General features: G+C 62.0%; 59 protein-coding genes and 1 tRNA gene (1 of these 60 only partly in view). 45 read left to right on the top strand and 15 right to left on the bottom strand.

All coding sequences use genetic code 11. The features are described from left to right. The 6 genes from NKJ28_RS20185 to NKJ28_RS20160 all read left to right on the top strand — a co-directional run. Positions 1-444, top strand: partial view of a peptidylprolyl isomerase gene (locus tag NKJ28_RS20185; RefSeq protein ID WP_352636771.1) — the 3' portion only. 69 nt of this gene lie to the left of the window's left edge; 444 of the gene's 513 nt are visible here — the last part of the coding sequence; its start codon lies off the left edge, out of view; the stop codon is at positions 442-444. After that, complete coding sequence (locus tag NKJ28_RS20180) at positions 441-839, top strand: hypothetical protein (RefSeq protein WP_352455713.1); 399 nt, start codon at positions 441-443, stop codon at positions 837-839. Before NKJ28_RS20185 ends, NKJ28_RS20180 begins: the two co-directional genes overlap by 4 nt. Positions 840-851: 12 nt before the next feature. After that, positions 852-1,937 (top strand): tRNA preQ1(34) S-adenosylmethionine ribosyltransferase-isomerase QueA, encoded by a 1,086-nt coding sequence (queA, locus tag NKJ28_RS20175; RefSeq protein ID WP_352455714.1) that lies wholly within the window; start codon positions 852-854, stop codon positions 1,935-1,937. Continuing rightward, positions 1,927-2,196: a hypothetical protein gene (locus NKJ28_RS20170; RefSeq protein WP_023674879.1), complete on the top strand. Its 270-nt coding sequence runs from the start codon at positions 1,927-1,929 to the stop codon at positions 2,194-2,196. Before queA ends, NKJ28_RS20170 begins: the two co-directional genes overlap by 11 nt. Before the next feature lie 8 nt (positions 2,197-2,204). Continuing rightward, a complete protein-coding gene (gene tgt / locus NKJ28_RS20165) occupies positions 2,205-3,335 on the top strand; it encodes a tRNA guanosine(34) transglycosylase Tgt (protein ID WP_352636770.1) in 1,131 nt (376 codons plus the stop codon). A gap of 221 nt (positions 3,336-3,556) precedes the next feature. Further along, positions 3,557-4,936, top strand: a complete 1,380-nt coding sequence (locus NKJ28_RS20160; RefSeq protein ID WP_352636769.1) for a glycosyltransferase family protein — start codon at positions 3,557-3,559, stop codon at positions 4,934-4,936. Between the two features lie 28 nt (positions 4,937-4,964). On the opposite strand, the gene NKJ28_RS20155 is transcribed toward NKJ28_RS20160, so the two are convergent. Then, the gene (locus tag NKJ28_RS20155) at positions 4,965-5,384 is read right to left on the bottom strand and encodes a DUF4864 domain-containing protein (protein ID WP_352455762.1); all 420 of its coding nucleotides are present in this window, start codon (positions 5,382-5,384) and stop codon (positions 4,965-4,967) included. Between the two features lie 242 nt (positions 5,385-5,626). Here NKJ28_RS20155 and NKJ28_RS20150 point away from each other — a divergent pair, with 242 nt between their 5' ends. From NKJ28_RS20150 to glpK, 15 genes are all read left to right on the top strand, one after another. Continuing rightward, the gene (locus NKJ28_RS20150) at positions 5,627-5,863 is read left to right on the top strand and encodes an Lrp/AsnC ligand binding domain-containing protein (RefSeq protein WP_023674883.1); all 237 of its coding nucleotides are present in this window, start codon (positions 5,627-5,629) and stop codon (positions 5,861-5,863) included. A gap of 172 nt (positions 5,864-6,035) precedes the next feature. Then, complete coding sequence (locus NKJ28_RS20145; protein ID WP_352448777.1) at positions 6,036-7,448, top strand: circularly permuted type 2 ATP-grasp protein; 1,413 nt, start codon at positions 6,036-6,038, stop codon at positions 7,446-7,448. A 200-nt stretch (positions 7,449-7,648) separates the two neighbouring features. Beyond that, positions 7,649-8,590 carry an alpha-E domain-containing protein gene (locus NKJ28_RS20140; RefSeq protein WP_352593481.1) on the top strand — a complete coding sequence of 314 codons (942 nt, stop codon included), beginning with the start codon at positions 7,649-7,651 and terminating at the stop codon, positions 8,588-8,590. Positions 8,591-8,651: 61 nt separating this feature from the next. Beyond that, positions 8,652-9,446 (top strand): transglutaminase family protein, encoded by a 795-nt coding sequence (locus tag NKJ28_RS20135; protein WP_352455718.1) that lies wholly within the window; start codon positions 8,652-8,654, stop codon positions 9,444-9,446. A gap of 31 nt (positions 9,447-9,477) precedes the next feature. Then, positions 9,478-10,209, top strand: coding sequence for a proteasome-type protease (locus tag NKJ28_RS20130; RefSeq protein ID WP_254817354.1), 732 nt, complete (start codon positions 9,478-9,480; stop codon positions 10,207-10,209). Between the two features lie 58 nt (positions 10,210-10,267). Continuing rightward, a complete protein-coding gene (locus tag NKJ28_RS20125; protein ID WP_352636768.1) occupies positions 10,268-11,680 on the top strand; it encodes a pyridoxal phosphate-dependent decarboxylase family protein in 1,413 nt (470 codons plus the stop codon). A gap of 129 nt (positions 11,681-11,809) precedes the next feature. Then, positions 11,810-12,577: a DeoR/GlpR family DNA-binding transcription regulator gene (locus NKJ28_RS20120; protein WP_023674889.1), complete on the top strand. Its 768-nt coding sequence runs from the start codon at positions 11,810-11,812 to the stop codon at positions 12,575-12,577. Positions 12,578-12,702: 125 nt separating this feature from the next. Then, positions 12,703-14,229 carry a glycerol-3-phosphate dehydrogenase gene (glpD, locus tag NKJ28_RS20115; protein WP_352636767.1) on the top strand — a complete coding sequence of 509 codons (1,527 nt, stop codon included), beginning with the start codon at positions 12,703-12,705 and terminating at the stop codon, positions 14,227-14,229. A 39-nt stretch (positions 14,230-14,268) separates the two neighbouring features. Next, positions 14,269-15,348: an ABC transporter ATP-binding protein gene (locus NKJ28_RS20110; RefSeq protein WP_352636766.1), complete on the top strand. Its 1,080-nt coding sequence runs from the start codon at positions 14,269-14,271 to the stop codon at positions 15,346-15,348. Between the two features lie 9 nt (positions 15,349-15,357). After that, positions 15,358-16,425 (top strand): ABC transporter ATP-binding protein, encoded by a 1,068-nt coding sequence (locus NKJ28_RS20105; protein WP_352455722.1) that lies wholly within the window; start codon positions 15,358-15,360, stop codon positions 16,423-16,425. A 1-nt stretch (position 16,426) separates the two neighbouring features. Further along, positions 16,427-17,293 (top strand): carbohydrate ABC transporter permease, encoded by an 867-nt coding sequence (locus NKJ28_RS20100; RefSeq protein ID WP_023674893.1) that lies wholly within the window; start codon positions 16,427-16,429, stop codon positions 17,291-17,293. 1 nt (position 17,294) lies between these two features. Next, complete coding sequence (locus tag NKJ28_RS20095; protein WP_352523506.1) at positions 17,295-18,209, top strand: carbohydrate ABC transporter permease; 915 nt, start codon at positions 17,295-17,297, stop codon at positions 18,207-18,209. Between the two features lie 173 nt (positions 18,210-18,382). Further along, complete coding sequence (locus tag NKJ28_RS20090) at positions 18,383-18,649, top strand: DUF2160 domain-containing protein (protein ID WP_031193610.1); 267 nt, start codon at positions 18,383-18,385, stop codon at positions 18,647-18,649. A 78-nt stretch (positions 18,650-18,727) separates the two neighbouring features. Then, entirely contained in the window at positions 18,728-20,455 is a 1,728-nt protein-coding gene (locus tag NKJ28_RS20085) for an ABC transporter substrate-binding protein (protein ID WP_352540584.1), read from the top strand. A gap of 145 nt (positions 20,456-20,600) precedes the next feature. Then, positions 20,601-22,118: a glycerol kinase GlpK gene (gene glpK, locus NKJ28_RS20080; protein WP_352636765.1), complete on the top strand. Its 1,518-nt coding sequence runs from the start codon at positions 20,601-20,603 to the stop codon at positions 22,116-22,118. Positions 22,119-22,169: 51 nt separating this feature from the next. Here glpK and NKJ28_RS20075 read toward each other — a convergent pair whose 3' ends face one another. After that, on the bottom strand, positions 22,170-22,646 hold the full coding sequence (locus tag NKJ28_RS20075; RefSeq protein ID WP_352568814.1) for a BA14K family protein: 477 nt from the start codon (positions 22,644-22,646) through the stop codon (positions 22,170-22,172). 308 nt (positions 22,647-22,954) lie between these two features. Between NKJ28_RS20075 and NKJ28_RS20070 the strand changes: the two genes are divergently transcribed. Further along, a tRNA-Lys gene (locus tag NKJ28_RS20070) sits at positions 22,955-23,030 on the top strand. A gap of 240 nt (positions 23,031-23,270) precedes the next feature. On the opposite strand, the gene NKJ28_RS20065 is transcribed toward NKJ28_RS20070, so the two are convergent. Genes NKJ28_RS20065 through NKJ28_RS20045 form a run of 5 tightly spaced genes read right to left on the bottom strand, consistent with a single transcriptional unit; the run spans position 23,271 to position 27,575 of the window. Further along, entirely contained in the window at positions 23,271-23,513 is a 243-nt protein-coding gene (locus tag NKJ28_RS20065; RefSeq protein WP_352636764.1) for a hypothetical protein, read from the bottom strand. 46 nt (positions 23,514-23,559) lie between these two features. Beyond that, a complete protein-coding gene (gene dprA / locus NKJ28_RS20060) occupies positions 23,560-24,684 on the bottom strand; it encodes a DNA-processing protein DprA (protein ID WP_352636763.1) in 1,125 nt (374 codons plus the stop codon). Beyond that, the gene (gene plsY, locus NKJ28_RS20055) at positions 24,681-25,268 is read right to left on the bottom strand and encodes a glycerol-3-phosphate 1-O-acyltransferase PlsY (RefSeq protein WP_023674901.1); all 588 of its coding nucleotides are present in this window, start codon (positions 25,266-25,268) and stop codon (positions 24,681-24,683) included. Before plsY ends, dprA begins: the two co-directional genes overlap by 4 nt. Positions 25,269-25,326: 58 nt before the next feature. Beyond that, complete coding sequence (locus NKJ28_RS20050) at positions 25,327-26,613, bottom strand: dihydroorotase (protein WP_023674902.1); 1,287 nt, start codon at positions 26,611-26,613, stop codon at positions 25,327-25,329. After that, entirely contained in the window at positions 26,613-27,575 is a 963-nt protein-coding gene (locus NKJ28_RS20045; RefSeq protein ID WP_023674903.1) for an aspartate carbamoyltransferase catalytic subunit, read from the bottom strand. Before NKJ28_RS20045 ends, NKJ28_RS20050 begins: the two co-directional genes overlap by 1 nt. A gap of 155 nt (positions 27,576-27,730) precedes the next feature. Here NKJ28_RS20045 and NKJ28_RS20040 point away from each other — a divergent pair, with 155 nt between their 5' ends. The 3 genes from NKJ28_RS20040 (at position 27,731) to NKJ28_RS20030 (ending at position 30,384) form a co-directional block, all read left to right on the top strand. Continuing rightward, positions 27,731-29,359 (top strand): DNA alkylation response protein, encoded by a 1,629-nt coding sequence (locus tag NKJ28_RS20040; protein ID WP_023674904.1) that lies wholly within the window; start codon positions 27,731-27,733, stop codon positions 29,357-29,359. Positions 29,360-29,518: 159 nt separating this feature from the next. Further along, positions 29,519-30,073, top strand: coding sequence for a hypothetical protein (locus NKJ28_RS20035; RefSeq protein WP_352636762.1), 555 nt, complete (start codon positions 29,519-29,521; stop codon positions 30,071-30,073). Continuing rightward, positions 30,073-30,384 carry a DUF6105 family protein gene (locus tag NKJ28_RS20030; RefSeq protein ID WP_352448794.1) on the top strand — a complete coding sequence of 104 codons (312 nt, stop codon included), beginning with the start codon at positions 30,073-30,075 and terminating at the stop codon, positions 30,382-30,384. The genes NKJ28_RS20035 and NKJ28_RS20030 overlap by 1 nt, the downstream gene beginning before the upstream one ends. Here the strand turns inward: NKJ28_RS20030 and ruvX are convergent. Next, positions 30,351-30,836, bottom strand: coding sequence for a Holliday junction resolvase RuvX (gene ruvX / locus NKJ28_RS20025; RefSeq protein WP_023674907.1), 486 nt, complete (start codon positions 30,834-30,836; stop codon positions 30,351-30,353). The genes NKJ28_RS20030 and ruvX overlap by 34 nt on opposite strands. A gap of 116 nt (positions 30,837-30,952) precedes the next feature. Between ruvX and NKJ28_RS20020 the strand changes: the two genes are divergently transcribed. The 6 genes from NKJ28_RS20020 to NKJ28_RS19995 all read left to right on the top strand — a co-directional run bounded on the left by NKJ28_RS20020 (position 30,953) and on the right by NKJ28_RS19995 (position 35,321). Continuing rightward, positions 30,953-31,660, top strand: coding sequence for a metal-dependent hydrolase (locus NKJ28_RS20020; RefSeq protein ID WP_352448796.1), 708 nt, complete (start codon positions 30,953-30,955; stop codon positions 31,658-31,660). A gap of 24 nt (positions 31,661-31,684) precedes the next feature. Further along, the gene (locus tag NKJ28_RS20015; RefSeq protein ID WP_352636760.1) at positions 31,685-32,101 is read left to right on the top strand and encodes a hypothetical protein; all 417 of its coding nucleotides are present in this window, start codon (positions 31,685-31,687) and stop codon (positions 32,099-32,101) included. Positions 32,102-32,177: 76 nt separating this feature from the next. Next, a complete protein-coding gene (gene gatC, locus NKJ28_RS20010; protein ID WP_023674910.1) occupies positions 32,178-32,465 on the top strand; it encodes an Asp-tRNA(Asn)/Glu-tRNA(Gln) amidotransferase subunit GatC in 288 nt (95 codons plus the stop codon). Between the two features lie 7 nt (positions 32,466-32,472). Next, positions 32,473-32,931, top strand: a complete 459-nt coding sequence (locus tag NKJ28_RS20005; protein WP_352448798.1) for a GNAT family N-acetyltransferase — start codon at positions 32,473-32,475, stop codon at positions 32,929-32,931. Further along, positions 32,931-34,496, top strand: coding sequence for an amidase (locus NKJ28_RS20000; RefSeq protein ID WP_352636759.1), 1,566 nt, complete (start codon positions 32,931-32,933; stop codon positions 34,494-34,496). Before NKJ28_RS20005 ends, NKJ28_RS20000 begins: the two co-directional genes overlap by 1 nt. 30 nt (positions 34,497-34,526) lie before the next feature. Further along, the gene (locus tag NKJ28_RS19995; protein ID WP_352455738.1) at positions 34,527-35,321 is read left to right on the top strand and encodes a YdcF family protein; all 795 of its coding nucleotides are present in this window, start codon (positions 34,527-34,529) and stop codon (positions 35,319-35,321) included. Here the strand turns inward: NKJ28_RS19995 and NKJ28_RS19990 are convergent. After that, positions 35,270-36,013, bottom strand: a complete 744-nt coding sequence (locus NKJ28_RS19990) for a DUF599 domain-containing protein (protein ID WP_352636758.1) — start codon at positions 36,011-36,013, stop codon at positions 35,270-35,272. The two genes, NKJ28_RS19995 and NKJ28_RS19990, sit on opposite strands and share 52 nt — an antisense overlap. A 170-nt stretch (positions 36,014-36,183) precedes the next feature. On the opposite strand from NKJ28_RS19990, the gene NKJ28_RS19985 reads away from it, so the two are divergent. The 4 genes from NKJ28_RS19985 (at position 36,184) to NKJ28_RS19970 (ending at position 39,664) form a co-directional block, all read left to right on the top strand. After that, positions 36,184-37,587 (top strand): L-serine ammonia-lyase, encoded by a 1,404-nt coding sequence (locus NKJ28_RS19985; RefSeq protein ID WP_352624899.1) that lies wholly within the window; start codon positions 36,184-36,186, stop codon positions 37,585-37,587. A gap of 85 nt (positions 37,588-37,672) precedes the next feature. Continuing rightward, positions 37,673-38,110, top strand: a complete 438-nt coding sequence (locus NKJ28_RS19980) for a DUF1489 family protein (protein WP_023674916.1) — start codon at positions 37,673-37,675, stop codon at positions 38,108-38,110. A 124-nt stretch (positions 38,111-38,234) separates the two neighbouring features. Next, the gene (locus NKJ28_RS19975; RefSeq protein WP_352593453.1) at positions 38,235-38,966 is read left to right on the top strand and encodes a vWA domain-containing protein; all 732 of its coding nucleotides are present in this window, start codon (positions 38,235-38,237) and stop codon (positions 38,964-38,966) included. After that, complete coding sequence (locus NKJ28_RS19970; protein WP_352593451.1) at positions 38,966-39,664, top strand: DnaJ domain-containing protein; 699 nt, start codon at positions 38,966-38,968, stop codon at positions 39,662-39,664. The genes NKJ28_RS19975 and NKJ28_RS19970 overlap by 1 nt, the downstream gene beginning before the upstream one ends. A 47-nt stretch (positions 39,665-39,711) precedes the next feature. Here the strand turns inward: NKJ28_RS19970 and NKJ28_RS19965 are convergent, their stop codons facing one another. After that, complete coding sequence (locus tag NKJ28_RS19965; RefSeq protein ID WP_352593448.1) at positions 39,712-41,097, bottom strand: D-alanyl-D-alanine carboxypeptidase; 1,386 nt, start codon at positions 41,095-41,097, stop codon at positions 39,712-39,714. A gap of 298 nt (positions 41,098-41,395) precedes the next feature. Between NKJ28_RS19965 and NKJ28_RS19960 the strand changes: the two genes are divergently transcribed. From NKJ28_RS19960 to clpA, 3 genes are all read left to right on the top strand, one after another. Further along, the gene (locus tag NKJ28_RS19960) at positions 41,396-41,725 is read left to right on the top strand and encodes a phasin family protein (protein WP_352471661.1); all 330 of its coding nucleotides are present in this window, start codon (positions 41,396-41,398) and stop codon (positions 41,723-41,725) included. A gap of 274 nt (positions 41,726-41,999) precedes the next feature. Then, positions 42,000-42,326, top strand: coding sequence for an ATP-dependent Clp protease adapter ClpS (clpS, locus tag NKJ28_RS19955; RefSeq protein ID WP_023674921.1), 327 nt, complete (start codon positions 42,000-42,002; stop codon positions 42,324-42,326). 6 nt (positions 42,327-42,332) lie between these two features. Further along, positions 42,333-44,801 carry an ATP-dependent Clp protease ATP-binding subunit ClpA gene (gene clpA / locus NKJ28_RS19950; protein WP_352593445.1) on the top strand — a complete coding sequence of 823 codons (2,469 nt, stop codon included), beginning with the start codon at positions 42,333-42,335 and terminating at the stop codon, positions 44,799-44,801. 96 nt (positions 44,802-44,897) lie between these two features. On the opposite strand, the gene NKJ28_RS19945 is transcribed toward clpA, so the two are convergent. From NKJ28_RS19945 to NKJ28_RS19930, 4 genes are all read right to left on the bottom strand, one after another. After that, entirely contained in the window at positions 44,898-45,329 is a 432-nt protein-coding gene (locus NKJ28_RS19945; RefSeq protein WP_352593442.1) for an HIT family protein, read from the bottom strand. A 119-nt stretch (positions 45,330-45,448) separates the two neighbouring features. Continuing rightward, positions 45,449-46,663 carry a GNAT family N-acetyltransferase gene (locus NKJ28_RS19940; protein WP_352636757.1) on the bottom strand — a complete coding sequence of 405 codons (1,215 nt, stop codon included), beginning with the start codon at positions 46,661-46,663 and terminating at the stop codon, positions 45,449-45,451. Positions 46,664-46,703: 40 nt separating this feature from the next. Continuing rightward, entirely contained in the window at positions 46,704-47,432 is a 729-nt protein-coding gene (locus NKJ28_RS19935) for a glycerophosphodiester phosphodiesterase (RefSeq protein WP_023674925.1), read from the bottom strand. A gap of 14 nt (positions 47,433-47,446) precedes the next feature. Beyond that, positions 47,447-47,911, bottom strand: coding sequence for a RidA family protein (locus tag NKJ28_RS19930; RefSeq protein ID WP_352593436.1), 465 nt, complete (start codon positions 47,909-47,911; stop codon positions 47,447-47,449). Between the two features lie 138 nt (positions 47,912-48,049). On the opposite strand from NKJ28_RS19930, the gene NKJ28_RS19925 reads away from it, so the two are divergent. From NKJ28_RS19925 to tsf, 5 genes are all read left to right on the top strand, one after another. Beyond that, positions 48,050-48,877: a cell envelope integrity EipB family protein gene (locus NKJ28_RS19925; protein WP_023674927.1), complete on the top strand. Its 828-nt coding sequence runs from the start codon at positions 48,050-48,052 to the stop codon at positions 48,875-48,877. Between the two features lie 135 nt (positions 48,878-49,012). Further along, a complete protein-coding gene (locus NKJ28_RS19920; protein ID WP_352593433.1) occupies positions 49,013-50,311 on the top strand; it encodes a lysophospholipid acyltransferase family protein in 1,299 nt (432 codons plus the stop codon). 43 nt (positions 50,312-50,354) lie between these two features. Then, the gene (locus NKJ28_RS19915; RefSeq protein ID WP_352455747.1) at positions 50,355-50,633 is read left to right on the top strand and encodes a DUF4031 domain-containing protein; all 279 of its coding nucleotides are present in this window, start codon (positions 50,355-50,357) and stop codon (positions 50,631-50,633) included. A gap of 204 nt (positions 50,634-50,837) precedes the next feature. Then, positions 50,838-51,635: a 30S ribosomal protein S2 gene (gene rpsB, locus NKJ28_RS19910; protein WP_031211288.1), complete on the top strand. Its 798-nt coding sequence runs from the start codon at positions 50,838-50,840 to the stop codon at positions 51,633-51,635. A 119-nt stretch (positions 51,636-51,754) separates the two neighbouring features. Continuing rightward, positions 51,755-52,678 (top strand): translation elongation factor Ts, encoded by a 924-nt coding sequence (gene tsf / locus NKJ28_RS19905; RefSeq protein ID WP_352471655.1) that lies wholly within the window; start codon positions 51,755-51,757, stop codon positions 52,676-52,678. On the opposite strand, the gene NKJ28_RS19900 is transcribed toward tsf, so the two are convergent. Further along, complete coding sequence (locus NKJ28_RS19900; RefSeq protein WP_023674931.1) at positions 52,679-53,617, bottom strand: LysR family transcriptional regulator; 939 nt, start codon at positions 53,615-53,617, stop codon at positions 52,679-52,681. It abuts the gene before it with no gap. A 114-nt stretch (positions 53,618-53,731) separates the two neighbouring features. On the opposite strand from NKJ28_RS19900, the gene NKJ28_RS19895 reads away from it, so the two are divergent. Further along, entirely contained in the window at positions 53,732-54,160 is a 429-nt protein-coding gene (locus NKJ28_RS19895; protein ID WP_023674932.1) for a nuclear transport factor 2 family protein, read from the top strand. A 54-nt stretch (positions 54,161-54,214) separates the two neighbouring features. Next, complete coding sequence (locus NKJ28_RS19890) at positions 54,215-55,321, top strand: aldo/keto reductase (RefSeq protein WP_023674933.1); 1,107 nt, start codon at positions 54,215-54,217, stop codon at positions 55,319-55,321. The last annotated feature ends 155 nt before the right edge of the window (positions 55,322-55,476 follow it).

Raw genomic sequence — 55,476 nt, 5'->3', positions numbered from 1 at the left:
TTGTTTCCAGATCTGGCGCCCGGCCATGTCGGCCGTATCAAGGAACTGGCACGCGAAGGCGCCTATGACGGCGTGGTCTTCCACCGCGTCATCGACGGCTTCATGGCGCAGACCGGCGACGTGAAGTTCGGCAATTCCAACAAGCCGTTTTTCGCGCCATCGCGCGCCGGCACTGGCGGTTCCGACAAACCCGATCTGAAGGCCGAGTTCTCCAACGCCAACCACGGCCGCGGCACCTGCTCGATGGCGCGCTCGCAGAACCCGAATTCGGCCAATTCGCAGTTCTTCATCTGCTTCGACGATGCCGCCTTCCTCAACCGCCAGTACACGGTATGGGGCCAGGTCGTCGAAGGCATGGACAACGTCGACAAGATCAAGCGCGGCGAACCGGTGCAGGATCCTGACAAGATCGTGTCGCTCAAGGTCGCGGCCGACGTGAAATGACCGGCCGGGCTGTCGCGGCCATCGCATTTGTGCTCGTCGCGGCGGCCACTCCGGCGCTGGCAACGGAATCGATCGTCTGCAGCGCCGACGGCGGCGCGGCATCGATTGACGTTTTGATGGGACACACGGCCGTCATTGCGGTCGCGCGTGTGTGGCTGGATGCCGGCGGCAAGACATGGACCACGGACGGACAGCCAGGCTCAACGAAAGTCATCGTTGGACAGGCATTCGAAGACGACGAGCGCATGCTTATCGACCTCACCGACGAAGGCATCAGCTCGATCGTCGCCAGATTGCGACTGGTCAAGGCCAGCGAGCAGTCCAGTTTCGCGATGGGCGGCACATTGAGCATAGACGGTGTTGGCGCCTGGGCGGTGACCTGCCCGGAACCTTGAGGCGGGGATCTCTTGCGCGTCGACCTTTTCGACTTCGATCTGCCGGAGGAGCGCATCGCGCTTCGCCCAGCCGAGCCGCGCGACAGTGCCAGGATGCTGGTGGTCAGGCCGGGTGAGGGGCTCGAGGACCGGACAGTGCGCGACCTGCCGGCCCTGCTCAAGGCCGGTGATCTGCTGGTCTTCAACGACACCAAGGTCATTCCGGCACAATTGAAGGGCATCAGGCGGCGCGGCGAGGCGGCGGCGCAGGTCGAAGCCACGCTGCATATGCGGATGGCGCCCGACCGCTGGCTCGCCTTCATGCGTCCGGGCAAGCGCATCGCCGCCGGCGATCGCATCCATTTCGGTCATGACGCCAATTCCTGCTTTCTCGGCCAACTCGATGCGACCGTGATCGAGAAGGGAGAAGGTGGCGAGGTGCTGCTCGGCTTCGACCTGTCAGGTCCGTTCCTCGACGAGGCGCTGCATGCCGTCGGCCACATCCCGCTGCCGCCCTACATCGCTTCCAAGCGTGACGACGACGAACGCGACCGCAGCGATTACCAGACCATTTATGCCAAGGAGGAGGGCGCCGTGGCCGCGCCGACGGCAGGGCTGCATTTCACGCCGGAGCTGTTTGCGACGCTCGACGCCAAGGGCATAGAGCGCCGTTTCGTCACGCTGCATGTCGGCGCCGGTACGTTCCTGCCGGTGAAGGCGGACGACACCGCCGACCACAAGATGCACGCCGAAACCGGTTCGGTCAGCCCGGAAACCGCCGAAGCGCTGAATGCGGCGAAGGCAAAAGGAGGGCGCATTATCGCCGTCGGCACGACATCGCTGCGCTTGTTGGAGAGCGCGGCCGGCGAGGACGGCAGGCTGGCCGCATGGTCAGGCCCGACAGACATCTTCATCACGCCCGGCTATCGCTTCAAGACCGCAGACATGCTGATGACCAATTTCCATCTGCCGCGTTCGACTCTGTTCATGCTGGTTTCGGCCTTCTGCGGTTTGCAGACGATGCGCGCGGCCTATGCGCATGCGATCGAGAACCGCTACAGGTTTTATTCCTATGGAGACGCAAGTCTTCTGTTCAGGGAGGATACCGATGGACGATGACCTGGAAACCTTCGGCCGCGAAGCCTTGATTGCCGAGGTCAGGAAACTGCGCGCCGGAATCCGCCAACACCGCGACGCCACCGGCCATGATCTGTGCTGGCATCATCCCGACCTCTGGTCACTTTTGCCCGAAAAGACCGAGCCGGCGATTGCCGTGCCGCCGTGGCCGAAATTCATGCGCGGCTGCATCCGCTACCGGCAATCGCTCGACAAGCAGGCCCCGGACGCGCCGGTATTCGACAAGGAGTTCGATGGTTAGGGAATTCAATGACTGACGCATTCACCTTCAAGGTGCTGGCGACCGACGGCAGGGCGCGGCGTGGTGCAATCACCATGCCGCGCGGGGAAATCCGCACGCCTGCCTTCATGCCGGTCGGTACCGGCGGCACGGTGAAGGCCATGTATATGGATCAGGTGCGCGGCGTCGGCTCGGACATTATCCTCGGCAACACCTACCACCTGATGCTAAGACCCGGCGCCGAGCGCGTGGCGCGGCTCGGCGGCCTGCATGAATTCGCCCGCTGGCAGCATCCAATCCTGACCGACAGCGGCGGCTTCCAGGTGATGTCGCTGTCGAAGCTGCGGAAACTGACCGAGAACGGCGTGACCTTCCGTTCGCATATCGACGGCGGCGCCTACGAGATGTCGCCGGAGCGTTCGATAGAGATCCAGGGGCTGCTCGATTCCGACATCCAGATGCAGCTCGACGAATGCACGGCGCTGCCGGCCAAGCAGAACGAGATCGAGCGCGCCACGGAGTTGTCGTTGCGCTGGGCCGAGCGTTGCAAGACGGCATTCGGCGAGCAGCCCGGCAAGGCGATGTTCGGCATTGTGCAAGGCGGCGACGTGCCGGATCTGCGGCTGCGCTCGGCGCAGGCGCTGAAGGCAATGGAGCTGAAGGGCTATGCTATCGGCGGGCTGGCTGTCGGCGAGCCGCAAGCGGTGATGCTGGAGATGCTCGACATCACTTGCCCGGAGCTGCCGGCTGACCGGCCGCGCTACCTGATGGGCGTCGGCACCCCGGACGACATTTTGAAGTCGGTGGCGCGCGGCATCGACATGTTCGACTGCGTGATGCCGACGCGGGCAGGGCGCCACGGCCTTGCATACACACGGCGCGGCAAGGTCAATCTGCGCAACGCCCGCCATGCCGACGATCCGCGTCCGCTCGATGAGGAAAGCGACTGCCCGGCCGCACGCGACTATTCGCGGGCCTATCTGCACCATCTGGTGCGCTCGCAAGAGGCGCTTGGGGCGATGCTCCTGACCTGGAACAATCTGTCCTATTACCAGCAGCTGATGCGCGACATTCGTGAAGCGATCGAGGCTGGCAGGTTCGCCGAACAAGCCGAGATCATCACGCAGCAATGGGCAAACGGTGACCTCGCCGTCCGGTAGGCATGCTCGCCAGGAATCCGGCTCCAGGGAAGAGTTGCCCCTGCCATGAACTGTTTTGAAACGACTGCCTAATAAGCATTGCCGGACGACATCGGGCGAGGATCAAGAACCTGTTCGTTTCGGGGCAAGTTTCAGTTCCTGGCACGACGGTGCGGACGAACGGCATCGCCGAGCTTTCGCCTTCGACCCCCATCGCGGTTCAGCGATGGACGGCTGGGTCGTTGCTTGCGATTCTGGCGATCGCAGTGACCGGCCTGGTCTTGCGCTTGCTTGGCGCGCGCGGCGACCTTTGGCTGGACGAGATCTGGAGCTTTGCGCTGATCGAGCCGCTGACCTCGATCGACCAGATATTCTGGCGCGTCAATCACGACAACAATCATTTCCTCAACTCGGTCTATCTCTATCTCATTGGCCCCGATGCTTCGCCGCTGATCCAGCGAGGTCTGTCGATAGCATTAGGTGTTGCCACGATCGGTGCGGCGGCAGTGAGCGCCGCATCGCGCGGACGACAGGCGATGATTGCCACAAGCCTGTTGTTTGCCGTGAGCTACCCAATGATCCATTACGGCTCGGAGGCGCGCGGCTATGCCGGCCTTGTGCTGTTCACGCTGCTGTCGGTCGTTTTTCTGGAGCGCCGGCTCGACAGTAGACGGTGGTCTGGCGTGGCCTTGGCAGCGGCGATCCTTTTCGGCTTCCTGTGCCACCTCACCATGATCGGAATGGTGGCGGTCCTCGCAATATGGACCGCCTGGCTCGCCTGGCAGCGTACGGCGAAGGTCGGCCGTGTCGTTGCGGACCTGGCGTCGATCTTCCTGCCGGGCTTGCTTGCCGTGCTGCCGCTGGCTGTCGGCGTGTTTGTCGGCGGCAGGCTGTTCGGCTTCAGTGTCGGTGGTGTTTCGCCGTTCTCGATTGCCGCCTTCGCGCAGGGCTATGGCGGGATGATCCGCTCTCTGTTCGGGCTGCCACCCTGGTTCGGCGACGGGCCCTACATCGTTGCCGCCTGCTGTCTTGTCGGCCTCTCCGCCGGTGTCTGGCGCGGTCGTCGAGCCAGCCTTTATGCGATCGGGATTATCGGACTGCCTTTGCTCATGGCGGCGGCGCATCTGCCCAACCTTGAGTTCCCGCGCTATTTCATCATCAGCGGAACATTGCTGCTGCTCTGGGCCGGCGAGATGATTGGCCGCGGCCTGGATGCTCGCGGGACTGCCAGGCTGCTTGCGATGGGAGCGCTGGTGATCGTGGTGAGTGGCAGCATTTCGTCGCTGCTTCAGTTCTATCAATATGGACGCGGCTCCTACGCCGCTATCGTCGATGAAATGACCAGGAACGGCGCAACCACCTATGCCAGCGACGGTAATTTCCGCACCCCCATTGTCGTCAACTATTTTGCGGCGCGAATGGATCGTCGGGCATTGCTGGTTCCAGACGACGGGATGTGCATCGAACGGCCCGCCTGGCTGGTCCTCGAGGGGGACATGGACAAACAAGCCGAACATGTCGAACCGACGGCCGCATGCGCTCTGGCGTATGAACGGGCCGATGCGTCGAGGCATTGGGGGTTTTCAGGCCTGAGCTGGACGCTCTACCGGCGACAGGATTGAAACAGCTCTGCCCCTCCTCAAGCGCCCCTCAGGTGCTGAGCGACGTGGACGCACGCAGGCTGCAGCCGGTGATCCGAAAGCTGCCGTCAGGCTGTAGTTCGAGCGTGTAGACCGCCTCGTAGTCCTTGCCATCCGGGCCGACGATCAGCACTTGCTGGATGATCGACGTCGGGCTCGTCTCGCGAACCTTGCCGAAGGAGTAGGTCTGCGGTTGGCGCACCGGCGGATAGCCTTTTGTCACCATGTTCATGAAGGTATCGACGGTCGGAAAGATGCGTTTCACATTCGGTGCGGCAAAGCTGTAGGCCGTCATTCCGTCATTGGCGATGAAGGCCCTCAACTGCCCATCGATGACCGTCTGCGCCGCTTTGACTTCGGCGTCGCCAGCAAAGGCCTGGGATGCGAAAATGAATGGAACGACTGCGAATGCGAAAAACGCGCGGCGCATGGCCTGTCTCCGTTGTCCCTGAGAAATCGCTGCCTGAAGGTACATGATACCATACGCTTTGCAGTGCTTCAGGGTTTCAGCCGAGCGCAAACATTCGGCGTGGCAGTCCGTGTCCGAGCCGAGAAAGCATTGTCGAGGCGAGAACAGCCTGAGCGATTGCCGATGCTTGAAAGGCGAACGGCAGTCTGCCACAAGGGCCGCTCGATTATACCTAGAGCGTGCGATGTGAGCAGGACCAGGCAATGAAGGCATTTTTCGTGCAGATAAAGTGCGATCTGGGCAAGGCCTACGACGTTGCCAGCGCCCTGGCCGATGCCGAGATTGCTTCGGAAATCTACTCGACAGCCGGAAACTACGACCTGCTCGCCAAATTCTATGTCGACGACGAGGAAGACATCGGCCACTTCGTCAACGAGAAAGTGCAGATTCTCCCGGGCATCAAGGACACGTTCACGGTCGTCACCTTTCGCGCGTTTTGATCCGCATCCGGCATCTGCCCGGACACCAGGCAAAGCCTGATCAAGGCCCTATTGGTGCTGCCTTAATTTTAGGCAAGTGCGATATACTGATCGCCGGCGCCCAACAAATCACCGATTGCGCTTGATTTTCTCCAGCGAGGCCAGTGAAATGGCGCCACAGGGGAGTATGCGATTGGCAGCGTTCGATGAAATGCTTCCGGAAGTTTCCGGGCTGAGAAAACCGTATTCGGCTTACGATCGCTGGCTGAAGGAACAGGACCCGGCCAGACTTACCGAGAAGATGCAGGACGCCGAACGCGTCTTTCGCAAGACAGGCATCACTTTCGCCGTCTACGGCGAGCAGGAAGCATCGGAGCGGCTGATACCCTTCGATATCGTTCCGCGCATCATTTCGGGCAATGAATGGCGACGGCTGACGCAAGGCATCGAGCAGCGCGTCCAGGCGCTGAACGCCTTTCTCGACGACATCTACCACCGCCAGGAGATCTTGCGCGCCGGCCGGGTGCCGAAGGAGTTGATCGCCAAGAACGAGGCGTTCCTGCCCGAGATGATCGGGGTGCGGCCGCCGGCCGGCGTCTATACCCACATCATCGGCGTCGACATCGTACGCATCAGCGAGAACGAGTTCTACGTGCTGGAGGACAACGCGCGCACGCCGTCCGGCGTCTCCTACATGCTGGAGAATCGCGAGACGATGATGCAGCTCTTCCCCGAGCTGTTCCAGCAGATCAAGGTGCGGCCGGTTGAGAATTACCCGCAGCTCTTGCGCCAGTCGCTGGCGGCAGTGCGGCCGCAAAGCACCAAGGGCGCGCCGACCATTGCCGTGCTGACGCCGGGCAGCTTCAACTCAGCCTATTTCGAACATGCTTTCCTTGCCGACCAGATGGGCGTGCAGCTTGTCGAGGGGCAGGATCTGCGCGTCGTCGATGGCCATGTCGCGATGCGCACCACCGAGGGCTACAAGCAGATCGACGTGCTTTACCGTCGTGTCGACGACTCGTTCCTCGATCCGCTGACCTTCCGCCCCGACTCGGCACTTGGCGTACCGGGCATTATGGACGTCTACCGCGCCGGCAACATCACGATCGCCAATGCGCCGGGAACCGGCATCGCCGACGACAAGGCGATCTATTCGTACATGCCCGAGATCGTCGAATTCTACACCGGCCGCAAGGCGATGCTCGGCAACATCCCGACCTGGCGCTGCTCGGAGCCGGACAGCCTGAAATACGTGCTCGAGCACATCGATGAATTGGTTATCAAGGAGGTCCACGGGTCCGGCGGTTACGGCATGCTGGTCGGTCCGGCGGCGACCAAGAAGGAATGCGAGGATTTTTCCAAAAAGCTCGCGGCGAAACCGTCGAACTACATTGCTCAGCCGACGCTGGCGCTGTCGACCTGTCCGATCCTGACGGACAAGGGGCTGGCGCCGCGCCATGTCGATCTGCGCCCCTATGTGCTGGTTTCCGACCGTATCCAGATCGTGCCCGGCGGGCTGACCCGAGTAGCGCTCAAGGAAGGCTCGCTGGTCGTCAATTCCTCGCAAGGCGGGGGCACGAAGGATACGTGGGTGTTGGATGATTAGAGTGGAAGTAGCGAGTAGCGAATAGCGAATAGCGAATAGTGAATAGTGAATAGTGAATAGTGAATAGTGAATAGATAAGGATATGGGGTCGTTGATGTTGGTGAAATGCCCTGAAGTGAAGCGCGCGGAATCGTGCCCTGGAATCTGGATAGTCACCATTCACCATTCACCTTTCACTATTCACCACAGGACCGCCTGACATGCTTCTCGGCCGCACCGCCAACGGGCTCTACTGGATGAACCGCTACATCGAGCGGGCGGAAAACATGGCGCGATTGGTGGATGCCGGCCTGCGCATGGCGCTGACTCGTACCCAGAACGCTTCGGAGGAGTGGAATTCGGTGCTGCTCAGCGCCGGTTCAGACGCCAGCTTCACGCAGAAATATTCCGACTACACCGCCGCCAATGTCGCCGACTATCTGCTGCGCGACACATCGAACCCGTCGAGCACGATGTCGTCTATCGAAACGGCCCGTAACAATGCCCGCATGGTGCGCACGGCACTGACGCGTGAAACCTGGGAAAGCATCAACGAAGCCTGGATGTCGCTGAAGCGGATGCTGGCCAAGCCGATCGACGAGCGCGACCTGCCCAACGCACTCGACGCAATCAAGCGCGAGACGGCGCTGATCCGCGGCTCGTTCTACGGCACGATGCTGCGCAACGAGATTTTCGATTTCTCGCAGCTCGGCACTTATGTCGAACGCGCCGACAACACCGCGCGTATCCTGGATGTGAAATACTACGTGCTGTTGCCGTCGATCTCCTGGGTCGGCTCGACGCTCGACAACTACCAGTGGGAATCGATCCTGCGCTCGGTGTCGGCGCACCGTTCCTATCGCTGGGTCTATGATGCCGACTACAAGCCGAGCAACATCGCCGATTATCTGATCCTCAACGTCCGCATGCCGCGCTCGCTGACCTTTTGCTACCGCTTCCTGACGGAGCATCTCAAATTCCTGGGTGACGACTATGGGGAGCGCCACGCCTGTCATGCAACGGCTTCCAAGACTCAGGCCATGCTGACGGCCGGGTCGATCAAGGATATTTTCGACGCCGGCCTGCACGAATTCCTGGCCAATTTCATCCGCGACAACACCAGGCTCGGCGACGAGATCGCGCAGGATTACAGGTTCTATTGAGCATGATCCAAAAAAGCGGAGATCGGTTTTCGGAAAAGCTCATGCTCCAGGGACGAGAGCGATGCGGCTGAAGATCACCCACCGAACCGAATACCGCTACGATGCGCCGGTGCACTATCTGTTGCAGCGTTTGCGGCTGCTCCCGGTGAACGGGCGCACCCAGACGGTACTGTCCTGGGCGCTGAAGATCGAAGGCGCACGCGAGGAAGTGCGCTTCACCGACCATTTCGGCAATGATACCCGGCTGTTGAGCGTCGAGGGCGAGCGCGACTTCATCACCGTCGAAGCAGCCGGCGAAGTGGTGACGCGCGACACCGCTGGCGTCTGCGGACCGCACCAGGGTTTCGCGCCGCTCTGGCTGTTCGGCCAGGAAACGCCGCTGACGACGATCGGCAGCGGCATTCGCGAGCTTGCTGCCTCCGTCGGCAAGGGTACCGACATCGAAAGGCTGCACCGGTTGATGGCGGTGATCGGCGAGCGCGTCGCTTATACGCCGGACACCACCAACGTGACGACGCCGGCCGAAGAGGCCCTGGCGCTCAAGACCGGCGTTTGCCAGGACCACAGCCACATCTTCGTTGCCGCGGCGCGTGCCATGGATTTTCCGGCCCGCTATATCAGCGGCTACCTGATGATGGATGCGGCCATCGAGCAGGCGGCAAGCCACGCTTGGGCCGAGGCGCATGTCTCGGGCCTCGGCTGGGTCGCCTTCGATGTCGCCAACGGCATTTCTCCGGACGAGCGTTATGTGAAGGTGGCGACCGGCCGCGATTATCGCGACGCCACGCCGGTATCTGGAATTCGGCTGGGACAGGCGGAAGAACAGCTTGCGGTCACCGTCACCGTGGAGCAGTAATCCCCGGCAAGATTGTTGCCAAAGAGATTCGATGACCTATTGCGTCGGCCTGAAGATCGATCGCGGGCTCGTGTTCATGTCGGACACGCGCACCAACGCCGGCATGGATTCGATTTCGACCTTCAGGAAGATGCATGTCTGGGAAGAGCCGGGCGAGCGCGTCATCGTTTTGATGTCGGCCGGCAATCTGGCGACGACGCAGGCCGTGGTCAGCCTGCTCGACGAACGCACCAAGGCAGTGGCGGAGCGCCGTGCCACGCTGCTCGAAACGCCCTCCATGTACCAGACAGTCCGGTTGGTCGGAGACACCGTCAAGGAGGTCATCGCCAGTTCGTCGCCGGCGGGCGAAAAGGCGGATTCCTACTTCAACGCCTCCTTCATCCTCGGCGGTCAGATCAAGGGCAGCGCGCCGCGCCTGTTCATGATCTATCCGGAAGGCAATTTCATCGAATCGACCGACGACACGCCGTTCTTCCAGATCGGTGAGACCAAATACGGCAAGCCGATCATTATCCGCGCTTATGAAAGGACGATGAGTTTCGCCGAGACGGTGAAATTGCTGCTGGTGTCGTTCGACTCGACGCTGAAGTCGAACCTGTCGGTCGGCCTGCCGCTCGACCTGCTGTTCTATGAAAAGGACACTTTCAAGGTCGGCCTCAAAAAGCGAATAACCCAGGACGATCAATATTATCGTACGATCTCGGATAGCTGGTCGAACGCGCTGAAGACCGCCTTTGCCAGTCTGCCTGATTTTCCCGAATGAAAACCTTCGTTTTTCGTGCTCTTTGATCGCGGCTCGATGAGGCGCCACGGAGGCGAAGATGAATAGCAACGAATTCCGCGAGTGGTCGCTGCGAGCGGCTGAATGGGGCGTCGACTACAGAAACAGCCTTCGCGAGAGACCGGTGCGGCCGCTTGTCGAGCCGGGCGAAATCTTCAAAAGCGTCGATGCCGCGCCGCCGGAAGACGGTGAAACGATGCAGGCAATCTTCGCCGATTTCGAACAAAAGATCCTGCCTGGCATGACGCACTGGCAGCATCCGCGTTTCTTCGCCTATTTCCCGGCCAATGCGGCACCGGTCTCCGTCGTGGCCGAGTATCTGGTTTCCGCGATGGCCGCGCAATGCATGCTCTGGCAGACCTCGCCGGCGGCAACCGAGCTCGAGACGCGTGTCGTCGACTGGATGCGGCAGGCGCTTGGTTTGCCGGAGGGATTCTCCGGCGTCATGCAGGATTCGGCTTCGTCGGCGACGCTTGCCGCCGTGCTGACCATGCGCGAGCGCGCGCTCGACTGGCAAGGCAACAAGAACGGCTTGCAAGGGCAGCCGGTCGTGAGGGTCTATTCTTCCGACCAGGTCCATACTTCCATCGACCGGGCGATCTGGGTGTCGGGCATCGGCGAGGCGAACCTCGTGCGCATTCCGGTCGCCGGACCCTTCCGCGCCATGCAGACGGCGGCTCTGGAAGCCGCGATCGTTACCGACCGCGAAAACGGCATGCTGCCGGCGGGCATCATCGCCAGCGTCGGCGGCACAAGTACCGGCGGCACCGACAATGTGGCGGCTGTTGCCGAGGTGGCGAAGCGGCACGGGCTCTACCTGCATGTCGATGCCGCATGGGCCGGCTCCGCCATGATCTGCCCCGAGTTCCGGCATTTCTGGACCGGCGCCGAAAATGCCGATTCCATCGTCTTCAACCCGCATAAATGGTTGGGGGCACAGTTCGATTGCTCGATGCAGTTCATCCGCCAGCCGGAAGACCTGGTCCGCACGCTGGCGATCAAGCCCGAATTCCTCAAGACGCATGGCCGCGACGGGGTCATCAACTACTCCGAATGGTCGGTGCCGCTCGGACGGAGGTTCCGCGCGCTGAAACTTTGGTTCCTGCTGCGTGCGCATGGCTTGGAAAATCTGCGGAACATGATCCGCAACCATGTCGCCTGGAGCGAGAGCCTCGCCGCGCGGCTGGCTCGGGAACCGGATTTCGAGATCGTCACGGAACCGATGCTGTCGCTATTCTCATTCCGCCATCTCGCGGCTGCGGCCATCGACTCTGACGAGCACAATTTGCGGCTGGTCAGCGCGATCAACGATGACGGCCGCATCTACCTGACGCAGACCCGGGTGGACGGGCAGGTGGCGATCCGCTTTCAGGTCGGGCAGTTCGAAACGACTGCGGCGGACGTCGATACTGCTTTCGAGGTCATCACTGAGATCGCGCGGGGGCTGAGTTGATAGCCTCGTCGAGATTGCGCCGGAGCTTTTCTCTCTGCAGTCGCCCGATTTTCATTAGCCGGCCCATACCTGTTCATGGCTTTCGTTTTCAGCTATAGACGAGAAAAACGAAAATGAGAGGTTTGCTAGATGTATCTGTCGCCGCGTCATTCCGAAATCATCCAGATGGCCAAGGACCATGGCCGCGTACTGGTCGAGGAGCTGGCGACGCATTTCAACGTGACGCCGCAGACGATCCGCAAGGATCTCAACGATCTCTGCGACCAGCGGCTTTTGTCCCGCATCCATGGCGGGGCATTGTTCCCCTCCGGCATCGAGAACATGGAATATGAGGCTCGGCGCAAGATCGCCGCCGAGGAGAAGGAGGCGATCGGCCGCGCAGCAGCCCGGCTGATCCCCGACAACGCGTCTCTGTTCATCAATATCGGGACAACGACGGAAGCTGTCAGCAAGTCGCTGCTCGATCACAGCGGCCTGATGGTCATCACCAATAACATCAATGTTGCCAACAGGATGCGCATATATCCTTCGATCGAGGTGGTGATCGCCGGCGGTGTCGTGCGCGGTTCCGACGGTGGTGTGGTCGGCGAGGCCGCGGTCGATTTCATCAGGCAGTTCAAGGTCGATTTTGCGGTGATCGGCGCCTCGGCCATCGACCATGACGGCGCACTGCTCGACTTCGATTTTCGCGAGGTGAAGGTGGCTCAGGCGATCATCGCCAACGCCCGACATGTGATCCTGGTGTCGGACCAGACCAAATTCGAGCGCACCGCGCCCGTCCGCATCGGCCATCTGTCGCAGGTCAACACCTTTATTACCGATCGTTGCGACATCCCGTCGGTGCGTAAGATCTGCCAGGAGGCAGAAGTTCAGCTGATCGAAACGTCGCTCTCCTAGAGATGCCGTAGCGGCATCTTCCGCCTATCATATTTCGTTTGACATTCGTTATCATTTCGAAATAATTCCTCGACGGTTTCGCAAGAACCCAAAAATGCTGCAATGCGAAATCGAGGGAGGATTCTTTGAGCGCATCACCGATTCATGACATTTTCGTCATCGGTGGCGGCATCAATGGCTGCGGCATCGCCCGCGATGCCGTTGGACGTGGCTTTTCGGTTTTTCTTGCCGAGATGAGCGATCTGGCCAGCGGGACCTCTTCCGGCTCGACCAAACTGATCCACGGCGGCTTGCGGTATCTCGAATTCTACGAATTCCGTCTGGTGCGCGAAGCGTTGATGGAACGCGAGGTCCTGTGGAAGAACGCGCCGCATATCATCTGGCCGATGCGCTTCGTGCTGCCATACGCCAAGGGACTGCGTCCGGCCTGGCTCATCCGGCTCGGGCTTTTCCTCTACGACCATATTGGCGGGCGCAAATTGCTGCCGCCGACGAAAACGCTGGACATGGCCAAGGATCCGGCCGGCAAGCCGCTGAAGCCGCTGTTTCGAAAGGCGTTCGAATATTCGGACGGTTGGGTCAACGATGCCCGGCTGGTTGTGTTGAACGCCCGCGACGCTGCCGAGCGCGGCGCAACCATTCGAACCCGAACAAAGGTCGTCAGCGCACGCCGCGAAGGCAATTTCTGGACGGTCAGGCTTGAAAATGTGCGGACCGGCGATACCGAGGAGGTCAAGGCGCGGCTGCTGGTCAATGCCGCCGGCCCGTGGGTCGATCAGGTGCTGTCGGCCACCGTCGGTTTGAACGACGTGCACAATGTCCGCCTCGTACAAGGCAGCCATATCGTCGTGGGCAAGAAATTCGACGACCCACGCGCCTATTTCTTTCAGAACAAGGACGGGCGCATCATTTTCGCCATCCCTTACGAGGACGAATTCACGCTCATCGGCACGACCGACCGTGACTATCCCGGCGATCCGCACAACGTCAGGATCAATGACGCCGAGATCGACTATCTCTGCGCTGCGGCAAGCGAATATTTCGCGCAGCCGGTCAAGCCGTCGGATATCGTCTGGACCTATTCCGCGGTGCGACCGCTCTACGACGATGGCGCCTCAAAGGCGCAGGAAGCCACCCGAGACTATGTGCTGAAGGCCGATGGAGGCGAGGGTGCCGCCCCGATCGTCAACGCCTTTGGCGGCAAGATCACGACCTACCGCCGATTGTCGGAATCGATGCTCGAGAAGATCGAGGGTTTTCTCGGCAAGCGCGGCAAACCATGGACGGCAAACGCGCCGCTGCCCGGCGGTGACTTTCCCGTCACCGGCTTCGATGCCGAGGTGGCGAAACTGAAAACGGCGTACCCGTTCCTCGACGCCCGGCTGGCCCGCCGGTTGACCCGGCTCTACGGCACCCGCGCAAGGAAGCTGCTGGGCCTCGCCAAGTCGAACGTCGATCTTGGCCGCAACTTCGGCGCCGATCTCTACGAAGCCGAGGTGCGCTACCTAGTCGAAAACGAATGGGCGATGACTGCCGAGGATGTATTGTGGCGCCGGACCAAGCGCGGCCTGCGTCTCAGCCGTGAGCAGGCGGCAGTGCTCGACGAGTTCATGCGCGGAATAAGCCGGCAGCACGTAGCGGCTGCCGAATAGGAACGGCCGACTGATGCAGAAAGCCTGGGAGGAGGCATCATGCTTGAACTGAGAAACGTGACGAAGACGGTGGGTGCGGCGGAACATATCCGCGACGTCTCGCTGACGCTTCAGCACGGCTCGCTCAACGTCCTGCTCGGGCCGACGCTCTCCGGCAAGACCAGCCTGATGCGGCTGATGGCGGGCCTCGACGTGCCGACCTCGGGCTCGGTCTGGTTCGATGGCAAGGATGTCACCGGCATGCCGGTGCAAAGGCGCAACGTCGCCATGGTCTACCAGCAATTCATCAATTATCCGGCGATGACGGTCTACGAAAACATCGCCTCACCGCTGCGGGTGGCCGGCACGGATCAGGCAACGATCGACAGGGGGGTGCGCAATGCTGCCGCCCTTCTCAAACTAACGCCCTATCTCGACCGGACGCCTCTCAGTCTGTCGGGCGGCCAGCAGCAGCGCACCGCGCTGGCCCGCGCCATCGTCAAGAATGCCAGCCTCGTGCTGCTCGACGAGCCGCTCGCCAATCTCGACTACAAGCTGCGTGAAGAATTACGCGCGGAACTGCCGAAAGTCTTCGCGGCCGCCGGTACAATCTTTGTTTATGCCACGACCGAGCCGCACGAGGCCTTGCTGCTCGGCGGCAACACGGCAACGCTTTCCGAGGGCAGCATCACCCAGTTCGGGCCGACCATCGAAGTGTTCCGCAAACCGGTCGATCTGGTGACGGCGAGAACCTTCGCCGATCCGCCGCTCAACACCATCGTGCTTGCCAAGAAGGGCCTGGATTTCCTGCTCGAGGGCGGCGTGAAATTGCCGGTGCCGGCGGAACTCTTCGGCATTGCCGATGCGATCTATACGATCGGCTTCCAGCCGCATCATCTGTCCCTCGATCGGCCCAACGCCGCCGCAGTGCCGGTGCGCGCAAAGGTGACGATCACTGAGATCACCGGATCGGAAAGCTTCATCCATCTCGATTTTGCCGATGCGCGCTGGGTCATGCTGACCCACGGCATTCGCGACTTCGAGCCGGACGAGGAGGTCGAGGTGTTCATCGACCCGCGCCACATCATGGTCTTCGACGAGCACGGCCGCGCCGTGGCCGCGCCGAAGCTGGCGGCTTAGGAGGAAGCGATGGCGCGCATCGATGTCAATCATATCCGCCACTCCTATCTGCAGAACCCGCGCACGGATGCCGATTTCGCGCTGAAGGAAGTGCACCACACGTTCGAGGATGGCGGCGCTTATGCGCTGCTCGGCCCATCCGGCTGCGGCAAGACCACGCTGCTCAACATCATTTCGGGATTGCTGCATCCGTCGCATGGCCAGCTGCTGTTCAACGGCAGGGACGTGACCAATCTGTCGACCCAAGAGCGCAACATTGCCCAGGTCTTCCAGTTCCCGGTGATCTACGACACGATGACCGTCTACGACAATCTGGCATTCCCGCTGCGCAATCGCGGCGTGCCGGAGGCCGACGTCGACCGCAAGGTGCGCGAGACGCTGGAGATGACCGGGCTGGCCGATATGGCCAAACGAAAGGCGCGCGGACTGACCGCCGACCAGAAGCAGAAAATCTCGCTCGGACGCGGGCTGGTGCGCTCCGACGTCAATGCTATCCTGTTCGACGAGCCTTTGACCGTCATCGACCCGCATATGAAATGGGTGCTGCGCTCGCAGTTGAAGCAGCTTCACCGCCGCTTCGGCTACACCATGGTCTATGTCACGCACGACCAGACCGAGGCGTTGACCTTCGCCGACAGGGTAGTCGTCATGTATGACGGCGAAATCGTGCAGATCGGCACACCGGCGGAGCTGTTCGAGCGCCCGCGCCACACCTTTGTTGGCTATTTCATCGGCTCGCCCGGCATGAATGTCATGCCGGTGGCGATCGACGGCAAGACAGCCAAGCTGGGCTCGCAGCAGATCGAACTGCCGGGCGTGCCCAAGGCGGGCGGCGGCGCCATCGAGCTCGGCATTCGTCCCGAATATGTGCGCCTGGGCAGCCAGGGCATGGCCGTCCGGGTCAGCAAGGTCGAGGACGTCGGCCGCCACAAGGTGGTCCGTGCCAATCTCGAAGGACGCGAGATCGCCGCCGTCATCGGCGAGGACGAAACAGTTCCGGCTGATCCGAAGGTGCGGTTCGACCCGGCCGGCATCAACATCTATGCCGATTCCTGGCGCGTCGAGATGGGAGCCTGAAGTGGAAAAGACCTGGAACAACAGAGCCTGGTTCCTGGTGCTGCCGGTGCTGCTGCTGGTGGCGTTCTCGGCGGTCATACCGCTGATGACGGTCGTCAATTATTCGGTGCAGGACACTTTCGGCAATAACGTCTTCTTCTGGGCCGGCACGGAATGGTTCGAGGAACTGCTTTCCTCCAGCCGCTTCTGGCAGGCGATGATCCGCAACCTTGTCTTCTCCTTCATCATCCTGGCGATCGAAGTGCCGCTCGGCATCTTCATTGCGCTCAATATGCCGAAGAAGGGTTGGGGCGTGCCTGTTTGCCTTGTTTTGATGGCGTTGCCGCTGCTGATCCCGTGGAACGTCGTCGGCACCATCTGGCAGGTGTTCGGGCGCAACGACATTGGCCTGCTCGGCTATTATGTCAACGCGCTCGGCATCGACTATAATTATGTGCAAGACCCATATGACGCCTGGGTCACGGTCATCATCATGGACGTCTGGCATTGGACCAGCCTCGTCGTTCTGCTCTGCTATGCCGGCCTGGTCTCGATCCCGGATGCCTTTTATCAGGCGGCCAAGATCGACGGTGCCTCGCGATGGGCGGTGTTCCGTTACATCCAGCTGCCGAAGATGAACCGCGTGCTGCTGATCGCCGTGCTGCTGCGCTTTATGGATAGCTTCATGATCTACACCGAACCGTTCGTGGTGACCGGCGGCGGACCCGGCAACTCGACGACCTTTCTTTCGATCGATCTCGTCAAGACGGCGCTCGGCCAGTTCGACCTCGGCCCGGCGGCGGCGATGTCGCTGGTCTACTTCCTTATCGTCCTGTTGTTGTCATGGGTGTTCTACACCGTGATGACCAATTACGACGCGGAGCGCTGAGATGAGCCGCGCTGACGAAAGAGCCGACAGAGTGAGCGAGACGACAGCTTCGGAAGGGCTTGCCAGCACGCTACGGCAGGACGAGATCGCACGGCTGATGCGCCGTCGCGGCGAGGAGTCGCGCTGGTGGTGGATCGTGCCGACGCTCTACATCATCGTTCTGCTTTTGCCGATCTACTGGCTCATCAATATGAGCTTCAAGACCAACGGCGAGATCGTCTCGTCGCTGACGCTCTACCCGCACGCACCGACATTGGCGAATTACCGCACCATCTTCACCGACGCGTCCTGGTACTCTGGCTACATCAACTCGATCACCTATGTGGTTATGAACATGGTGATTTCGGTGGCTGCGGCACTGCCTGCTGCCTATGCCTTTTCGCGCTATCGCTTCCTCGGCGACAAGCATCTGTTCTTCTGGCTGCTGACCAACCGCATGGCGCCGCCGGCGGTGTTCGCGCTGCCATTCTTCCAGCTTTATTCGGCCTTCGGCCTTATCGACACCCACATCGCCGTGGCTCTGGCGCATTGCCTGTTCAACGTGCCGCTGGCGGTGTGGATCCTCGAAGGCTTCATGTCGGGCGTACCCAAGGAGATCGACGAGACCGCCTATATCGACGGCTATTCGTTCCCGCGCTTCTTCATCAAGATCTTCATGCCGCTGATTGCGAGCGGCATCGGCGTCGCGTGCTTCTTCTGCTTCATGTTCTCGTGGGTGGAGCTCTTGATCGCCCGTACGCTGACGACAACCGATGCCAAGCCGATCGCCGCGACCATGACCCGCACCGTTTCGGCCGCCGGCATGGATTGGGGGCTGCTCGCCGCAGCCGGCGTGCTGACGCTGATTCCCGGCGCGCTCGTCATCTGGTTTGTGCGCAACTACATCGCCAAGGGCTTTGCCCTGGGGAGGGTATGATGGAGCAGGTCGACAGAAGCCCATGGTGGTGGGCCGTGCTGCTTCTCGCCCTGGTCGTCGTGGCCTGGGTGGCACTTCAAATCGATTTCGTGGCAATAACGGTAGGCTTCAGCGATCCGGCTAATATCCGCCTGTGGGGATTTAACCTCTCGTCCAACCTCGATTTTTCGTGGATGGCCTGGACGTGGCCGACCGCGGCCTTCTTTGGAACCATCTTTCTGCTGCTTTGCGGCATGGCGGTGTGGGAATACGTCTCGCCGGGCGGCAATCCGCGCGTCGGCGTGCTGCGGTTCGAAACGACGCGTGGCGACCGCCTGTTCCTGTCGCTGCTTGGCAGCGCCTTTATCCATCTCGCTTGGCTGGGTCTAGTCGGACCCAATCTGTGGTGGGCTCTCGCTCTCTCCGTGGTCTACGCCGTCGGCGTGTTCCGCTACGTATAGAGGGGGAAACTGTTGGAACGGCGGCGTGCCGGCCGCCGATCCAGATCGCACTTTGAACTTTAACAGTGGAGGAAATACATGCGACGGCAATTCTTGACATCAACAACTGCGCTTGTCCTGTTGCTCGGGGCAAGCAATGCCTATGCCGGAATGGACGAGGCCAAGGCCTTCCTCGATAAGGAAATCGGGCCCCTTTCGACGCTTTCGCGCGCCGACCAGGAAGCCGAGATGCAATGGTTCATCGATGCCGCGAAACCTTTCGCCGGCATGGATATCAAGGTGGTTTCCGAAACCATCGCCACGCATCAGTATGAATCGCAGGTGCTGGCGCCGGCCTTTACGGCCATCACCGGCATCAAGGTTACGCATGACGTCATCCAGGAAGGCGACGTCGTCGAGAAGATTCAGACCCAGATGCAGACCGGCCAGAACCTCTATGACGGCTGGGTCAACGATTCCGATCTGATCGGCACGCACTGGCGCTACCAGCAAGTGCGCAACCTGACCGACTGGATGGCAGGCGACGGCAAGGATGTCACCAACCCGAATCTCGACCTGAAGGATTTTATCGGCACTTCGTTCACCACCGCGCCCGACAAGAAACTCTACCAACTTCCCGACCAGCAGTTCGCCAACCTCTACTGGTTCCGTTACGACTGGTTCAACGACGAGAAGAACAAGGCGGACTTCAAGGCCAAATACGGCTACGACCTCGGGGTGCCGGTGAACTGGTCGGCCTATGAGGACATTGCAGCGTTCTTCACCGGGCGTGAGATCGACGGCAAGAAGGTCTATGGCCATATGGACTATGGCAAGAAGGACCCGTCGCTCGGCTGGCGGTTCACCGACGCCTGGCTGTCGATGGCCGGCAATGGCGACAAGGGCATTCCGAACGGTCTGCCCGTCGACGAATGGGGCATCAAGGTCGACGAGAATTCGCGTCCGGTCGGTTCCTGCACGGCGCGCGGCGGCGACACCAATGGTCCGGCTTCCGTCTATGCCATCCAGAAGTACCTCGATTGGCTGAAGGCCTATGCACCGGCGGAAGCCCAAGGCATGACCTTCTCCGAATCGGGGCCAGTTCCGGCGCAGGGCGCGGTTGCCCAGCAGATCTTCTGGTACACCGCCTTCACCGCCAGCATGGTCGACGCCAGCGCCAAGGCGGTGCTGAACGACGACGGCACGCCGAAGTGGCGCATGGCGCCGTCGCCGCATGGCGTCTACTGGAAGGACGGCATGAAGCTCGGCTATCAGGACGTCGGTTCCTGGACGCTGATGAAGTCGACGCCGACCGACCGCGCCAAGGCCGCCTGGCTCTACGCGCAGTTCGTCACCTCGAAGACGGTCGACGTGAAGAAGAGCCATGTCGGCCTGACCTTCATCCGCGAGAGCACGATCCACGACAAGAGCTTCACCGAACGTGCGCCAAAGCTCGGCGGCTTGATCGAGTTCTACCGCTCGCCGGCACGCGTCCAGTGGTCGCCGACCGGCACCAACGTGCCGGACTATCCGAAGCTGGCGCAGCTCTGGTGGCAGGCGATCGGCGACGCTTCCTCGGGCGCCAAGAGCGCGCAGGAAGCAATGGACTCGCTCTGCGGCGAGCAGGAAAAGGTGATGAGCCGCATCGAGAAGTCGGGCGTCCAGGGCGATATTGGCCCGAAGATGGCCGAAGAGCATGACCTCGCCTACTGGAATGCGGACGCGGTCAAGAAGGGCAATCTCGCTCCTCAGCTCAAGATCGAGAACGAGAAGGAAAAGCCGGTCACCATCAACTACGACGAGCTGGTGAAGAGCTGGCAGCAATAGGACCGTTTGATGCGGGCGTCCGCGCCCGCATCGCCATGCTCAGGGGAGGCGGCATGTTGCCGTCTCCCCTGTTTGCGTGAACGGCTCCGCGCCATCTGGCGTCGAGACATCGTAGCACCTTGAATTCGCTTCGACGGGAGAGAGAATGACCGGATATATCCTTGCAATCGACCAGGGGACGACATCGAGCCGGGCGATCCTGTTCGACGACAAGATGATGGTCGTCGGCAGCGGGCAAAAGGAATTCACCCAATATTATCCGGCCTCCGGCTGGGTCGAGCACGATCCCGAGGAGATCTGGTCGAGTGTCGTGGAAACGGTAGAGGCTGCGCTGAAGACAGCCGGCCGCAATGCGGCGGATGTCGCGGCGATCGGCATCACCAACCAGCGCGAAACCGTCGTCATCTGGGACAAGGAGACCGGCAAGCCGATCCACAACGCGATAGTCTGGCAGGACCGCCGCACCGCGCCGCTATGCCAGAAACTGAAGAAGCTGGGGCTGGAGAAGAAATTCACGAAAAAGACCGGCCTGCTGCTCGATCCCTATTTCTCCGGCACCAAGATCGCCTGGATGCTGGACAAGGTGAAGGGCGCCAGAAAACGCGCCGAGAAGGGCGAACTGCTGGCTGGCACCATCGACAGTTTCCTGATTTGGCGCCTGACTGGCGGCAAGGTCCACGCCACTGACGCCACCAATGCCTCGCGCACACTGGTCTACAACATCGAACAAAACGCCTGGGACGACGAGCTGCTGGCCATTTTCGGCATACCTGCAAGAATGCTGCCGCAGGTGAAAGATTGTGCCGATGATTTTGGAATCACCGACAAAAGCCTGTTTGGTGCACAGATCAGAATCCTCGGTGTGGCCGGCGACCAGCATGCGGCGGCGATCGGCCAAGCCTGTTTCGAGCCAGGCATGATGAAATCCACCTACGGCACCGGTTGCTTCGCGCTGCTCAACACCGGCAGCGATCTGGTTCGTTCGAAGAACCGGCTTTTGACCACCATCGCCTACAGGCTGAACGGCAAGACCACCTACGCTCTGGAAGGCTCGATCTTTATCGCGGGCGCCGCCGTGCAATGGCTGCGCGACGGCATCAAGGTAATCGGCAAGGCCGAGCATAGCGGCAAATTGGCAGCGGAAGCCGATCCGACGCAGAACGTCTATCTGGTGCCGGCTTTCGTCGGGCTCGGCGCGCCCCATTGGGATGCCGAAGCGCGCGGCGCCATCTTCGGGCTGACCCGCAATTCGGGGCCGGCGGAATTTGCCCGCGCGGCACTGGAATCAGTCGCGTTCCAAACGCGCGACCTGCTTGATGCCATGCGCAAGGACTGGAAGGGCGCCTCGGCCAAGACCGTGCTCAGGGTCGATGGCGGCATGGTGGCGTCAGACTGGACCATGCAGCGGCTGGCCGACATTCTCGATGCGCCGGTCGACCGGCCGACAATTCTCGAGACGACAGCACTCGGTGCGGCTTGGCTGGCCGGCTCGAAGGCGGGTGTCTGGCCGAAGGCCGCGGAATTCGCCAGGAGTTGGGCGCTCGAGCGCCGGTTCAAGCCGGACATGGATGCTTCGACACGTGCCGCCAAGCTGGCAGGTTGGCGCCACGCTGTGCGCAGGACGCTAAGTACGCAGGCAGGGATGCCACCGGATTCGCACTAATGAAAAACCCGCGCCGTTTCGGGCGCGGGCTTGCAGCCTCTAATCTAGGACTCAGTAAGGCGACCGGCACTGCCGGCGCGGACCGTAGTTGGGCTGGTAAGTGTTGTCAGAAGCGCGATAGCTCCGATAACGGTCATAGCACCACTGCACGTGGGCATCGCCACGATAGACACGATTCTGGTTGACGATCGCGCCGGTAATCAGCGCTCCGGTAGCAAACGCAGCCAGCGGGAACCAGAAATCGCCGTGACGGCGATAGCCGCGACGATATTCGCGATAGCCGCGATGGCCGCGCCAATACATGCCGTCGTTACGCGCAAAACTGCGCCGGGAGAAATCGCGACGCGAGAAATCGCGATTGAAACTCCGGTGCCTCCGCCACGGCTCGTACTGGACGGTCTGGACATTCGAGGTGAGCCCCTGGGCCGGGGGCGCATAGCTGGGCTGAGCGTTGACTGGCACGATCTCCGCGGCAGCGAATGAGATCGAAAGAGTGGTCGCCAGCAGGCCCGACATGATCCTATTCATAGTCTTCTCCTTGAAACGCATGTCCCTTATCGCGGGAAACGGGCAGGCTGCGCAAATTGTTCCGCCAAAAATCCCAAGTTGCTGATCCGCAAAGGTTCTTCCGATTCGTTGCTTGCGCTTGTCCCGCAAAAGCGCGAGCTTCGGCCTTGCGCGGGAGGGAGGCCGTTCCCTCGACGCCGAGGCGCTTCGCAAGGCATGACGACACTGCTGGAAAGCCCGGTGTGCGAGCCGTCTTTTTCTGGTTGACCGGCAGAGGCACTCTCCCTATGTTCCGCGCAATTTCGAGGGCGGCCTTTCTGAGCCCGCGGGAGCGCGTAGCTCAGCCGGTAGAGCAACTGACTTTTAATCAGTAGGTCATGGGTTCGAATCCCATCGCGCTCACCAAAATCAAGATTGTACGGCCCGGAGACATGGGTAACAGTTTGTACCTAAGACATGGGTGACAACCTCGTGCCGAACGCATGCAGTGGCTTTAGCCGCCCGCTCCATCGTCCATCATCGTGCCGGTGAGCGCCTCATAGGCTCTGCTGCACAGCTGTGAATGCGGACAATCCTTCACGATAAGCACTGGCGCCACGGTGAGAACTGCTGCGGCAAGGATTTGTACACCGAGACGGGCAGTGCTTACCTTCCTGCCCAACACACCGGCCAAGAAAAGTAGAGACCCTGGGCCATGCAGGCTGCGGTCAGAATGCCCAAAAGCGTGCTGGTCGCTCTTGCGAAGGGCGTTATGTAGCCGTCGGGAAAACCCAGCATGCCGAGATCCATCGACCATTTCAGCGCCAGCATGACGCTCAACGCTGCCCAAACGAGGGCCGTCGTACGAGTGAACAGCTTCTGCTTTGGTTTGTTGCTCGGATCGGCCATCGGGATCACGTCGGGATTGCTTGCCGTGACATGCGCAAGCTCTCGGTCAGATCAGTGAGACGTTGCCGCCGGGATGGCGTTCGAGCCGTCCGGCGAGGTCGAGCTCCAGCAGCACCATGAACACTTGGGCGGGATGCAGGCCGGTGTGGCGGATGATCTCGTCTACCGCCACTGGCGTCGGGCCGAGCGCCTCGACGACGCGGTCGCGGTCGTCCTCGCGCGGCGGCGGCGTTGCCGAAAAGTCGGGCGGCTCCTCAAGCGGCGATGTCCTTGGGGCCCAGGCGCCGACCAGCGGGGCGATCGCACTGGTGATATCGGCGGCCTCGGTGACAAGGGTTGCGCCGTCCTTGAGCAGGCCATTGGCGCCGGCAGCGCGCGGATCGAGCGGCGAACCGGGAACGGCAAAGACCAGCCGGCCCATCTCGCCGGCAAGCCGGGCGCTGATCAGTGAGCCGGAGCGCTGTGCGGCCTCGACCACCACCAATCCCAATGCAGCACCGGCGACGAGCCGGTTGCGGCGCGGAAAATCCTGTGCGCGCGGCTGCCAGCCAAACGGCATTTCGGAAATGATGGCGCCGCCGCACTCGGCGATCTCGTCGCACAGGCCGGCATTTTCGGGCGGGTAGGGCAAATCGAGGCCGCCGGCGAGCACGCCGATTGTGCCAGTCGCAAGGCTGCCATGGTGCGCGGCCGTATCGATGCCGCGCGCCAGGCCGGAGACGATGCCATAGCCGTCGCGGCCGAGATCCGCCGCCAGCATCCGCGCCATTTTGATGCCGGCCAGCGATGCGTTGCGAGCGCCGACGATGGCGACCGCTGGCAAGCGGAACACCGCGCTATTGCCCCTGACCGCGAGCAGCGGCGGCGGATGATCCATGCTTTTCATCAGCGGCGGATAATCCGCCTCGCCGATGCCGACGAAGCGGGCGCCAGCCCGCCGGGCGGTCTCCAGCTCCGCCTCGGTCTCGGCAATGGACGGGATGCGGACGATTTTTTTGGCGCCACCCGAAATCATCAGCTCGGGCAGCATCGATAGCGCTGCTTCGGCCGAACCGAACCGGTTGATCAGGTCGCGAAAGGAAGCCGGGCCGACATTCGGCGTGCGGATCAGACGAAGCCAGCTCAGCCGCTGCCGGTCGCTGAGGCGCGGCCCGGCGTCGGGCTCGCTCACTCGTTGGCCCCGATCTTACCCTCGGTGCCGGCAAGCAGCCGCGCAATGTTGGCGCGGTGCTTTACGATGACGATTAGGCTCATCGCCGCGAAAAGCCCGGCAATCTGCGGCGTGCTCAGGAAATACAGCGCCATGGGCACCACGACTGCTGCCGTCAGTGCCGCAAGCGAGGAGAAGCGGAACAGGAAGGCCACCGCCAGCCAGACGACGGCGAAGATCAGCGCCGCCTGCCAGGCAAGGCCGATCAGCACGCCAAGGTAAGTGGCGACACCCTTGCCCCCCTTGAAGCCGAGCCAGACCGGAAAGAGATGACCTAAAAACGCGCCGAAGCCGGCCCAAAGTCCGAGCTCGGGCGCAAAGCGGCCTGCGATCAGCACCGCCGCGGTGCCTTTAAGGGCGTCGAGCAGAAGCGTGGCCGCGGCCAAGCTCTTGTTGCCGGTGCGCAGCACATTGGTGGCGCCGATGTTGCCGGAGCCGATGTTGCGCACGTCGCCGAGGCCGGCGGCACGGGTGATCAGCAGGCCAAACGGGATCGAGCCGAGAAGATAGCCGAACACCAATGCCAAGACGGGACTGTAAGCCATTGTTCCCCCGAACTTTCCTTGGCTGAGCGGATTTTAAGCCGTGACGCCTGTTTTCGTCCTAGGCCGAAAACACTGTGCGGCCCGCCACCATCGTTTGCAAGACCTTGCCTTGCAGTCGTGCGCCTTCGAAACAGGTGTTTTTCGAGCGTGAGCGGATGCCGCTCTCGCTGACGACCCATGGCTCGTCCAGATCGACGAGCGAAAGGTCGGCCAATGCCCCCGGTTTCAGCGTGCCGCCGGGCAGGCCGAACAATCTTGCCGGCGCGGTCGACAGTGTCTCGACCAGCCGGAGCAGCGTCACGTCGCCATTGTGATAGAGCCGCAGCGCTGCGCCTAGCAGCGTTTCCAGGCCGATGGCGCCGGCCGCGGCATCGGCAAAGGGAAGGCGCTTGGTGTCGACGTCCTGCGGGTCGTGCGAGGAGACGATGAGATCGATGGTGCCGTCCTTGATCGCTTCGATCATCGCCAGCCGGTCTTCCTCCGCGCGCAGCGGCGGCGTCAGCCGGAAGAAGGTGCGGTACTCGCCGACATCATTCTCGTTGAGCGACAGATTGTGGATCGACACGCCTGATGTGACATTGGCGCCATCGGCTTTCGCGCGTGCTACCGCGCTTGCCGCCATAGCCGTCGAAATCTTGGCAGCGTGATAGGCGCCGCCGGTCAGCCGAGCCAACGCGAGATCGCGCTCCAGGGGGATCGATTCGGCTTCGCGCGGAATGCCGGCAAGGCCAAGCCAGCTTGCGTAAAGGCCTTCGTTCATCACGCCGGCCGAAGCGAGGTCGGCGTCTTGGGTTTCATGCGCGATGACGCCACCGAAATCGCGCGCATAGGTCAGCGCGCGGCGCATCACCAGCGCGCTGGCAATAGAATGCCGGCCATCGGTGAAGGCGACCGCGCCGGCCTCGCGCAGCAGGCCGAATTCGGTCATCTCGCGGCCTTCCAGCCCCTTGGTGATCGCTGCTGCCGGCAAGATGTTGACGATTGCGGTGTCCTTGGCGGTGCGCAGCACGAACTCGACCAGTGCGACATTGTCGATCACCGGGTCGGTATCGGGCATCATGACGATTGAGGTGACGCCGCCGGCCGCCGCAGCGATGCTCGCCGAAGCAATGGTCTCCCGGTGTTCACCGCCGGGTTCGCCGATGAAGACGCGCGCGTCGATCAATCCGGGGATGATAGTCTTGCCGGCGCAGTCGATGATGGTGGCGCCGTCGGGCGCGCCCTGGTTCAAGGCCGCCTTGCCGGCGGCAACGATTTTGCGGCCTTCGACGATGACGGTGCCGACCTCATCGACGCCGCGCGACGGGTCGACGATGTGGGCCCGGCGGAAGACCGTTATGCTCATCAGGCGCGGCCCTCGTGGTTTCGACGGGGGTCGAGCAGCGCTTCCATAACCGCCATGCGCACGGCGACGCCCATCTCAACCTGTTCCTGGATAACGCTTTGCGGGCCGTCGGCGATCTCGGAGGCGATCTCGACGCCGCGGTTCATCGGGCCGGGATGCATGACCAGCGCACCGTCCTTGGCCGCCTTCAGCTTCTCCGCGTCGAGGCCGAAATAGCGGAAATATTCGCGCACCGACGGTACGAAAGCGCCTTCCATGCGTTCGCGCTGCAGGCGCAGCATCATCACCACGTCGGCGTCCTTCAGACCCTCGGCCATGGAACGGGTGACGATGACGCCCATCTTCTCGATGCCGGCGGGCAAAAGCGTCGAAGGGGCGACGACCCTGACCTGGGCACCAAGCGCGTTGAGCAGGATGATGTTGGAGCGGGCCACGCGCGAATGCAGGATGTCGCCGCAGATCGCCACGATCAGCTTCGGCAACGGACCCTTGACGCGGCGGATAGTCAGTGCGTCGAGCAGCGCCTGGGTAGGGTGCTCATGGGCGCCGTCGCCGGCATTGACCACCGAACAGCCGACTTTCTGGGCGAGAAGTGCTGCCGCGCCGGCCGATTGATGGCGGATGATCAATATGTCGGGACGCATGGCATTCAGCGTCATCGCCGTATCGATCAGCGTCTCGCCCTTTTTCACCGACGAACTCGCTACGGACATGTTCATGACGTCGGCGCCGAGCCGTTTGCCGGCCAGCTCGAATGACGATTGCGTACGGGTCGAGGCTTCGTAGAAGAGATTGATCTGGGTGCGGCCGCGCAGCGTCGATGTCTTCTTGTCCGACTGCCGCGAGATGGCAACGGCCCTGTCCGCCCGGTCGAGCAGAAGCTCGATGTCGGCAGGGGAAAGATCGCGGATGCCCAGAAGATGGCGGTGGGGATAAAGCGGCAGGGACGATGCGTCGGTCATCTCAAGTCGCTGCTATAGGGGGGAGGCTCCGCGGCTGCAAGCACCGGCTTGGGATTGGATTGGTTCTCCCCGGTATTTTCGTCGCGCGCCGCTGGCCATAGGCTATAAACCGCCTTGGCTTTGGATTCGCAGCCTTCAGGTGATAAGGACGAAGCGTGACTGACGACGTGACCAACCAGCCGCCGCCGCTGGCCGGCGGCAACGCCTGGCGGGGCGATCCGTTGCTGATCCAGCTTGCCGAGCGCTTTTCCGATCCGGTGCGCAAGGACCTCGACGGGCTTGGCCGTTTCGTTCTGACCCATGAGGCGCAGGAACTGGCCCGTCTTGCCAATGTCGAGATGCCGAAGCTCAGGACCCATGACCGCCAGGGCCGGCGCATCGACCAGGTCGAGTTCCATCCCGCCTATCACGCGCTCATGCGCCGCTCTGTTGCCAACGGGCTGCATTCGTCGGTCTGGGAGAATGGCGACGCCGAGATCGGCCGCCGCCACCAGGTGCGCGCTGCACGCTTTTACCTCACGGCTGAGCTCGAGACCGGACATCTCTGCCCGATCACCATGACCAGCGCTTCGCTGGCAGCGCTGATGGCCAGCCCGAAGCTGTTTCGCGAATGGGCGCCTCGGGTGACGACGCGCAAATACGATCAAAGCCAGAAGCCTCCGGTCGAAAAAGCCGGGCTGACGCTCGGCATGGGCATGACCGAGAAGCAAGGCGGCACCGATGTCCGTGCCAACGTCACCAGCGCCGAGCGCGCCGGCAGCGGGTTTTATCGCCTGACCGGCCACAAATGGTTCATGTCGGCGCCGATGTCGGATGCCTTCCTGGTGCTCGGACAGGTGCCGGAGGGACTATCGTGCTTTCTCGTGCCCCGCTTGCTCGGCGACGGATCCGGCAACGGCTTCCGTTTTCAACGGCTGAAGGACAAGCTCGGCAATCGATCCAATGCCTCGTCGGAGGTGGAATTCGTCAATGCCATCGGCGAGATGGTCGGCGAGCCCGGCGCGGGCGTGAAGACGATCATGGACATGGTGACCCTGACGCGGCTCGACTGCGCCGTCGCCTCGTCAGCGATCATGCGGGCCGGACTGGCCGAGGCTGTCCACCACACGCGCCACCGCAAGGTGTTCGGAACCAATCTGATCGAGCAGCCGCTGATGCAGCGTGTGCTGGCCGATATGGCGCTCGACGTTGCCGCCGCTACCGCGCTGTCGTTCCGGCTGGCGCGCTCCTTCGACGAGGCGGCCGGCGACCGCGGCGAGGCGGCCTTCGCCCGCGCCATGACGCCGGTCGTCAAATACTGGGTCTGCAAGATTGCGCCGCCGCTGCTCTATGAAGCGATGGAGTGCCTCGGCGGCAATGGCTATGTCGAGGAGGGGCCGCTCGCCCGCTACTATCGCGAAGCTCCGGTCAACGCGATCTGGGAAGGTTCAGGCAACGTCATGGCGCTCGACGTGTTGCGCGTGCTCGGCCGCGCGCCAGGCCTGTTCGACGACGTGCTGGCCGGCATCGACCGCGATCTCGGCGCCGGCGGACGCGGCACCGTCGGCGTGCTCAAGGCAGCAATGCAGGTCGCAGCAACCGACGAGGGCTCGGCGCGGCTCTTGACCGAGCAATTGGCATTGTCGGCGGCGGCGGCAGAGCTTCGCAGGCTGGGGGCAGGGCGGATCGCCGACGCCTTCGTCGAAACGCGCCTCGCCGGCCAGTGGCGCAATACCTATGGCATGATCGATTCCCGCCATGATGCGCGCATGATCATCGATACGCTCTACCCGCCGATCAACTAAGGGCCGTCGCCCAATTCGCTGCCGCTCTCGCGACCCTGTGAATGGCCGTTAACCTTAACGAATGGTTTCCATTGCGGCGGCCGGTGGCAAAGCCCAGTGTTATGGTTAAGGCAAGGATTGTTCAGCTTGAGCGGCTTTGCCCTGCGAAGCAGGAGCGTCATGCGGCATATTCTGAGCTCTTTTCTGGCATTGCATTGGGCGACCGTTTTCGCCCTGCTGGCGTTCATTTGCATCGACGGGAATCGAGGCGTGGCGACGGCCCTTGGCGTACTGGGCGTTCCCGTCCAGAACACTCGATCTGCCGATCTCGAAAACGCCGTCGTCGTGGCGCCGCTCGCCGTGGCACTGCTTGTCGTCGCGGTGCTGTTCTGCTGGGCCTTTGTTGAAGCACTGACCAGCGACACGACCAACCCGGATCCCGCCGATAGCGTCATGCGAATCGCCTTCATTTCCGCCTTGGGCGTGCTGTCGCTGATCGTCATCGGCGGCGCCGCGCAAGGCATCAATGGGCTGTTCATGATTGTCGCGGTGCAATTGGCGGCACTTCTGGCGTCCTATGTCGCGATGCTCGCGGAGCGGCGGTCGACCGTTGCCGCGGCAGTTCCAGGGACCGGCGAAATCCGAGCGGCCGCGCATGTCATGGCCAAGGCAGCGGCGCATAATTCCTCGCTTGCCCGCATTTCCGGCCGGCTGGATTCGAGGGATGACCGCTGATGCGCACCTTGTTCGCGCTGTGGGCGGCTCCGCTCCTCTTGTTTTGGGGCTGGTTCTTTCTGTCGCTCAACGACATCAATTTCGGCTATGTCATCCTGAGCCGCCAATTACACGATCTCGTCTTCCAGCTCTATGGACAGATGCTCGGCGTTGATCCGGCGCTTATTCCGGGCATGGTGGCGAAAGCTTGCGTGTTCGATGGGCTGCTGCTGGTGGCGTTCTGGGCATTTCGCCGCCGCAAGGCGATTGGTGGCTGGATCACGGCGATGCGCAACCGCTATTTCGACCAGGCATCGACGCCGAGCGCCTGAAGCCGGTCGAGAACACCTTGGAGGATAAAAGCGGCCGCCGCAGAATCGATCTTGCCGGCGCGTTTCTTGCGGGAAAAATCCATCTCGATCAGCGTCCGCTCGGCCGCCACCGTCGACAGCCGTTCGTCCCAAAAGAGGAAGGGCAGATCGGTCAATCCAGCCATGTTGCGCACGAAAGCGCGGGATTTTTGGGCGCGCGGGCCTTCGGAGCCGTCCATGTTGATGGGGAGGCCGATCACCACGGCGCCGGCATTTTCCTTCTGTAGCAGAGCGAGCAGCACTGCGGCATCGAGCGAGAATTTCCTGCGCATGATGACAGGGCGCGGGTGGGCGAACGACAAGCCGCGGTCGGAAACCGCCACGCCGATTGTCTTGTCGCCGAGGTCGAGACCGGCCAGGGTCTTGCCGCCGCCAAGCCGGGCCGGCAACTCCTCGATGGTGATGATGCCCAACGGCTTTTCCTTTGACCGCGACGCCGCACGTCCTATACGCGCAAAGCGTGCGCGGCACTTTAATTTCGCCGTCGGCGTTCTATCCTCTACCGAAGCAAAAATCGAGGAAAGCATTGATGAAACTGACCTGGTACGGACATTCGGCATTCCGAATCGAAATCGAAGGCGCGAAAATCCTCATCGACCCCTATCTGGTCGGCAATCCGTCATGGACGGGCGGCTGGGAAGGGCCGGCCGAAGGGATCACGCACGTGTTGCTCACCCATGGCCACAGCGACCACATCAGCGGCGCCATCGAAGTGCTCAAGAAGAGCGGCGCGATGCTGGTCGCCAATTTCGAGATTTGCATGTACCTGGTCGGCAAGGGCGTCGGTGACAAGCAGATCAATCCCGGCAATATCGGCGGCACCGTCGATTGCGGCGGCTTCACCACCACCTTCGTTCAGGCTCTGCATTCATCGTCCTTTCCGGGCGAGGGTGGCCAGAATACCTATCTCGGCAATCCTGGTGGGCTCGTCCTGCACTTTCCCGAGGACAAGACGCTTTATCATATGGGCGACACCGATATTTTTTCCGACATGGCGCTGATCAACGAGTTGCACGAACCGAAGATCGGCATCGTGCCGATCGGCGACCGCTTCACCATGGGTGGCGCGGTAGCAGCCCTTGCCTGCCAGCGTTTCTTCAAGTTCGAGACGGTCGTTCCCGCTCACTTCGGCACATTTCCGATGATCGATCAGACCGCCGACAAATTCGTGGCCGGGCTGGATGGATCGGGTGTGAAAGTTGCGTTGCCGAAGATCGGCGAGACGATTACGCTGTAAAGAAAGCCGGTCCGGAACGATACGATGCGCTTGAGAAATTCTCTTTGCCTTTCCATGCTGGTTGCCGCGTCGCCGACGCTGGCCGCGGAAAATTTCATCGAGGGCGTCTATCTGCAATCGGAGGACCTCTGCGCGCAGGCCAAAAAGGATACGCTGCAGACGGTGATCGAGGGCGGCAATATCGTGCTGTCGGCAAATGGCCTGGAAAGCATCGAATATAATTGTGAATTCCTGCAGATCACCAAAGCGACACGCTCACCAAGCTGGGCGGTGACCGCTATATGCCAGGAGCCGGGCTACGTCTTTCCCGATGTTCTCTCACTGACACAGATGAGCCCGAAGCAGATCGACCTGGTATCGGTTCGGCCTGCCGCCGACGAAGGCGAGCAGAGCGGCAACGGCGGCAGTTATTTCCTCTGCGACGGCGTGGCGATGCCATAGGGCAGTTGAAGGCACGATGCATGTTGCGCGGCACGCGCCGCGCCGCTATAGCGCTGGTTTTCCCCGAGGCACGAACATGTCCGTTGATATAAAAACCGTGAAGCGCGTCGCGCATCTTGCCCGTATTGCGGTGAGCGAGGAGGATGCAGAGCGCATGACCGGCGAATTGAACGCCATTTTGGGCTTTGTCGAGCAGTTGAACGAGGTCGATGTTTCCGGCGTCGAGCCGATGACCTCGGTCACGCCGATGGCAATGAAAAAGCGCCAGGACGTCGTCACCGACGGCGGCAAGGCAGCCGACATCGTCGCCAACGCGCCGGCGACCGAAGAGAATTTCTTCCTTGTGCCGAAGGTCGTGGAGTAGCAGGCCGATGGCAATCGACATCGCGGCTGAGACGCCGCTGCAGGACGATGTGCGTGGGCTGGTCGAGGAGCTCAACGCCACATTGCTGGAGCTGACGCCGCCGGAGCATTGCTACCATTTGACGGTCGAGCAGATGGCGGACCGCGACACGACCGTCTTCATCGCCCGCGACAACGGCCTTGCCATCGGTTGCGGCGCACTGAAGCGCCACGATGCTGTCGTAGGCGAGGTCAAGCGCATGTATACGCGACCTTCGCATCGCGGCCACAAGATCGGCGCGAAGATTGTCGAGCGTATCGAGGCGCTGGCGCGCCAAGAAGGGCTTAAGCGTCTGGTGCTGGAGACGGGCGACCGTCATCCCGCCGCCTGGACCGTCTACGAACGCGCCGGTTTTTCGCGTTGCGGCCCGGTACTGGATTATCCCGATTCCGAGTGGTCGGTGTTTTACGAAAAGAGCCTTGCCTGATGAGCGACCTTACCCAGCTGACGATTTCGCAGGCCCGCGCCAAATTGCGCTCCAGGGAGATCACCGCCACCGAAATCACCGAGGCTTATCTATCGTCGGTCGAGCGAGCCAATCCGGCGCTCAATGCCTACGTCGTGGTCACCGACGACAAGGCGCGCGACATGGCCAAGGCCTCCGACGCGAAACTGGCCAAGGGCGAGGGCGGGTCGCTCGAGGGTATCCCGCTCGGCATCAAGGATTTGTTCGGCACCGAAGGCGTCCACACCCAGGCCTGCAGTCATGTGCTGGACGGCTTCAAGCCGCGCTACGAATCGACGGTCACCGCCAATCTGTGGGCGGATGGTGCCGTAATGCTCGGCAAGCTCAACATGGACGAGTTCGCCATGGGCTCGTCCAACGAGACCTCGCATTACGGGCCGGTCATCAACCCGTGGCGGCGTTCGCGCCTCGACCCGGTGGTAATGCCGACGACGCATCAGGGCGAGGGTGGCTTCGTTTCGGCGGGCGGCACCAAGACCGCGCGCACGTTGGACAATGCCCAACTGGTGCCGGGCGGTTCGTCCGGTGGCTCCGCATCAGCGGTCTCGGCCTTCCTGTGCGCCGGCGCCACCGCCACCGATACCGGCGGCTCGATCCGCCAGCCCGCCGCCTTCACTGGCACAGTCGGCATCAAGCCGACCTATGGCCGCTGTTCGCGCTGGGGCATCGTTGCCTTCGCCTCGTCGCTCGACCAGGCCGGGCCGATCGCGCGCGACGTACGCGACGCCGCGATCCTGTTGAAGTCGATGGCTTCGGTCGACCCGAAGGACACGACGTCCGTCGACCTGCCGGTGCCGGACTACGAGGCGGCGATCGGCCGCCCGATCAGGGGCATGAAGGTCGGCATTCCCAAGGAATATCGTGTCGACGACATGCCCGCGGAGATCGAGGCGCTGTGGCAGAAAGGCATTGCCTGGCTGCGGGATGCTGGTGCCGAGATCGTCGATATCTCGCTGCCGCACACCAAATATGCGCTGCCGGCCTATTACATCGTGGCGCCGGCCGAAGCCTCGTCCAACCTCGCCCGTTACGACGGCGTCCGCTATGGCTTGCGCGTGCCCGGCAAGGACATTGTCGATATGTATGAAAAGACCCGCGCCGCCGGCTTCGGGCGGGAGGTCAAGCGCCGTATCATGATCGGCACCTATGTGCTTTCCGCCGGCTACTACGATGCCTACTATCTACAGGCGCAGAAGGTTCGAACCCTGATCAAGCGTGACTTCGAAAATGTGTTTGCCGCAGGCGTCGACGTCATCCTGACGCCGGCAACGCCTTCCGCCGCCTTCGGCATCGCCGACGAGGACATGGCCGCCGACCCGGTCAAGATGTATCTCAACGACATCTTTACGGTGACGGTGAACATGGCCGGCCTGCCCGGCATAGCGGTTCCGGCCGGGCTCGACGCCAAGGGGCTGCCGCTCGGCCTGCAGCTGATCGGCCGGCCCTTCGACGAGGAAACGCTGTTCCAGACCGCCCATGTCATCGAACAGGCGGCGGGCACATTTCAGCCGGAAAAATGGTGGTAGGATCGTTTCTCATCTTGAGGGGGGTGAGGGATGTTCTTCTATGTCTCCAAGGTTCTCGGGTTCTTCGTCGAGCCGTTGAATCTCGCGATCTTCCTGCTGCTGGCGGGGCTGATCGCGGCGATGTTCGGGCGGCGACGGTTGGCGACCGCCGGCAGCGCTCTTGCCTTCCTCATTCTGGCGGTTTCGATATGGAGCCCACTCGGCCCCATGATGCTCAATCGGCTGGAGGAACGTTTCCCCAGGCCGCCGCTGCCGGAAAAGGTTGACGGTATCATAGTGCTTGGCGGCAGTCTGGATGGCGCCGTCAATCTGGTGCGTGGCGGCTATGAAATGAACTCCAGCGGCGACCGGATGGTCGAGGCGGCCGTGCTGGCGCGGCGGTTCCCGACAGCGAAAGTCGTTATCTCCGGTGGCAGCATCGAAACGTTCCGCGGCGGCGAAGGCGATGCAGATACCGCGCCGCGTCTTTTTGCCGCTTTCGGCGTGGCGGCCGATCGGCTGATCCTCGAGAACAAATCCCGCAACACCTACGAGAACGCTGTCTTTACCAGGGAACTGGTGACGCCGAAACCGGGCGAGACTTGGTTGCTGGTGACCTCGGCCTTCCACATGCCACGCGCCAAGGCGCTGTTCGACAAAGCCGGTTTTTCGACCGTTCCGTGGCCGGTCGACTATCGCACTTCCGGCAAGGAAAGCATCGGCACCTTGCCTTATCCCGGCGACTGGCTGGAGGTCACCACTGTTGCGATCCGCGAATGGATAGGGCTCACCGCCTATTGGCTGTCGGGCCGCATCGATCGGCCTTTCCCCGGACCGGGCGGCTGACCGAGCACCGCCTGCCGCGCCGCCGAGAAAAACTGGCGGCGCACCAGTACCGCCAGAAGCAGCAGCGTCGATAGCACGAAGACGGTGGGATCGACGAACCAACCAAGATAGCCGATCGAGAAGAACACGCCGCGCAGGCCCGAATTGAAATGCTTTCCGGCCAGCATGTTCATGCGCGCGGCACGCCACACCGCCGTTTCGGTGACCGGATTGCGCGACGCCTCGCCATGTGGAATCGGCACGGCGCCGATCAGGATCGAGCAATAGTTGAACAGCCGGTAAGCCCAGCCGAACTTGAAGAAGGAAAAGGCCAGGATCAGCACCAGCCCGAACACCTTCGTCTGGAAGGCCGCGCGTGAGGACGTGTCGCCAAACGGCAGGTCGCTCAGCACGGTCAGAACCTGATCGGAGGCGCCGAGCAGGGCAAAACAGCCGCCGATCGCAATCAGCGAACTGGAGGCAAAGAAGGCGGTCCCCTGTTGCAGCCCGCTCATGATAGCGGTGTCGACGATGCGGATCTCGCGTTCGGCCATTGTCCGCATCCAGGCCTCGCGCTGCGCGTTCATAGCCCTCGTCAGCGACATGCGGCTGACCAGCATTCCGTCGGCGGCGAGCGTATGCAGCACCCACGCGGTAAGGAAGAACCCCAGCGCCGCAAGGTCGGACGTCGATAGGTGAAAGGAATCGCTCATGCGTTGCTTTTACCACAGGCGGCGGTAACGCTTCGATGGCCGAAGCTGGAATGTCGCTGCCGGAGCAAACAAGGTCGGCAGGTGCAGCGCCGCGGTCCTTAAAACAGCGGAAAACATCATGGGAATTCCTATATGTAGACCTCAACAGGGTCCCAGGAGAAAACGCCCACGTGTTCCTTTCGGTTTTCGACTTGTTCAAGATCGGCATCGGCCCATCGAGTTCGCACACGATGGGGCCGATGACGGCCGCGCGGCGGTTTCTCGACGAGATTGCGGGAGACGACTGGCCGCGCCCGGCCGGCGCCAAGGTCGACCGGATCGCGGCCAGCCTGCATGGCTCGCTCGCCTATACCGGCATCGGCCATGGCTCCGATCGTGCCGTGGTGCTCGGCCTCGCCGGCCAGACGCCGCAGACGGTGGATCCCGACCTAGCAGACGGCATCGTCGCTCGCATCGCCGCCGAGAAGCGGATTTCGCCGCGCGGCCATTCGTCCTACCGTTTCGACCCGGCAACGGATCTTGTGCTGGATCGCAAGACGCCACTGCCGGGTCACGCCAACGGCATGGCCTTCTCTGCCTATGATGCCGGCGACCGGTTGCTGCTGAGGCGCGTCTACTATTCGATCGGCGGCGGCTTTGTCGTTTCTGAGGAAGAATTGCAGCGGATGAAGGCGAGGGGCTCGGCGACAACCGAAGGCAAGAAGGTTCCATATCCGTTCAAGAACGCCGTCGAAATGCTGTCCATGGCAGCGAAAAGCGGGCTTTCCATTGCCGAGATGAAGCGCGTCAACGAGGAGACGCAGATGTCGCGCGGGGAGCTCGACGCCGGCCTCGACGGCATCTGGAGCGCCATGAAGGGCTGCATCGAGCGCGGCCTGTCGCAAGACGGCATCATGCCGGGCGGACTCAAGGTGCGCCGCCGTGCCCGGATGCTGCACGACAAGCTGCAGGAGCAATGGCAGCAGAACCGGCCCAACCCGCTGCTCGCCAACGACTGGCTGTCGATCTATGCGATGGCGGTCAATGAGGAGAACGCTGCCGGCGGCCGTGTCGTCACCGCGCCAACCAATGGGGCGGCCGGCACTCTGCCCGCAGTGCTGCGCTACTGGTTGCATTTCCATCCCGAAGCCGACCAGCCCAGCATCCGCGATTTCCTGCTGACGGCGGCGGCGGTCGGCGGCATCATCAAAACCAATGCTTCGATCTCGGGGGCGGAAGTCGGCTGCCAGGGCGAGGTCGGTTCGGCTTCGGCAATGGCTGCGGCGGGATTGTGCGCCGTCATGGGCGGCACGCCCGAGCAGGTCGAGAATGCTGCCGAGATCGCGCTGGAACATCATCTCGGCATGACCTGCGATCCGGTCGGCGGCCTGGTGCAGGTGCCGTGTATCGAGCGCAACGCGCTTGGTGCCGTCAAGGCGGTGACCGCCGCTTCGCTGGCCATCAAGGGCGACGGCGTTCATTTCGTGCCGCTCGATGCCGCGATCGAGACGATGCGCCAGACCGGTCTCGACATGAACGAAAAGTACAAGGAAACCAGCCTTGGCGGATTGGCCGTCAATGTCGTGGAGTGTTGAGCGCCAATCTGGCGGCATGGACCACCACTGTGGAGAAGTCGATCAGGCCGTTGACGCGTTCGCGTGTTGGACTAAACCTTAAACGATGTCTCTCAATCTCATAAAGCTTTGCGTCGGCTGTGACAGCGTCGAGGATCTGGAAGAGTGGATTGCCTTCCGTCTCGACGAGCGGCGCCGCGCCGGCGAACCGGCCGAGCACTACCACACCACCCGCATGGTGCCGACGCGTGGCGCCGAGATTACCGGCGGCGGCTCGCTCTACTGGGTGATCAAGGGCAATGTCCAATGCCGCCAGCTGATCACCGAAATCCGGCCCTTCACCGATGACGAGGGCATCGGCCGTTGCCATCTGATCCTCGATCCCGAGGTCGTGCGCACTGACTGGCAACCGCGCCGTGCATTCCAGGGGTGGCGCTACCTGAAGCCGGCGGACGCGCCGGCCGATCTCGGCAAGGGCAAAGCCGGGCTGATCGAGATGCCGCCGAAGCTCAGGCGTGAGCTTGCCGATCTCGGCCTGCTCTGACGCCAAGAAACGCAACGCCAAGACCACCAGCCGAAGCGTTGTCCGCAGGTGCCATCATCACCGGTCCTCCAGGTCGCCTCATCTGGGCTTGCAAGCCGGGGAACAACGCCACATCTTGAATGTCATGAGCGACAAGAAGCAGCCCGTGTCTGCAAAGGCCAATCCTGCGCCGGTCGAGTCTCAATCGAGCACCGGCGAGATCGACGCGTTTCTCCGTCAGGCAAGGACGCTCGCTGCATCCGCCACCGGTTCAGGTAGGCTGATCCTGTCCCTCGACGCGACGATGAGCCGCCAGCCGACCTGGGATCTCGCCTGTGCGCTGCAGGCCGAGATGTTCGACGCCGTCGGCAAGGCCGGGGCGCTCAAGGTTCAACTTGTCTATTTTCGCGGCCTTGGCGAGTGCCGCTCGTCCGCATTCGTCACCGATACCGAAGCTCTGAAACAGCTGATGACGCGCATCGACTGCCGCAGCGGCCATACCCAGATCGGCAAGGTGCTCGCCCATGCGCTGAAACAGACGGCGGCGGCCAAGGTCAACGCGCTGGTCTATATCGGCGACGCGATGGAAGAAAACATAGATGATCTGGCCGAAAAGGCCGGCAGCCTCGGTCTGCACGGCGTTCCTGTCTTCGTCTTTCAGGAGGGCCATGATGCCGCTGCGGAAAAGGCGTTCAAGGAAATTGCGCGGCTGTCGAAAGGGGCCTGGTTCCGGTTCGATCGGCGGGCTGCCGCGACGTTGGCCGGCCTGCTTTCGTCTGTCGCCGTGTTTGCGACCGGCGGGCTGAAAGCACTGGAGGCCCGGGGCAGGCCGGAGGATCGGCTGATGATCGAGCATATGCGGGGCGGCGGAAACTGATGGGCGCGATTATCGCTTTCGTAGCATTGCTTCTGGTGTTTCTCGGCACGGTCACTGTCTTCCTGCGCGCCGATCCGGCGAAGCTTGCAGGCGGCATGAGGACGCTTGGACCTGTGCTGCTCGGGCTGGTCGGCGTCGCCGTGCTGCTGGTCGGGCGCGAGGGCATCGGCGGCTTGATCCTGTCGGCTGCGCTCGCCTGGTACGGCTCCATGCGCATGAATCGGCCGGCGGCAAAACTGGCACCAGGCAAGCGTTCCACAGTTCGTACGGCGGCGCTTGAGATGGAACTCGATCACGATACCGGCGGCCTCGAAGGCCTTGTGCTGGCTGGGCGCCATGAAGGCAAGATGCTTGGCTCGATGGGGCTTGCCGAATTGCAGCAACTCTATCGCGAACTCTCCGGCGATCCGGAGAGCCGCCAATTGCTAGAGACGTATCTTGACGGCAGATTTCCCATCTGGCGCAAAGACGCTGATGCGAATGGTGGCGAAGGGCTGGGTGTTGCGCCAGGTTCTGGCGCCATGACTAAGGAGGAGGCCTACAAGATCCTTGGTCTTGAAGCGGGGGCTGCCGCGGCGGATGTCCGCAAGGCGCACCGCCGCCTGATGCAGCGCCTGCACCCCGATATCGGTGGCACGTCTTTCCTGGCGGCGCGGATCAATGAAGCCAAGGACGTCTTGCTCTCCAATCACAACTAGTCTCCTTCGACGCAGAACTTCGGGAAAGATATCGTTTCGCGCGCCGCTTACTGCTGGACGGCGTAGCACTCGATCTTCTTCTTTTTCAAAGCGTTGCAGGCTTTCCAGGCAGCCGTCTTCGAACCGAAACCACCGAACCGGGCGCGGTAGTAGGTGACACCGTCCTTGTCGAAGGCGACGGTGAAACCGGAGGCATCGGTCAGAACGGAGGGCGCCTGCTTCGTCGCCTTGTCGAGGAAAGCCTTCGCTTCGGCCTGTTTTGGCGAAGAGGCGACCTGTATTGCCCAGCCGGATGGCACCGACGCCGTGCTGACCGGATCGACCTCTGCCGCCGGTTCGGCATAGGCTGCGGCGACCCGGGCTGTCGCCACGTCGTCCACCGTCGACACAGCCGTCGTCTTGACCCTCTTGGCCTGAACGACCGGAGCGGTCTCTTCAACGACGGGCGCATTTTCCTCGACAAGAGAGGCAACGGCATCGTCGTCCGGCTTACTGTCCGGTGTCGGCGCGTCATGCTTCGGTAGAAGCACCTTGGCCAAGGCTGAAATCGGATTGCCGCCGGCCTTGGCAACCAGCACGCCGCCGCCGCGCGACGACGCCTGCGGCATGTAGGCATTGATCAACCCGGCCATCTGGCTGTCGCGGCTGCCGCCGGACCTGCCGCCCATGACCACCGCTACGATGCGCCGATCGCCATCCGAGACCGAGGAGACCAGATTGTAACCGGAGGCGCGGGTGTAACCGGTCTTGATGCCGTCGACGCCCTTGATGCGTCCGAGCAGACGATTGTGGCCGTTGATGCGCTGCCGCCCGTAAAGAAAGGAGCGCTGCGAGAAATAGCCGTAATATTGCGGGAAATGCTCTCTCAGGGCGATGCCGAGCATCGCCATGTCGCGCGCGGTCGTGAACTGGCCGGGATCAGGCAAGCCGTTGGCGTTGCGGAAAACGGTTCCCCTCATGCCCAGCGCCCGCGCCTTGGCGGTCATCATGCGGGCGAAATTGGCTTCGTTGCCGCCGAGCATCTCGCCAAGCGCTGTTGCGGAATCGTTTGCCGATTTGGTCACCATCGACAGGATCGCGGTCTCGACCGTGACCGAGCCGCCCCGCTTGACGCCGAGCTTCGTCGGCGGTTCGGCAGCGGCATTGGCCGAGAACACGACCGGGGAATTCTTGCTGATCCTGCCCTTCGCCAACGCCTCGAACGTCAGATAGAGCGTCATCATCTTGGTAAGCGACGCCGGATAGCGCCGGCCATCGGCGTCCGACGAATAAAGCACCTTGCCGGTCTTGGCATCGATGACGATGGCCGCCGACTTGGCCGCCATGGATGAGGCCGCGTCCGCGACGACGAAGCTCATCGCCATGGCGAGGATCATGATCGTTTTGAGGGGGGACGCGGATTTGGAAACGAAGCCCGACAACGCCTTACGCACTGATAGTTCCTTTGAATTTCCGTTGCCTTGGAGGCGGCAAAGGGTCCTGCCTCACCTCCGGCCACGCTAACGCGGGCAGCGTTACCAATCCGTTTATGGTAACCGCCGCGTTCACCATTTTCTGTGGGATTGAGCTTCTCTTTATTCGAATCTTAGCGATTGCCGGCAGCTCACGATCCGCATTGCCGCGGGAATCTTGACTTTTGTGCACTGCACAATATATTTACACGCATTGCACAACGCGGCCCGGACAAGCCGCGTCTATCGTCCAAGGCAACCGTTCAAGGGAATGCGTGAAATGACCCAGACCTATGAAGATTTCAGCAAATACGGCAAGGAATTTGCGGACACCGGATTGAAGAGCTTCGCCTCGCTGTCCAAGGGTGCGCAGGCTATCGCCGCCGAGGCGGGCGAGTACACCAAGAAAAGCTTCGAAGCCGGCAGCGCCGCTGTTGAGAAGCTCTTTTCCGCCAAGTCGCTGGACAAGGCGATCGATATCCAGTCCGACTATGCCAAGCAGTCCTATGAGAGCTTCGTCACCGAAGCCACCAAGCTTGGCGATCTCTATGCCGAACTCGCCAAGGAAGCCTACAAGCCGTTCGAATCGATCGTCGCCAAGGCGAAGTAAATTCGACGAACATTCCGAGCCGGCCCCTGGGCTTGCAAAGACAGACCCGGTCGCGAACGCGCGGCCGGGTTTTTTCATGCCAGCTCGAAATCGGGGGCCTGCGGTCTTCACGATTTGAAAAATCGGTCAAGTTTGGCCACCTAGCCATATTGTCAGCTAAACAGAAGGGCTTAAAATCGTCCATCGAACACCTACATGTCGAGCATGCATGAGGATTCGAAAGAGGCAGGACTACGTGACTACAGGTTTGACTGCCACGAGCTACGTGGTGCGAATGCAGAACGGCAGCAACGGCAATGAGGCCGGTCGCGGCACGGCCGTCATCACGCGCACAAAAACCAAGACCAAGAAGCCCAGTCTGTATCGGGTCCTCATTCTTAACGACGACTACACACCCATGGAATTCGTGGTCCACGTGCTGGAGCGCTTTTTCCAGAAGGACCGCGAAGCCGCCACACGCATAATGCTTCATGTTCACAATCATGGGGTGGGCGAGTGCGGGGTCTATACATTCGAGGTGGCCGAGACCAAAGTGGCTCAGGTCATGGATTTCGCCCGACAGAATCAGCATCCGCTGCAATGCGTGATGGAGAAGAAGTGAGGTAACATGCCGGCTTTCTCCCAAGGCCTGGAAAAGGCGCTTCACCAAGCGCTGACGCTCGCCAATGAGCGGCACCATGAATATGCAACCCTTGAACATTTGCTGCTCGCCCTGATCGACGACACCGAGGCGGCGGCCGTCATGCGTGCCTGCAACGTCGATCTCGACGAGTTGAAGCATACGGTCCTCACCTATATCGACACCGAGCTCGACAACCTCGTCACCGGCTACGATGAAGATTCCAAGCCGACTGCCGGTTTCCAGCGCGTCATCCAGCGCGCGGTGATCCATGTGCAGTCGTCAGGTCGCGAGGAGGTGTCCGGCGCCAACGTGCTCGTCGCCATCTTCGCTGAGCGCGAGAGCCACGCCGCTTACTTCCTGCAGGAACAGCAGATGACCCGCTACGACGCGGTCAACTATATCTCGCATGGCATCGCCAAGCGCCCCGGCGCTTCCGAGACGCGGACGCCGCGCGGCGCCGACGACGAGCAAGGCGGCCAGAGCGGGGCCGAGCCGCAAGAGGAAGGCGGCAAGAAGAAGCAGCAGCAGGACGCGCTGACTGCCTATTGCGTCAACCTGAACAACAAGGCCAAGGCCGGCAAGATCGATCCATTGATCGGTCGCGAGAGCGAGATCAACCGGACCATCCAGGTGCTGTGCCGCCGCTCCAAGAACAACCCGCTCTATGTCGGTGATCCCGGCGTCGGCAAGACGGCAATCGCCGAAGGCCTCGCCAAGCGTATCGTCGAGGGCGACGTTCCCGAAGTGCTGCACAATGCCACCATCTTCGCGCTCGACATGGGCACGCTACTGGCCGGCACCCGCTATCGCGGCGATTTCGAGGAGCGGCTGAAGCAGGTCGTCAAGGAGCTCGAGGATTATCCCGGCGCCGTGCTGTTCATTGATGAGATCCACACCGTGATCGGGGCAGGGGCCACCTCTGGCGGCGCCATGGATGCGTCGAACCTGTTGAAGCCGGCGCTGTCGTCCGGCGCGATCCGCTGCATCGGCTCGACCACCTACAAGGAGTTCCGTCAGTTCTTCGAGAAGGACCGCGCGCTGGTGCGGCGCTTCCAGAAGATCGACGTCAACGAGCCGACCGTCGAGGACGCCATCGAGATCATGAAGGGCCTCAAGCCCTATTTCGAGGAGTTCCACAAGGTTCGCTACACGAGCGAGGCGATCAAGGCTTCGGTCGAGCTCTCGGCGCGTTACATCAACGACCGCAAGCTGCCGGACAAGGCGATCGACGTGATCGACGAGACCGGCGCCTCGCAGATGCTGGTGCCGGAAGCCAAGCGCAAGAAGACCATCGGCATCAAGGAGATCGAAGCGACGATCGCCACGATGGCGCGTATCCCGCCGAAGACGGTTTCCGCCGACGACGAGAAGGTGCTGCAAGGTCTCGACATCGAGTTGAAGCGCGTCGTCTACGGCCAGGACACCGCGATCACCGCGCTGACTTCGGCCATCAAGCTGGCGCGGGCCGGCCTGCGGGAACCGGAAAAGCCGATCGGCTCGTACCTGTTCTCGGGTCCGACCGGTGTCGGCAAGACGGAAGTGGCCAAGCAGCTCGCCGCCTCGCTCGGCGTGGAGCTGATCCGCTTCGACATGTCGGAATATATGGAACGCCACACCGTTTCACGGCTGATCGGCGCGCCTCCCGGCTATGTCGGCTTCGACCAGGGCGGCCTTCTGACCGACGGCGTCGACCAGCATCCGCATTGCGTGCTGTTGCTGGACGAAGTGGAGAAGGCGCATCCGGATCTGTTCAACATCCTGTTGCAGGTCATGGATCACGGCAAGCTGACCGACCACAACGGCAAGCAGATCGACTTCCGCAATGTCATCCTGATCATGACCACCAATGCGGGCGCGTCCGACGCGCAGCGCGCGGCCATCGGTTTCGGTTCGACCAAGCGCGAAGGCGACGATGTCGAGGCGATCAACCGGCTGTTCACGCCGGAGTTCCGCAACCGTCTCGATGCGATCATTCCGTTCGGCTCGCTGCCGGTGCCGGTCATCCATCAGGTGGTGCAGAAGTTCGTCATGCAGCTGGAAGCACAGCTTTCCGAGCGCGGCGTGACATTCGACCTGTCGCAGGAGGCGATCGCATGGCTGGCCGACAAGGGCTATGACGAGCGCATGGGCGCCCGGCCGCTTGGCCGTGTCATCCAGGAGCACATCAAGAAGCCGCTGGCCGACGAGGTGCTGTTCGGCAAGCTCAAGAAGGGCGGCACAGTACGTGTCACTGTCGAGAAGAAGGAAACCGGCGAGACCGGCCTGAAGCTCGAATCGCTCGCCGACGAGGCGCCGGTGAAGCCGAAGAAGGAAGAGCCGGACGACGCGCCGAAGGCCAAGAAGGCGGTGGCGAAAAAGCCCGCCGCGAAAAAGGCGGTGGCGCAGAAGCCGGAGCCGAAAGGCAAGGATGGTGGCAAGCGCAGCCTTGTGCCGCAACTGCCGCGTAAGAACTGACGAATCCGCAAGTCAAAAAAAGCCCCGGAAACGGGGCTTTTTTTGTGACACCTTCCGATTAAGCACCCGGCGCCCGCCGGAGCGGTTTGCGCCGGTTCAGCTTGCCAGCGCCATCCGTATCTTGCCGGCGTTCTCGGCCAGGACTTCAGGCTTTTCCATCTGTCCGCTGTGCGGTTTCAGGGGAATGCCCTCGAAGCGCGGAATGACATGGACGTGAAGGTGAAAGACAGTCTGCCCCGAAGCTGGTTCGTTGAACTGCATAACCGTGACGCCATCGGCATCGAAGGCCTTCTTTACGGCCCGCGCAATTTTCTGGACGTGAGCGAAGAGCGGGCCAAGCGCCGCCGGATCCGCGTCAAGCAGGTTGCGCGACGGCGCTTTCGGCACCACTAGCGTGTGACCCTGCCCTTGCGGCATCACATCCATGAAGACGATGACCGCGTCATCTTCGTAGACGCGGTGCGAAGGGATTTCTCCGCGCAGGATTTTGGCGAAGATGTTGCTGCTGTCATAGGTTGCTTCGGCCATGGCGCGCGCTCCGGTTCTTGGCTCGCTGTCTCGTGTAGCGAAGCTGTTCCGGGCGGGCAAGACGATCGGTCGACATCGGCCGTGCCGGCCCGCTCGGCTGAGCGATTGGGCTCGCTACCCTACTCCGCCATGTCCTTGCGGAACGGGGTGTGCTCTTCCAGATATTCGCTCATCCGCTCGACTTCGCGCCGCTCGCGCTGGAGGTAGTCGGCCACTGCATTGCGCAGACCTGGATGGGCGATGTAGTGCGCCGAATGCATCGTCACGGGCCGGTAGCCGCGCGCCAGCTTGTGCTCGCCCTGCGCACCGGCTTCAACCACCTTCAGCTTGCGCGAGATGGCGAAATCGATTGCCTGATGGTAGCAGACCTCGAAATGCAGGAATGGGTGGTCCTCGATGCAGCCCCAATTGCGGCCGTAGAGCGCGTCTGAGCCGATGAAGTTGATGGCACCTGCAATGTAGCGCCCGTTGCGTTTGGCCATGACCAGCAGGATGTCGTCGGCCATGCGCTCGCCGATCAGCGAGAAGAAATCGCGGTTGAGGTAGGGCCGGCCCCATTTCCTGCTGCCGGTATCCATGTAGAACGCGAAAAAGTCGTCCCAGGCCTTTTCGGTCAGATCCTTGCCGGTCAGCCAGTCGATCGAGATGCCGTCGGCGAGGGCCTCGCGCCGCTCTTTCTTCATTGCCTTGCGCTTGCGCGAGGCTAACGTTGCGAGAAAATCGTCGTAGCTCGAGAAGCCTTCGTTGAAGAAGTGAAACTGCTGGTCGGTGCGATGCAGGAAGCCGGCCGCCGCCAATATCTGGACGTCGTCCTCCGGCGCGAAAGTAACATGCGCGGAAGACACGCCGAGCTTATCCGTCACCGCCTTCAGACCGGCCGCAAGACCGGCCTTGACGGTGGGGCTGTCCTCGCCCCTGCCGACCAGCAGGCGAGGGCCGGTGACGGGTGTGAACGGCACCGCGCATTGCAGCTTCGGATAGTAGCGCCCGCCGGCGCGTTCGAACGCGTCCGACCAGCCATGGTCGAAGACATATTCGCCCTGGCTGTGCGACTTCAGATAGCAGGGGACCGCTCCGAGCAACTTGCCTCGCGCGGTTTCCAGCCTGAGGTGATGGCCTTGCCAGCCGGTGCGCCGAACAGCGCAGCCGGAATCTTCCAGCGCGCTCAAAAAGGCCAATGAAACAAGCGGGTTGTAGCCGTATTCTGCATCGCCGCGTGTAGTGCCGCCGAGGCTGTCCCATTCAGCGCTGGTAAAGGCGCCGATGCCCGCGGCGATGCGGATCGACAGCTCCGCATTCGCCGTTTGTCTTTCGCAGTCGTCCCCTTGATCCATGAGGCTTACTTAAGCTCGCTGCGGACCCATACAAGCCCGCTCAGGCAAGCCGTACCAGATCGGGCTCGAATCCTTCGAATGTCATCTGGTCGGCATATTTGAAGGTCAGGTCGACGGCAGGCTGGTCGTGCACGGTCCAGGTGATCACCGGCATACCGAGTCTCTCTCGCACGAAGGAGACGAACCGGTTCGGCAGGTCGCCGGCAGCGTAGGAGGTGAAGGCGATGTCATGCGCCAGCATGGCGAAATGCGCCTCGATCAGGTGGTTGTCGTTGCCGTAGGCGGTCAACCCGCCGGGTATGCCGGGTGCATATTTCGGGAACTCGCGGATCAGCCAATGGTCGAACGACATGATCGCGGTCTTGCCCTTGTAATGCTTGAGCATCTTGCCGACGCTTTCGACCAGGCCTTCGTCGTGCCCGGCAGCACCTTTCAGCTCGACAACCATCGGCACACGGCCGTCGACCAGATCAAGCGCCTGCTGCAGCGTCGGCAAATGGTCGGCGGTGCCGCCGACCTTCAGCGCCGTGATCTCTGCAGCCGTACGCTGCCAGACGAAGCCGTCCTCGCCGGTCAGCCGCCGCAGATCGCCATCGTGGATGATGACGGGGACGCCGTCGGATGATAGGTGCACATCGCATTCGATCGCGTAGCCGCGCTCGGCCGCCGCAGCGAAGGCGGAAAGGGTGTTCTCCCAGCGCGTCTTGTTCATGTCGTGGAGGCCGCGATGGGCGACGGGCCGGGCGGTCAGCCAGGAAAGATCGGTCATGGTTGCAGTCCCGGTCATTCGACTTCGAAGATCGCTTCGATTTCCACTGCGGCATTAAGCGGCAGGGAGGCGGTGCCGACGGCGGAGCGAGCGTGCTTGCCGCGATCGCCGAGCACGGCGGCGAGAAAATCCGAGGCGCCGTTGGCAACCAGATGCTGTTCGACAAAATCCGGTGCCGAGGCGACGAAGACGGTGATCTTCACCAAGCGACGGATTTTCTCGAGATCGCCAAGTGCCGCCTGAGCCTGGGCCAATATGTTGATCGCACAGTATTTTGCGGCTTCCTTGCCGGTCGCGGTGTCGACATCGCGGCCAAGCAGTCCGCTCGCCTGGAGCTTGCCGTCCTTGAGCGGCAACTGCCCGGCGGTGAACAGCAGATTGCCGGTCCGGCAATAGGGCACGTAATTGGCGGCGGGCGCGGCGGCGGCCGGCAGCGTCACGCCGAGATCGCTTAGCCGCTTTTCGATTGTTTCGCTCATGCTATTTCCCTATTGCTTGAAGGTGCCGCGCAGGCCGGGCCGAAATTGCTATTTTTGCCTCGCTTCCGCCACGACTTTTTTTAAGCTGGACCATCTTTCCATGCGGCCTGCCATTAGCCGCGATGATCGGAGCACCCCATGCGCGCAACGCGCCTCGCATTCAACGCCGTTCTCTTGACAGCGGCTTCCTGGGCGGCTCCCGCTTTTGCGGTGCCTGCGCTGCAGGCGCATCGTGCTGTTTACGACATTTCACTCGACAAGGCTTCAGACCGTTCCGGTATTACCGGCATCACCGGCCGCATGGTCTACGAGTTCAACGGCTCGCCTTGCGAGGGCTATACAGTAAAGTTCCGTTTGGTGACCCAGATCGTAACCAGCGACAACACCAGGCTGACCGACCAGCAGATGACCACCTTCGAGGATGCCGAGGGCAAGACCTTCTCCTTCGTGAACAAATCCTTTGTCGACCAGAACCTCGACAAGGAGGTCAAGGGTACCGCAACGAAGGAAGCCAACGGTCTCAAGGTCGATATCGACAAGCCCGAGAAGAACAGCCTGGAACTCGCGCCGACCCAGTTCCCGACCCAGCAAATGGTCGAAATGATCGGCAAGGCGGAAAAGGGCGAGCGTTTCTACGAAACCAACCTGTTCGACGGCTCTGAGGATGCCAACAAGGTGGTGACCACCACCGTCGTCGTCGGCAAGCAAGCCGATGCCGACAATGCCGATCCGGAAGCGCCGGCGCTGGCCAAGCTCGCCACCGACAAATACTGGCCGGTCGACATCGCCTATTTCGATGATGCCGACAAAGGCGGCGAGGAGGTGCCGGAATACCGGATCAGCTTCAAGCTGCACAAGAACGGCATCACGCGCGATCTCGTCATGGACTATGGCGAGTTCTCAATGACCGGCAAATTGGTCAATCTGTCGCTGTTCGATCAGCCAAAGACCTGCCCGTCTAAATAAGCTCGAGTGAACGGCAAGCCGCCGGCCGCTATCCGGGATGGTAGCGCTTAATCTTGCGGGGCAAGTCGCATCGACTTGAGCATGCCGCAATTGCCTATCAACGTCTTATGACAGTATGGGCCGCGGGGGAGCAGGTTGAGCAGGATCGACGTTTTTGTGGCGCCGCGGCCCAATGCGACGCTGATCAACGCTATGACATTCGTCAACCGGATTGTCATGCTGCACGGCGTTCCGGGGTTTCGCGACCTGTTGCCATTCAACCGTCTGGCCGGTTTGCGCGGCGTCGCCAATGTCCGCCACATCGATTTTCCGGAGAATGACCGGCAAAGGCTGAAGGCTTGTTGCGGCGCGGGCAAGGCGACGTTCATCACGCCCAACCATCCCGAATTCTTTACCGACTGGATGATCGACAAGGAGGTCGTCTCGCGGGTAAGCCCGCTGGCGGCATCCTGGGCCACGCACGGCGTCGTCAACGGGCTTGGCCGGCTGATGCAGAAATTCTGGTTGGCCAACAATCTGATCGCGCAAATCCCGGGCAACAGCGCGGCCGCCAAGGAACATTCGGTGGCCTGGGCGCTGAAGGGGCACGGCGTGCTCCTGCATCCCGAAGGCGGTGTCGGCTGGCATGCCAACATCATTGCCCCGCTGCTGCCGGGCGCGGTCGAAATGGGGTTCGAGGCGCTGAAGCGCGGCCGCCTGACGGATCCGGACTTCAAGGTTTGGATCGCGCCCGTGATCTGGAAGCTTGCTTTCACGGGGAATGTCGAGGCAGCGCTGGCAAAGGAATGCGCCTATGTCGAGCACAGCCTGAAGATCGAACGCCGTGCCGCCAATTCGCTGCCGGAGCGCATCCATCATATCTATGCGACCTTGCTGTCGCGCGATGAGGCTGCATATGGCCTGCGGTCCGATGAGCGGGCTTCGTACGACGCACGTCAAAAGGACCTGCTGACCGAACTCGGCCGTCGCCTTGCCGAACTTGTCTCGGTCGACGCCGGCACGCTCGACACTGCCGAGCTTTTGCGCCGGTCGCGGCGCTGGCTGGGGGAGAACATGGACGGCACCGAAATCCAGAAGCAGGTCCGAACGCTGGCAGATACAATCCAGCGCCTGCAGCGTGTCGGGCCGTGGGCTTCAGCCAATCCGCGCATCACGCAGGAGGAGATCGCCGAACATTTGAAGCGGATCCGCAACGACTATTGCAAGGGTACGCTGCGCGATACGATCAACCGTTTCGTGCCGCAGCCGGCAGGCCCACGCCGCGCCTATGTCCGGGTACCGGAGCCGCTAGGCTTGCACGCCTATCAAGGCTCCGTCGAGGAGGCACTCGCCGAACTGCACGACCGGATGCAGGAGACCGTCACCAGGACGATGACGCAACTCGAGGCCGGCGGCGGCTTCATTTTCTATGCCAATCCCTTCTATCATCGTTAGCGGCGTGTTGGTCGGCGCAAGATGAAGGAGTGCGGCAAATCTCATGGCGGTCTATGTCGATGCGGCGATCTGGAAATGGATCGGCCACCGCTGGTGCCATCTGCTGGCAGACGACACCGACGAGCTGCATCGCTTTGCCGGGCAGCTCGGCATCAAGCGCGCGTCCTACCAAGGACCGCCGAAGACATCGGCACCGCATTATGACATAACCGGGTTCGAGCGCGACCGCGCAGTGCGGTTAGGCGCCATCGAATGCAGCCGCGAGGAGATCGTCGCCGTTTTCCGGCGTGTGCGGGTGCCGAAGGGGAAGATGCGGCGATGACACCGGTGCGCTGATCGCCGCACGCTGAACCACAAGACGCCACAACGCTTGCGTTTGTCGCGCTTCCCCTCTATATGCGCGCTCATTCCACACACGGACTTTGGTGTCTGCCCGGGAGAAATCCGGCTGAAACCTCCGGTGGCGTTCGAGGACAAAGTCCAAAAATGCCTGTGTCCGTGGAGGCTAACCGGAAAGGAAATAAGAATGGCTCTGCCTGATTTCAGCATGCGCCAGCTATTGGAAGCTGGCATTCACTTCGGCCACCAGACCCACCGCTGGAACCCGAAAATGGCGCCCTATATCTACGGCGCCCGCAACAACATACACATCATCGACCTCTCGCAGACGGTGCCTTTGCTGCACCAGGCGCTGAAGCAGGTTTCCGACACTGTTGCCAAGGGCGGCCGCGTGCTGTTCGTCGGCACCAAGCGCCAGGCCTCCGACATCGTCGCCGATGCCGCGCAGCGCTCGGCCCAGTACTATGTCAACTCGCGCTGGCTCGGCGGCATGCTGACCAACTGGAAGACGATCTCGAATTCCATCCAGCGCCTGCGCAAGCTCGACGAAATGCTGGCCGGCGAGGCTCAGGGCCTGACCAAGAAGGAGCGCCTCAACCTCGACCGCGAGCGTGAGAAGCTCGACAAGGCGCTGGGCGGCATCAAGGATATGGGTTCGACGCCCGATTTGATGTTCGTGATCGACACCAACAAGGAAGCGATCGCCATTCTCGAGGCCAAGCGTCTCGGCATCCCGGTCGTTGCCATCATCGATTCCAACTGCGACCCGGACAAGATCGACTTCCCGATCCCCGGCAATGACGACGCGGCCCGCGCCATCCAGCTGTATTGCGATTTGATCGCCAAGGCAGCTATCGACGGCATCGCCCGTCAGCAGGGCGCGCTCGGTGTCGATATCGGCGCATCGGTCGAGGCTCCGGTCGAACCGGCGCTCGATCAGACCCCGGCCGCCGAGAGCCCGGCAGCCCAGACCCCGGAAGCATAGTAGCGAAGGCCGGCTGCGGCCTTCATCTTTCCAATATGTTGGCGCGGTAAGCGCTACCGGCACCAGGCGCATCATCGAAAATCGATGGTGCGTCAGTGCATTTAGACAAAGAGGCGACAATGAGCATTTCGGCTGCACAGGTCAAAGAACTCCGCGACTTGACCGGCGCGGGCATGATGGATTGCAAGGCGGCGTTGAACGAGACCAACGGCAATATGGAAGAAGCCATCGACTGGCTGCGCAAGAAGGGCATTTCCAAGGCCGACAAGAAGGCTGGCCGTACCGCTGCCGAAGGCCTGATCGGCGTAGATTCCGGCGTCCGCGAGGCAGCGATTGTCGAGGTCAATTCCGAGACGGACTTCGTTGCCCGCAATGCTGCGTTCCAGGAGATCGTCGCCAATGTCGCGAAGGTCGCGCTTGCCTATGGCGGCAAGACCGAGGCCGTTGCCGCCGCTCCCTATCCGGGCTCGGGCAAGTCGGTCGCCGAGACCATCAAGGACGCTGTCGGCACCATCGGCGAGAATCTGGGCTTCCGCCGCTCGGCCAAGCTCACCGTCGAGCACGGCGCTGTCGCAACCTACGTTCACAATGCAGTCGCCGACGGCCTTGGCAAGCTCGGCGTGCTAGTGGCCATCGAGACGACAGGCAACGCGCATGCCGCCAACGCCTTCGCCCGTCAGGTTGCCATGCATGTCGCTGCCACCAATCCGATGGCCCTGACCACCGAAGAGCTCGATCCGGCCGCAGTGGAACGCGAGAAGGCGATCTTCGCCGACCAGGCGCGCCAGTCCGGCAAGCCGGAAGCGATCATCGAGAAGATGGTCGAAGGCCGTTTGCGCAAGTTCTATGAAGAGGTCGTGCTGCTCAAGCAGGCTTTCGTGCTCAATCCCGACATTACCGTCGAGAAGGCGCTGAAGGATGCCGAAAGCGAAATCGGGGCGCCAGCCAAAATCGCTGCCTATCTGCGCTTCGCGCTCGGTGAGGGCATCGAGAAGGAAGAGACCGATTTCGCGGCGGAAGTCGCGGCAGCGGTCAAGAAGTAACTATTCGTTTGAAAGGCTTTTTCGGCCGGGTATCCGCGAGGATGCCCGGCCGATTTCTTGCGCGGTGTCGATGAAGGCGCGGAGCTTCGGGGCCATCGCGGCGCGGCGCGGGAAATAGAGGAACAGTCCCGGTTCCTCGATCGATGCCTCGCCAAGGACTTCGACCAGCCGGCCTGCCTCGATGTCGGGCTTGACAAGCGGCTCGAACAGATAGGCGAGGCCGATGCCGGCAAGCGCCATTTCCCTTGCCGACAGCGGATCGCTGACGACCACGCTGCCGCGTGTCTCGACGCTGATATCCTTGCCCTGATCGGACAGATCCCAGCGATAGAGCGCACGTGATCGCAACAGCCGATAGCCGATGCAGTTGTGCGCGGCGAGATCGGCCAACGCCCATGGCCGCCCGCGCCGGCCGACATAGGCCGGCGAGGCAACGATGATGCTGCGGAAAGGCCCTGTCAGTCGCACCGTCACCATATCCTCGGCGATCATCTCGCCCAGCCGGATGCCGGCGTCGAAACCCTCGCCGACGATATCGCTCAGACGTTCGTCGGTGACGATCTCCACCGTCACGTCAGGGTAACGTTCCGCCATCGCCGTCAGGATGGGCATCAGCGCCAGAGGCAGCGCCAAACGCGGCGCGTTGATCCTGAGCAGTCCGCTTGCCCGGCCTTTGACAGAGCGGATACGTTCGATCCGGTCGGCAATGTCTTCCAGCGCCGGCTCCGCCGCAGCGACAAGCGCGGTGCCAGCCTCGGTCAGCGAGACGCTGCGCGTGGTGCGGGCAAACAACGGCTGGCCGATTCGCTCCTCTACCAGCCGAACCGCATGGCTGACCGCTGACGGGCTCATGCCGAGCTCGGCGGCTGCCGGCGCGAAGCCGCCACGCCGCGCGACGGCAACGATTACAGGTAGGTGGCTAAGCAGATCGCGGTCCATTCATGCATGATATCGCATAGTCCATTCGGATAATGCAATCTTATCGGCGGAGAAAGGAGGGCGCATCTTTGGCTGCATCACACGGCAATCGCCGAGCAGCCAAGGAGACGTCTAATGACCGACCTCGATTCCGAACGAACCCGTAATCTCGAGACCGTGCGTAAATTCTTTGATCTGATGCACCGCAAGGACATTGAGGCATGGGGCGACCTTTGGGCTGAAGATGGCCGTATACTTGTCTTCTACCCGCCGGCAGGATTTGGAAACAGCATCGATGGTAAAGCCGCGATCCTGGCGGCCTTCCGAGGCCTCTTCGGTAATTTCGAATCCTTCGATTCGCAGCTGACAGCCATCTATCCGGCAGCGGATTCGGACGCGATCGTCGTTGAGTACAAGAACCGCGCGGTGCTGATCGGCGGCACTGAATACACCAACAGCAATATCGCGATTTTCCACTTCAAGAGCGGTCTGATCAGCACCTACCACGATTATTTCGATCCGCGCCGCTTCCAGGTGGTGGTCGATGCGCTGGCCAAGGCCTGACTGCGTATCCCAGGCAAGACCTCAATCCCGCTTTTCAAACTTCAGGAGAAATCCATGACCATGTCCTACTACACGCTCGGCAACAGCGGGCTGCGTGTCACCCGCCTGGCGCTCGGCACCATGACGTTCGGCACGGAATGGGGCTGGGGCGCGGAGAAGGAAACCGCGCGCGCCTTGGTTGATGCCTATGTCGAAGCCGGTGGCAATTTCTTCGATACCGCCGATCTCTATACCGGTGGCACGGCCGAAACCTGGCTCGGCGAATTCATCGCCGAGCGTGGGCTGCGCGACAAGGCGGTGATCAGTACCAAATTCACCTACAACGCCGAACCGGGCAACCCGAACGCCGGGGGCAACGGCCGCAAGAACATCCTGCGGGCGATAGACGGTTCGCTGAAGCGGCTCGGCACCGACTACATCGACCTCTACATCCTCCATACCTGGGACAGGCTGACGCCGCCGGAGGAGGTGATGCGGACGCTGGACGATCTGGTGCGCGCCGGAAAGATCCGGCATGTCGGTATGTCCGACGTGCCGGCCTGGTACGCAAGCCGGGCGCAGGCCGTCGCCGAGCATCGCGGCTATGAACCGGTTTCGGCGCTTCAGCTCGAATATTCGCTGGCCGAGCGCAACATCGAGCACGAGTTCGTGCCGTTCGGCACGCGCTATGGCGCCGGAATCATGGTCTGGAGTCCATTGGCCAGCGGCCTGCTCAGCGGAAAATACCGTTTCGATACAATCGTCGAGGATGGTGGCCGGCTGGAGACAATGCGTGGTTCGACCAATCCCGGTTTCCAGAAATTCACCGATCGCAACTGGCAAATCGTCGCCGAACTGGAGAGGGTTGCCGGCCAGCTCGGCCGCAGCATGGCCCAGATCGCCTTGAACTGGACGGCAAACAGGCCAGGCATTGCATCCGTCATCGTCGGCGCCACCAGGCTTGACCAGCTCAAGGACAATCTCGGCGCGCTTGATTTCGACATTCCCGAAGATCTTCGGGCACGGCTCGATGCGGTGAGCCGGCCGGTCACGCCCTTTCCGTATTCGTTCTTCGGCCCTGAAATACAAGGCGGCCTGACCGGTGGGCAGGCGGTTGGCGGTAAGCCGGCAAGCTATCTGCCGGATCTGCTCATGCGAGGCACTTTTGCCGGCGTGAGCTGACGGCTATCCCGGTCCACGATCTCAACTTTCCGGCTCGGGGGGCCCCGGGGCAAGCCGGGCCCCGGGGTTTTTTTTAACCCCCCAGTTTTTTGGGGGCCCCCCACAACGCGCCACCCCCCACGAGCCGTCCACAAGGAGGGGGAGGCCCCCCACAC

The organism is Mesorhizobium sp. M0145 (assembly GCF_040322355.1).
Lineage (GTDB): Bacteria > Pseudomonadota > Alphaproteobacteria > Rhizobiales > Rhizobiaceae > Mesorhizobium.
This window is presented reverse-complemented; position numbering and strand designations above follow the sequence as displayed.

Excerpts from the sequence above, each read along its gene's own strand:
- NKJ28_RS20180 (WP_352455713.1), top strand. The coding sequence starts at position 441 with ATGACCGGCCGGGCTGTCGCGGCCATCGCATTTGTGCTCGTCGCGGCG.
- NKJ28_RS20170 (WP_023674879.1), top strand. The coding sequence starts at position 1,927 with ATGGACGATGACCTGGAAACCTTCGGCCGCGAAGCCTTGATTGCCGAG.
- tgt (WP_352636770.1), top strand. The coding sequence starts at position 2,205 with ATGACTGACGCATTCACCTTCAAGGTGCTGGCGACCGACGGCAGGGCG.
- NKJ28_RS20155 (WP_352455762.1), bottom strand. The coding sequence starts at position 5,384 with ATGCGCCGCGCGTTTTTCGCATTCGCAGTCGTTCCATTCATTTTCGCA.
- NKJ28_RS20150 (WP_023674883.1), top strand. The coding sequence starts at position 5,627 with ATGAAGGCATTTTTCGTGCAGATAAAGTGCGATCTGGGCAAGGCCTAC.
- NKJ28_RS20140 (WP_352593481.1), top strand. The coding sequence starts at position 7,649 with ATGCTTCTCGGCCGCACCGCCAACGGGCTCTACTGGATGAACCGCTAC.
- NKJ28_RS20135 (WP_352455718.1), top strand. The coding sequence starts at position 8,652 with ATGCGGCTGAAGATCACCCACCGAACCGAATACCGCTACGATGCGCCG.
- NKJ28_RS20130 (WP_254817354.1), top strand. The coding sequence starts at position 9,478 with ATGACCTATTGCGTCGGCCTGAAGATCGATCGCGGGCTCGTGTTCATG.
- NKJ28_RS20125 (WP_352636768.1), top strand. The coding sequence starts at position 10,268 with ATGAATAGCAACGAATTCCGCGAGTGGTCGCTGCGAGCGGCTGAATGG.
- NKJ28_RS20120 (WP_023674889.1), top strand. The coding sequence starts at position 11,810 with ATGTATCTGTCGCCGCGTCATTCCGAAATCATCCAGATGGCCAAGGAC.
- NKJ28_RS20110 (WP_352636766.1), top strand. The coding sequence starts at position 14,269 with ATGCTTGAACTGAGAAACGTGACGAAGACGGTGGGTGCGGCGGAACAT.
- NKJ28_RS20105 (WP_352455722.1), top strand. The coding sequence starts at position 15,358 with ATGGCGCGCATCGATGTCAATCATATCCGCCACTCCTATCTGCAGAAC.
- NKJ28_RS20095 (WP_352523506.1), top strand. The coding sequence starts at position 17,295 with ATGAGCCGCGCTGACGAAAGAGCCGACAGAGTGAGCGAGACGACAGCT.
- NKJ28_RS20090 (WP_031193610.1), top strand. The coding sequence starts at position 18,383 with ATGGCCTGGACGTGGCCGACCGCGGCCTTCTTTGGAACCATCTTTCTG.
- NKJ28_RS20085 (WP_352540584.1), top strand. The coding sequence starts at position 18,728 with ATGCGACGGCAATTCTTGACATCAACAACTGCGCTTGTCCTGTTGCTC.
- glpK (WP_352636765.1), top strand. The coding sequence starts at position 20,601 with ATGACCGGATATATCCTTGCAATCGACCAGGGGACGACATCGAGCCGG.
- NKJ28_RS20075 (WP_352568814.1), bottom strand. The coding sequence starts at position 22,646 with ATGAATAGGATCATGTCGGGCCTGCTGGCGACCACTCTTTCGATCTCA.
- NKJ28_RS20065 (WP_352636764.1), bottom strand. The coding sequence starts at position 23,513 with ATGGCCGATCCGAGCAACAAACCAAAGCAGAAGCTGTTCACTCGTACG.
- plsY (WP_023674901.1), bottom strand. The coding sequence starts at position 25,268 with ATGGCTTACAGTCCCGTCTTGGCATTGGTGTTCGGCTATCTTCTCGGC.
- NKJ28_RS20050 (WP_023674902.1), bottom strand. The coding sequence starts at position 26,613 with ATGAGCATAACGGTCTTCCGCCGGGCCCACATCGTCGACCCGTCGCGC.
- NKJ28_RS20045 (WP_023674903.1), bottom strand. The coding sequence starts at position 27,575 with ATGACCGACGCATCGTCCCTGCCGCTTTATCCCCACCGCCATCTTCTG.
- NKJ28_RS20035 (WP_352636762.1), top strand. The coding sequence starts at position 29,519 with ATGCGGCATATTCTGAGCTCTTTTCTGGCATTGCATTGGGCGACCGTT.
- NKJ28_RS20030 (WP_352448794.1), top strand. The coding sequence starts at position 30,073 with ATGCGCACCTTGTTCGCGCTGTGGGCGGCTCCGCTCCTCTTGTTTTGG.
- NKJ28_RS20020 (WP_352448796.1), top strand. The coding sequence starts at position 30,953 with ATGAAACTGACCTGGTACGGACATTCGGCATTCCGAATCGAAATCGAA.
- NKJ28_RS20015 (WP_352636760.1), top strand. The coding sequence starts at position 31,685 with ATGCGCTTGAGAAATTCTCTTTGCCTTTCCATGCTGGTTGCCGCGTCG.
- gatC (WP_023674910.1), top strand. The coding sequence starts at position 32,178 with ATGTCCGTTGATATAAAAACCGTGAAGCGCGTCGCGCATCTTGCCCGT.
- NKJ28_RS20005 (WP_352448798.1), top strand. The coding sequence starts at position 32,473 with ATGGCAATCGACATCGCGGCTGAGACGCCGCTGCAGGACGATGTGCGT.
- NKJ28_RS20000 (WP_352636759.1), top strand. The coding sequence starts at position 32,931 with ATGAGCGACCTTACCCAGCTGACGATTTCGCAGGCCCGCGCCAAATTG.
- NKJ28_RS19995 (WP_352455738.1), top strand. The coding sequence starts at position 34,527 with ATGTTCTTCTATGTCTCCAAGGTTCTCGGGTTCTTCGTCGAGCCGTTG.
- NKJ28_RS19990 (WP_352636758.1), bottom strand. The coding sequence starts at position 36,013 with ATGAGCGATTCCTTTCACCTATCGACGTCCGACCTTGCGGCGCTGGGG.
- NKJ28_RS19980 (WP_023674916.1), top strand. The coding sequence starts at position 37,673 with ATGTCTCTCAATCTCATAAAGCTTTGCGTCGGCTGTGACAGCGTCGAG.
- NKJ28_RS19975 (WP_352593453.1), top strand. The coding sequence starts at position 38,235 with ATGAGCGACAAGAAGCAGCCCGTGTCTGCAAAGGCCAATCCTGCGCCG.
- NKJ28_RS19970 (WP_352593451.1), top strand. The coding sequence starts at position 38,966 with ATGGGCGCGATTATCGCTTTCGTAGCATTGCTTCTGGTGTTTCTCGGC.
- NKJ28_RS19960 (WP_352471661.1), top strand. The coding sequence starts at position 41,396 with ATGACCCAGACCTATGAAGATTTCAGCAAATACGGCAAGGAATTTGCG.
- clpS (WP_023674921.1), top strand. The coding sequence starts at position 42,000 with ATGCAGAACGGCAGCAACGGCAATGAGGCCGGTCGCGGCACGGCCGTC.
- clpA (WP_352593445.1), top strand. The coding sequence starts at position 42,333 with ATGCCGGCTTTCTCCCAAGGCCTGGAAAAGGCGCTTCACCAAGCGCTG.
- NKJ28_RS19945 (WP_352593442.1), bottom strand. The coding sequence starts at position 45,329 with ATGGCCGAAGCAACCTATGACAGCAGCAACATCTTCGCCAAAATCCTG.
- NKJ28_RS19940 (WP_352636757.1), bottom strand. The coding sequence starts at position 46,663 with ATGGATCAAGGGGACGACTGCGAAAGACAAACGGCGAATGCGGAGCTG.
- NKJ28_RS19935 (WP_023674925.1), bottom strand. The coding sequence starts at position 47,432 with ATGACCGATCTTTCCTGGCTGACCGCCCGGCCCGTCGCCCATCGCGGC.
- NKJ28_RS19930 (WP_352593436.1), bottom strand. The coding sequence starts at position 47,911 with ATGAGCGAAACAATCGAAAAGCGGCTAAGCGATCTCGGCGTGACGCTG.
- NKJ28_RS19925 (WP_023674927.1), top strand. The coding sequence starts at position 48,050 with ATGCGCGCAACGCGCCTCGCATTCAACGCCGTTCTCTTGACAGCGGCT.
- NKJ28_RS19915 (WP_352455747.1), top strand. The coding sequence starts at position 50,355 with ATGGCGGTCTATGTCGATGCGGCGATCTGGAAATGGATCGGCCACCGC.
- rpsB (WP_031211288.1), top strand. The coding sequence starts at position 50,838 with ATGGCTCTGCCTGATTTCAGCATGCGCCAGCTATTGGAAGCTGGCATT.
- tsf (WP_352471655.1), top strand. The coding sequence starts at position 51,755 with ATGAGCATTTCGGCTGCACAGGTCAAAGAACTCCGCGACTTGACCGGC.
- NKJ28_RS19900 (WP_023674931.1), bottom strand. The coding sequence starts at position 53,617 with ATGGACCGCGATCTGCTTAGCCACCTACCTGTAATCGTTGCCGTCGCG.
- NKJ28_RS19895 (WP_023674932.1), top strand. The coding sequence starts at position 53,732 with ATGACCGACCTCGATTCCGAACGAACCCGTAATCTCGAGACCGTGCGT.
- NKJ28_RS19890 (WP_023674933.1), top strand. The coding sequence starts at position 54,215 with ATGACCATGTCCTACTACACGCTCGGCAACAGCGGGCTGCGTGTCACC.